The sequence below is a fragment of the Nostoc sp. DedQUE07 genome (assembly GCF_034530975.2).
Lineage (GTDB): Bacteria > Cyanobacteriota > Cyanobacteriia > Cyanobacteriales > Nostocaceae > Nostoc.
Genome location: NZ_JAVRCC020000046.1, coordinates 1 through 55,628 on the forward strand (window position 1 = coordinate 1; position 55,628 = coordinate 55,628).

Annotated in this window: 58 protein-coding genes, 1 tRNA gene and 2 pseudogenes; 26 read left to right on the forward strand and 35 right to left on the reverse strand. The window is 39.9% G+C overall.

Annotated features, from left to right (window positions below; genetic code table 11):
• The first annotated feature begins 733 nt into the window (after positions 1-733).
• The 6 genes and pseudogenes from rsmA to RMZ95_RS26030 all read left to right on the forward strand — a co-directional run bounded on the left by rsmA (position 734) and on the right by RMZ95_RS26030 (position 4,279).
• On the forward strand, positions 734-1,558 hold the full coding sequence (rsmA, locus tag RMZ95_RS26005) for a 16S rRNA (adenine(1518)-N(6)/adenine(1519)-N(6))-dimethyltransferase RsmA (RefSeq protein ID WP_322674530.1): 825 nt from the start codon (positions 734-736) through the stop codon (positions 1,556-1,558).
• Between the two features lie 67 nt (positions 1,559-1,625).
• Positions 1,626-2,579, forward strand: a complete 954-nt coding sequence (gene ispE, locus RMZ95_RS26010) for a 4-(cytidine 5'-diphospho)-2-C-methyl-D-erythritol kinase (protein WP_322674529.1) — start codon at positions 1,626-1,628, stop codon at positions 2,577-2,579.
• 163 nt (positions 2,580-2,742) lie between these two features.
• Positions 2,743-3,072 carry a DUF3082 domain-containing protein gene (locus RMZ95_RS26015; protein WP_322674528.1) on the forward strand — a complete coding sequence of 110 codons (330 nt, stop codon included), beginning with the start codon at positions 2,743-2,745 and terminating at the stop codon, positions 3,070-3,072.
• A 43-nt stretch (positions 3,073-3,115) separates the two neighbouring features.
• A pseudogene (locus RMZ95_RS26020) lies at positions 3,116-3,206 on the forward strand (indole-3-glycerol-phosphate synthase TrpC); the annotation flags it as partial.
• Between the two features lie 194 nt (positions 3,207-3,400).
• Positions 3,401-4,036, forward strand: coding sequence for a sporulation/spore germination protein (locus RMZ95_RS26025; protein WP_322674527.1), 636 nt, complete (start codon positions 3,401-3,403; stop codon positions 4,034-4,036).
• A 171-nt stretch (positions 4,037-4,207) separates the two neighbouring features.
• Positions 4,208-4,279 (forward strand) — tRNA-Gly (locus RMZ95_RS26030).
• A 182-nt stretch (positions 4,280-4,461) separates the two neighbouring features.
• Here RMZ95_RS26030 and RMZ95_RS26035 read toward each other — a convergent pair.
• The gene (locus tag RMZ95_RS26035; protein ID WP_322674515.1) at positions 4,462-6,219 is read right to left on the reverse strand and encodes a hypothetical protein; all 1,758 of its coding nucleotides are present in this window, start codon (positions 6,217-6,219) and stop codon (positions 4,462-4,464) included.
• Between the two features lie 53 nt (positions 6,220-6,272).
• On the opposite strand from RMZ95_RS26035, the gene RMZ95_RS26040 reads away from it, so the two are divergent.
• The 3 genes from RMZ95_RS26040 (at position 6,273) to RMZ95_RS26050 (ending at position 9,271) form a co-directional block, all read left to right on the forward strand.
• The gene (locus RMZ95_RS26040) at positions 6,273-6,425 is read left to right on the forward strand and encodes a hypothetical protein (protein ID WP_322674514.1); all 153 of its coding nucleotides are present in this window, start codon (positions 6,273-6,275) and stop codon (positions 6,423-6,425) included.
• 443 nt (positions 6,426-6,868) lie between these two features.
• Positions 6,869-8,092, forward strand: a complete 1,224-nt coding sequence (locus RMZ95_RS26045) for a succinate--CoA ligase subunit beta (RefSeq protein ID WP_322674513.1) — start codon at positions 6,869-6,871, stop codon at positions 8,090-8,092.
• 297 nt (positions 8,093-8,389) lie between these two features.
• Positions 8,390-9,271 (forward strand): CoA-binding protein, encoded by an 882-nt coding sequence (locus RMZ95_RS26050; RefSeq protein WP_322674512.1) that lies wholly within the window; start codon positions 8,390-8,392, stop codon positions 9,269-9,271.
• 330 nt (positions 9,272-9,601) lie between these two features.
• Here RMZ95_RS26050 and RMZ95_RS26055 read toward each other — a convergent pair whose 3' ends face one another.
• The 4 genes from RMZ95_RS26055 to cysK all read right to left on the reverse strand — a co-directional run bounded on the left by RMZ95_RS26055 (position 9,602) and on the right by cysK (position 13,884).
• Positions 9,602-10,690: a HAMP domain-containing sensor histidine kinase gene (locus RMZ95_RS26055; RefSeq protein ID WP_322683946.1), complete on the reverse strand. Its 1,089-nt coding sequence runs from the start codon at positions 10,688-10,690 to the stop codon at positions 9,602-9,604.
• 5 nt (positions 10,691-10,695) lie between these two features.
• On the reverse strand, positions 10,696-11,406 hold the full coding sequence (locus RMZ95_RS26060; protein WP_322683945.1) for a response regulator transcription factor: 711 nt from the start codon (positions 11,404-11,406) through the stop codon (positions 10,696-10,698).
• Positions 11,407-11,646: 240 nt separating this feature from the next.
• The gene (locus RMZ95_RS26065) at positions 11,647-12,342 is read right to left on the reverse strand and encodes an NYN domain-containing protein (RefSeq protein WP_322683944.1); all 696 of its coding nucleotides are present in this window, start codon (positions 12,340-12,342) and stop codon (positions 11,647-11,649) included.
• Positions 12,343-12,924: 582 nt separating this feature from the next.
• Positions 12,925-13,884, reverse strand: coding sequence for a cysteine synthase A (cysK, locus tag RMZ95_RS26070; RefSeq protein ID WP_322683943.1), 960 nt, complete (start codon positions 13,882-13,884; stop codon positions 12,925-12,927).
• A 1,017-nt stretch (positions 13,885-14,901) separates the two neighbouring features.
• Here cysK and RMZ95_RS26075 point away from each other — a divergent pair.
• From RMZ95_RS26075 to RMZ95_RS26105, 7 genes are all read left to right on the forward strand, one after another.
• Positions 14,902-15,324 (forward strand): hypothetical protein, encoded by a 423-nt coding sequence (locus RMZ95_RS26075; protein WP_322683942.1) that lies wholly within the window; start codon positions 14,902-14,904, stop codon positions 15,322-15,324.
• A 35-nt stretch (positions 15,325-15,359) separates the two neighbouring features.
• Positions 15,360-15,647: a hypothetical protein gene (locus tag RMZ95_RS26080; protein ID WP_322674506.1), complete on the forward strand. Its 288-nt coding sequence runs from the start codon at positions 15,360-15,362 to the stop codon at positions 15,645-15,647.
• Between the two features lie 2 nt (positions 15,648-15,649).
• Positions 15,650-15,961, forward strand: coding sequence for a hypothetical protein (locus RMZ95_RS26085; RefSeq protein ID WP_322674505.1), 312 nt, complete (start codon positions 15,650-15,652; stop codon positions 15,959-15,961).
• 320 nt (positions 15,962-16,281) lie between these two features.
• Entirely contained in the window at positions 16,282-16,644 is a 363-nt protein-coding gene (locus RMZ95_RS26090) for a hypothetical protein (RefSeq protein ID WP_069068421.1), read from the forward strand.
• Between the two features lie 148 nt (positions 16,645-16,792).
• Positions 16,793-17,800: an LLM class flavin-dependent oxidoreductase gene (locus RMZ95_RS26095; RefSeq protein ID WP_322683948.1), complete on the forward strand. Its 1,008-nt coding sequence runs from the start codon at positions 16,793-16,795 to the stop codon at positions 17,798-17,800.
• A complete protein-coding gene (locus RMZ95_RS26100) occupies positions 17,790-18,164 on the forward strand; it encodes a hypothetical protein (protein WP_322674504.1) in 375 nt (124 codons plus the stop codon). The genes RMZ95_RS26095 and RMZ95_RS26100 overlap by 11 nt, the downstream gene beginning before the upstream one ends.
• A 147-nt stretch (positions 18,165-18,311) precedes the next feature.
• Positions 18,312-19,778 (forward strand): Fic family protein, encoded by a 1,467-nt coding sequence (locus RMZ95_RS26105; RefSeq protein ID WP_322683941.1) that lies wholly within the window; start codon positions 18,312-18,314, stop codon positions 19,776-19,778.
• A 61-nt stretch (positions 19,779-19,839) separates the two neighbouring features.
• Here the strand turns inward: RMZ95_RS26105 and hypB are convergent, their stop codons facing one another.
• From hypB to RMZ95_RS26160, 11 genes are all read right to left on the reverse strand, one after another.
• Positions 19,840-20,670 carry a hydrogenase nickel incorporation protein HypB gene (hypB, locus tag RMZ95_RS26110; RefSeq protein ID WP_322683940.1) on the reverse strand — a complete coding sequence of 277 codons (831 nt, stop codon included), beginning with the start codon at positions 20,668-20,670 and terminating at the stop codon, positions 19,840-19,842.
• Entirely contained in the window at positions 20,661-21,002 is a 342-nt protein-coding gene (hypA, locus tag RMZ95_RS26115; RefSeq protein WP_322683939.1) for a hydrogenase maturation nickel metallochaperone HypA, read from the reverse strand. The genes hypB and hypA overlap by 10 nt, the downstream gene beginning before the upstream one ends.
• 19 nt (positions 21,003-21,021) lie before the next feature.
• Entirely contained in the window at positions 21,022-22,107 is a 1,086-nt protein-coding gene (gene hypE, locus RMZ95_RS26120) for a hydrogenase expression/formation protein HypE (protein WP_322683938.1), read from the reverse strand.
• A 59-nt stretch (positions 22,108-22,166) separates the two neighbouring features.
• Complete coding sequence (gene hypD, locus RMZ95_RS26125) at positions 22,167-23,345, reverse strand: hydrogenase formation protein HypD (RefSeq protein WP_322683937.1); 1,179 nt, start codon at positions 23,343-23,345, stop codon at positions 22,167-22,169.
• Positions 23,346-23,470: 125 nt separating this feature from the next.
• Positions 23,471-23,731, reverse strand: coding sequence for a HypC/HybG/HupF family hydrogenase formation chaperone (locus tag RMZ95_RS26130; protein ID WP_322674498.1), 261 nt, complete (start codon positions 23,729-23,731; stop codon positions 23,471-23,473).
• A gap of 82 nt (positions 23,732-23,813) precedes the next feature.
• Positions 23,814-26,159, reverse strand: coding sequence for a carbamoyltransferase HypF (gene hypF, locus RMZ95_RS26135; RefSeq protein ID WP_322683936.1), 2,346 nt, complete (start codon positions 26,157-26,159; stop codon positions 23,814-23,816).
• Complete coding sequence (locus RMZ95_RS26140) at positions 26,149-27,366, reverse strand: hypothetical protein (RefSeq protein WP_322683935.1); 1,218 nt, start codon at positions 27,364-27,366, stop codon at positions 26,149-26,151. Before RMZ95_RS26140 ends, hypF begins: the two co-directional genes overlap by 11 nt.
• A gap of 623 nt (positions 27,367-27,989) precedes the next feature.
• Positions 27,990-28,835, reverse strand: coding sequence for a NifU family protein (locus tag RMZ95_RS26145; RefSeq protein WP_322683934.1), 846 nt, complete (start codon positions 28,833-28,835; stop codon positions 27,990-27,992).
• Between the two features lie 56 nt (positions 28,836-28,891).
• On the reverse strand, positions 28,892-29,116 hold the full coding sequence (locus RMZ95_RS26150) for a hypothetical protein (protein WP_100900555.1): 225 nt from the start codon (positions 29,114-29,116) through the stop codon (positions 28,892-28,894).
• Between the two features lie 8 nt (positions 29,117-29,124).
• Positions 29,125-29,391 carry a hypothetical protein gene (locus RMZ95_RS26155; protein WP_322683933.1) on the reverse strand — a complete coding sequence of 89 codons (267 nt, stop codon included), beginning with the start codon at positions 29,389-29,391 and terminating at the stop codon, positions 29,125-29,127.
• 54 nt (positions 29,392-29,445) lie between these two features.
• Entirely contained in the window at positions 29,446-30,414 is a 969-nt protein-coding gene (locus RMZ95_RS26160; protein ID WP_322683947.1) for a hypothetical protein, read from the reverse strand.
• A 440-nt stretch (positions 30,415-30,854) separates the two neighbouring features.
• Between RMZ95_RS26160 and RMZ95_RS26165 the strand changes: the two genes are divergently transcribed.
• The 3 genes from RMZ95_RS26165 to RMZ95_RS26175 all read left to right on the forward strand — a co-directional run bounded on the left by RMZ95_RS26165 (position 30,855) and on the right by RMZ95_RS26175 (position 34,894).
• Positions 30,855-31,658: an Rpn family recombination-promoting nuclease/putative transposase gene (locus RMZ95_RS26165; protein ID WP_322683932.1), complete on the forward strand. Its 804-nt coding sequence runs from the start codon at positions 30,855-30,857 to the stop codon at positions 31,656-31,658.
• 443 nt (positions 31,659-32,101) lie between these two features.
• Complete coding sequence (locus tag RMZ95_RS26170) at positions 32,102-33,064, forward strand: hydrogenase small subunit (protein WP_322683931.1); 963 nt, start codon at positions 32,102-32,104, stop codon at positions 33,062-33,064.
• Positions 33,065-33,298: 234 nt separating this feature from the next.
• The gene (locus tag RMZ95_RS26175) at positions 33,299-34,894 is read left to right on the forward strand and encodes a nickel-dependent hydrogenase large subunit (protein ID WP_322683930.1); all 1,596 of its coding nucleotides are present in this window, start codon (positions 33,299-33,301) and stop codon (positions 34,892-34,894) included.
• 89 nt (positions 34,895-34,983) lie between these two features.
• Here the strand turns inward: RMZ95_RS26175 and RMZ95_RS26180 are convergent, their stop codons facing one another.
• Positions 34,984-35,634, reverse strand: a complete 651-nt coding sequence (locus RMZ95_RS26180) for an RNA ligase family protein (RefSeq protein WP_322683929.1) — start codon at positions 35,632-35,634, stop codon at positions 34,984-34,986.
• A gap of 242 nt (positions 35,635-35,876) precedes the next feature.
• Here RMZ95_RS26180 and RMZ95_RS26185 point away from each other — a divergent pair, with 242 nt between their 5' ends.
• Positions 35,877-36,299, forward strand: coding sequence for a hypothetical protein (locus tag RMZ95_RS26185; protein WP_322667916.1), 423 nt, complete (start codon positions 35,877-35,879; stop codon positions 36,297-36,299).
• 69 nt (positions 36,300-36,368) lie between these two features.
• Here RMZ95_RS26185 and RMZ95_RS26190 read toward each other — a convergent pair whose 3' ends face one another.
• Both RMZ95_RS26190 and RMZ95_RS26195 read right to left on the reverse strand, forming a co-directional pair.
• Positions 36,369-36,782: a type II toxin-antitoxin system VapC family toxin gene (locus tag RMZ95_RS26190; protein WP_322683928.1), complete on the reverse strand. Its 414-nt coding sequence runs from the start codon at positions 36,780-36,782 to the stop codon at positions 36,369-36,371.
• On the reverse strand, positions 36,779-37,054 hold the full coding sequence (locus RMZ95_RS26195) for a DUF2281 domain-containing protein (RefSeq protein ID WP_322683927.1): 276 nt from the start codon (positions 37,052-37,054) through the stop codon (positions 36,779-36,781). Before RMZ95_RS26195 ends, RMZ95_RS26190 begins: the two co-directional genes overlap by 4 nt.
• Positions 37,055-37,141: 87 nt before the next feature.
• Between RMZ95_RS26195 and RMZ95_RS26200 the strand changes: the two genes are divergently transcribed.
• On the forward strand, positions 37,142-37,612 hold the full coding sequence (locus RMZ95_RS26200) for a hydrogenase maturation protease (RefSeq protein ID WP_322683926.1): 471 nt from the start codon (positions 37,142-37,144) through the stop codon (positions 37,610-37,612).
• A gap of 26 nt (positions 37,613-37,638) precedes the next feature.
• Here the strand turns inward: RMZ95_RS26200 and RMZ95_RS26205 are convergent, their stop codons facing one another.
• The 5 genes from RMZ95_RS26205 to RMZ95_RS26225 all read right to left on the reverse strand — a co-directional run bounded on the left by RMZ95_RS26205 (position 37,639) and on the right by RMZ95_RS26225 (position 42,153).
• Positions 37,639-38,013 carry a hypothetical protein gene (locus tag RMZ95_RS26205; protein ID WP_322683925.1) on the reverse strand — a complete coding sequence of 125 codons (375 nt, stop codon included), beginning with the start codon at positions 38,011-38,013 and terminating at the stop codon, positions 37,639-37,641.
• A gap of 18 nt (positions 38,014-38,031) precedes the next feature.
• The gene (locus tag RMZ95_RS26210) at positions 38,032-39,318 is read right to left on the reverse strand and encodes a SagB/ThcOx family dehydrogenase (protein ID WP_322683924.1); all 1,287 of its coding nucleotides are present in this window, start codon (positions 39,316-39,318) and stop codon (positions 38,032-38,034) included.
• Complete coding sequence (locus tag RMZ95_RS26215; protein ID WP_322683923.1) at positions 39,281-39,769, reverse strand: ankyrin repeat domain-containing protein; 489 nt, start codon at positions 39,767-39,769, stop codon at positions 39,281-39,283. The genes RMZ95_RS26210 and RMZ95_RS26215 overlap by 38 nt, the downstream gene beginning before the upstream one ends.
• Before the next feature lie 327 nt (positions 39,770-40,096).
• A complete protein-coding gene (gene lysS, locus RMZ95_RS26220; protein WP_322683922.1) occupies positions 40,097-41,236 on the reverse strand; it encodes a homocitrate synthase in 1,140 nt (379 codons plus the stop codon).
• A gap of 35 nt (positions 41,237-41,271) precedes the next feature.
• Complete coding sequence (locus RMZ95_RS26225; protein ID WP_322683921.1) at positions 41,272-42,153, reverse strand: AAA family ATPase; 882 nt, start codon at positions 42,151-42,153, stop codon at positions 41,272-41,274.
• 315 nt (positions 42,154-42,468) lie between these two features.
• Here RMZ95_RS26225 and RMZ95_RS26230 point away from each other — a divergent pair, with 315 nt between their 5' ends.
• On the forward strand, positions 42,469-42,678 hold the full coding sequence (locus RMZ95_RS26230; RefSeq protein ID WP_322667910.1) for a molybdopterin-binding protein: 210 nt from the start codon (positions 42,469-42,471) through the stop codon (positions 42,676-42,678).
• A gap of 570 nt (positions 42,679-43,248) precedes the next feature.
• On the opposite strand, the gene RMZ95_RS26235 is transcribed toward RMZ95_RS26230, so the two are convergent.
• The 11 genes from RMZ95_RS26235 to nifK form a co-directional block, all read right to left on the reverse strand.
• Entirely contained in the window at positions 43,249-43,548 is a 300-nt protein-coding gene (locus RMZ95_RS26235) for a 2Fe-2S iron-sulfur cluster-binding protein (RefSeq protein ID WP_069069799.1), read from the reverse strand.
• A gap of 228 nt (positions 43,549-43,776) precedes the next feature.
• Positions 43,777-44,148, reverse strand: coding sequence for a HesB/IscA family protein (locus RMZ95_RS26240; RefSeq protein ID WP_229455309.1), 372 nt, complete (start codon positions 44,146-44,148; stop codon positions 43,777-43,779).
• Between the two features lie 148 nt (positions 44,149-44,296).
• Positions 44,297-45,094 (reverse strand): HesA/MoeB/ThiF family protein, encoded by a 798-nt coding sequence (locus RMZ95_RS26245; protein WP_322683920.1) that lies wholly within the window; start codon positions 45,092-45,094, stop codon positions 44,297-44,299.
• Positions 45,095-45,104: 10 nt separating this feature from the next.
• Positions 45,105-45,422, reverse strand: coding sequence for a nitrogenase-stabilizing/protective protein NifW (gene nifW / locus RMZ95_RS26250; protein WP_322674579.1), 318 nt, complete (start codon positions 45,420-45,422; stop codon positions 45,105-45,107).
• The gene (locus RMZ95_RS26255; RefSeq protein WP_100900533.1) at positions 45,419-45,619 is read right to left on the reverse strand and encodes a CCE_0567 family metalloprotein; all 201 of its coding nucleotides are present in this window, start codon (positions 45,617-45,619) and stop codon (positions 45,419-45,421) included. Before RMZ95_RS26255 ends, nifW begins: the two co-directional genes overlap by 4 nt.
• 98 nt (positions 45,620-45,717) lie before the next feature.
• Positions 45,718-46,194 (reverse strand): NifX-associated nitrogen fixation protein, encoded by a 477-nt coding sequence (locus RMZ95_RS26260; protein WP_322674578.1) that lies wholly within the window; start codon positions 46,192-46,194, stop codon positions 45,718-45,720.
• Positions 46,191-46,604 (reverse strand): nitrogen fixation protein NifX, encoded by a 414-nt coding sequence (gene nifX / locus RMZ95_RS26265; RefSeq protein WP_069069804.1) that lies wholly within the window; start codon positions 46,602-46,604, stop codon positions 46,191-46,193. Before nifX ends, RMZ95_RS26260 begins: the two co-directional genes overlap by 4 nt.
• A gap of 305 nt (positions 46,605-46,909) precedes the next feature.
• Positions 46,910-48,247 carry a nitrogenase iron-molybdenum cofactor biosynthesis protein NifN gene (gene nifN, locus RMZ95_RS26270; RefSeq protein ID WP_322683919.1) on the reverse strand — a complete coding sequence of 446 codons (1,338 nt, stop codon included), beginning with the start codon at positions 48,245-48,247 and terminating at the stop codon, positions 46,910-46,912.
• The gene (nifE, locus tag RMZ95_RS26275) at positions 48,248-49,627 is read right to left on the reverse strand and encodes a nitrogenase iron-molybdenum cofactor biosynthesis protein NifE (RefSeq protein ID WP_322683918.1); all 1,380 of its coding nucleotides are present in this window, start codon (positions 49,625-49,627) and stop codon (positions 48,248-48,250) included.
• Positions 49,628-49,759: 132 nt separating this feature from the next.
• Positions 49,760-50,107 carry a Mo-dependent nitrogenase C-terminal domain-containing protein gene (locus RMZ95_RS26280; protein WP_322683917.1) on the reverse strand — a complete coding sequence of 116 codons (348 nt, stop codon included), beginning with the start codon at positions 50,105-50,107 and terminating at the stop codon, positions 49,760-49,762.
• Positions 50,108-50,259: 152 nt separating this feature from the next.
• Positions 50,260-51,795, reverse strand: coding sequence for a nitrogenase molybdenum-iron protein subunit beta (nifK, locus tag RMZ95_RS26285; RefSeq protein WP_322674575.1), 1,536 nt, complete (start codon positions 51,793-51,795; stop codon positions 50,260-50,262).
• 691 nt (positions 51,796-52,486) lie between these two features.
• On the opposite strand from nifK, the pseudogene RMZ95_RS26290 reads away from it, so the two are divergent.
• The 4 genes and pseudogenes from RMZ95_RS26290 to RMZ95_RS26305 all read left to right on the forward strand — a co-directional run.
• Positions 52,487-53,809: pseudogene (locus RMZ95_RS26290) on the forward strand (site-specific integrase); the annotation flags it as partial.
• A 105-nt stretch (positions 53,810-53,914) separates the two neighbouring features.
• Entirely contained in the window at positions 53,915-54,190 is a 276-nt protein-coding gene (locus RMZ95_RS26295; RefSeq protein ID WP_322683916.1) for a DUF433 domain-containing protein, read from the forward strand.
• Between the two features lie 48 nt (positions 54,191-54,238).
• On the forward strand, positions 54,239-55,372 hold the full coding sequence (locus tag RMZ95_RS26300) for an ATP-binding protein (RefSeq protein WP_322683915.1): 1,134 nt from the start codon (positions 54,239-54,241) through the stop codon (positions 55,370-55,372).
• Positions 55,365-55,577 carry a hypothetical protein gene (locus RMZ95_RS26305; protein ID WP_322683914.1) on the forward strand — a complete coding sequence of 71 codons (213 nt, stop codon included), beginning with the start codon at positions 55,365-55,367 and terminating at the stop codon, positions 55,575-55,577. The genes RMZ95_RS26300 and RMZ95_RS26305 overlap by 8 nt, the downstream gene beginning before the upstream one ends.
• Positions 55,578-55,628: the final 51 nt, after the last annotated feature.

The following is a 55,628-nucleotide window of genomic DNA, read 5'->3' on the forward strand; positions in this document are numbered from 1 at the left end:
GTTAAGCATACCGCCAGCGTTCATCCTGAGCCAGGATCAAACTCTCCGTTTTGTTGTGTTTCGAGTTTGTGGCTCCGAAAAAAATATTTCCCGGAATCCTGTTATTAATTTTGACTATCCTTTTGGATTTACCAAAAGCAAAATCTTTTGACGAGGATTGGTTTTTTCTTAAGCTTTCAAAGTATTATGTTTTACAGGTTCAGCGGTGGTTTTGGCGTCTTTCGCCTTTCCACTTAACTAGAGTAACTAGTCATCCCCTAGTTTGTCAAGGGGTAAATTTATTTTTTTTTCTAAAATGGCAAATCGCTTGCCTGGACTCGCTTTCAGGTTAATAGGTTAAGCAACAGGAGGGAGGCGAGAACGAAGTGGCTAAACCTGAGTGTGTGAATAATGCACGTTGCTTGTCTCTAAATCTAAATGGGATCTGATGCAAATTAAGTAATTAATGATTATTCAAAAAGGCAGGAGGTAGTCTTGCTAGAGGTATGTATCTTGAATCCAAATGCTCGAATTAATTATATTAAGAGCATAGTTGTTGCGAAGGTTGCGGTTTAAGACTCCCATCCTACAGGTGACGCTTATATGGACATTTACGCGATCGCCATCACTACGATCGCAAAGCGTTTGGAGGAGAAGATAGGCGTTACAGTAAATCTAGCGCTGTATAGGGACTTCAAAATTTATAATGAATTTTTGATAAACAGCTAAAAATTAGACTAGGCAATAAATACAGATGATCCGACCGCGTAAGGTCTTTGCTCAACATTGGCTCAAAAGTGAAAAGGCGCTCGACGCAATTATTAAAGCAGCTGAGTGTACACAAAGCGATCGCGTCCTAGAAATTGGGCCTGGCACTGGCATTCTAACTCGTCAGTTATTGCCCTTAGTAGAATCTATGATTGCAGTTGAAATAGACCGCGATTTATGTCAACTGTTATCAAAGCAACTCGGTAAGACTAAAAATTTCCTATTGCTGCAAGGCGATTTTCTCACCCTAGATTTACCATCTAATCTACTAGCCTTTCCTAATTTCCAAAAGCCAAATAAGGTAGTAGCCAATATTCCTTACAACATTACAGGGCCAATTATTGAGAAACTACTGGGTACGATCGCTAACCCCAACCCCGAACCATTTGACTCAATAGTGTTACTGGTACAAAAAGAAGTCGCAGAAAGATTGTATGCTAAAGCAGGATCAAAAGCTTTTGGGGCGTTGAGTGTGCGGGTACAATATTTGGCTGAGTGTGAGTTGATCTGCACAGTCCCAGCCGCCGCATTTCATCCACCGCCAAAAGTCGATTCAGCAGTGGTGCGATTGCGTCCCCGAAAAATAGAAATACCAGCACTTAATCCCCGACAATTAGAGAATTTCTTAAAATTGGGGTTTGGTGCCAAGCGCAAAATGTTACGAAATAATTTGCAATCAGTTATAGAACGCGATCGCCTGAGCCACTTACTGGAACAATTAAAAATAAATCCCCAAGCTAGAGCCGAAGACCTCAGCGTTCAGCAATGGGTAATTTTAGCAAATGAACTGGGAGTAGAAAGTAGGGAGTAGGGAACAAGGCAGATTTTTCCCATTCCTCCTTCTTCATTCCCCATTCCCTATTCCCCACTTCTAGAAAATGCGTTCCTACAGCCTAATTGCCCCTGCTAAAATCAACTTGTATTTGGAAATCATTGGCGATCGCCCTGATGGTTATCATGAGTTAGCCATGATACTTCAAAGTATCGGACTTGCAGACAAAATTGATGTGCGTTCTCTCAGCACTGACAGCATTCGTGTTCACTGCAACCACCCACAAGTACCGACAGATAAAAGTAATCTGGCATACCGAGCAGCAGAATTAATGGTAAGGCAATTTCCCGAAGCCTTTGCTAAATATGGGGGTGTGGAGATTACCGTTAATAAGCAGATTCCTGTAGCTGCTGGGTTGGCTGGGGGTTCGACAAATGCAGCAGCTGTGTTGGTGGGGATAGATTTATTATGGAAGTTGGGGCTAACTCAGTCAGAATTAGAGGAGTTGGCAAGTACACTTGGTTCAGATGTACCTTTTTGTGTAGCGGGTGGAACTGCGATCGCAACAGGTAGGGGTGAGCAACTTTCTCCCCTGCCGAGTTTAGATAACATATATATAGTATTGGGGAAATACCGCAGTCTGGAAGTTTCCACACCTTGGGCATACAAAACCTATCGACAGCAGTTTGGTCATTCTTATATTAGAGATAGCAAAAATTTGGAAGCGCGTGCTAATGCAGTTCATTCAGGGGCTATAGTAAAAGCTATTCTGGATAGAGATGCCAGAAAAATTGCCCAAAAACTGCACAATGATTTAGAGCGTGTCGTATTGCCAGCCTATCCGCAAGTCTTGCAGTTGCGAGAAATGTTTGCAAATCAAGAAGGTGTTTTAGGAACAATGATGTCTGGTTCTGGGCCAACAGTTTTTACTCTTGTTGAGTCTCAGCAGCAGGCAGAACAAGTCAAACTGCAAGCTAGGGAAGCAATTCTTGATGAAGACTTAGAATTGTTTGTGACTCGGACAATTACACATGGTATTCAGGTGGCATCTTCAATTTAAATAAATCTTTATTGTTAATGAAGTATGGGCAATAAGCTGATGAATGAGCTTTTAAGTTGCATAGTTCAAATCATCAAAAAAACGCAAAGATGCAATTTAAATGACAAACAATAATTATTCCTAATGCTCCAATCCAAAATCTAACATCTAAAATCTAAATATTATGAATGACCAAAATCTAACGCCGCAAACAAATGCTAAAGAACAGGTGACAGCTAGTCCGTTACGCTGTTTTACTGGGGCGGCGATTTCTGGAGGGATGGCATTTGCAGCCTATTCGCTGATGATTGCGATCGCGACAAATTTTGCTAGTAAACCGATCCATTCAATCAATCCATTGGTGGTAAAGATTTCTTCTGCTGTTCGTACTCTGGTAGTTGGTGTAGTTGCTTTAGGTAGCGGGATTTTTGCTATAGTGGCAATTGGTTTGTTGGCTTTGGGAGTACAATTATTAGTGCAGCAATTGACGAAGCAAAAAAGTAGTGAAAACTAGTAATTTACTTTTAATCAGTAATCTAAAAGCACAAGTTTTTCTAATATTTTGCAAGGAGTTGATTTTACTCTTGCCAAATTTATTTAGCACAAGCAGCAGGTGCAGATGCAGTGCTACTGGTTCCAGTAATTCTCTAGTTTATTGTATCCCTAATGTTATCAGACATAGATCCTTGAATAGCAAATGTTGTAATTTTAGTGAATAGTATAAAATTTGACTTTAAAAGATTTTTGGTTGACACTTTATAGACTGGCTCAATATTCACGAATTTATGCGGAATTAATACCAACGACACTGAAATAAATAACATTATTTATAAGCAAAATTTATGAACACAATCAAGAGATATTTTTTACCCCCTATTTTTGTGACAATGGTTGTGAGCCTTGGTAGTTGTAGTTCTAACCCTACCGCAGGTAATATTGACAGCGCAACTTCATACCCTACTACAGTACCAGCACCGACGAATAGCCTACCTTCTCAGTCTCCCAGCCAAATTCCTAGCGTAGCTCAGTTGAGAGAAAAGTTTCCTAATCAAGAATCTTCTAAGGAAAATACGCCTTCTTCACCAAAGGAAAATACGCCTTCTTCACCAACTTCTAAGGTTGCCACTAGCAAAACTACTAACGTAACACTATACACAAGTGATACCCAATGTCAAAAGCTAATTCCAGAAAAGATTTCAGTACCAGCCGAGGAACCAGTGACAAATGTCGTAAGTAAAATCTTAGAAAAACGAGATACAAGCGACTTTAGCTTGTCTGGGTATCGTGTCAACATCAAAAATGGCATTGCTACAGTTGATTTACGAATATCTCCTGAGTCAAAGCGGCAAATAACTTCTCTTTCTAGTTGTGAACAGTTTGCTCTGTTTGGCAGTCTCCGCAAAACCTTAACGAGTAATACTCAATGGAATATAAAAGAAGTTCGCTTCACGGAGCGAGGCGAGGACATTGTTCTTTAGTTAAATATTGTAATAAGTGCCGTCATCAGCTAGCTAAAAAAATTTTCTAATCTGAACAGCTACAGGACTCATGCATCAGTAGTTGTCAAAATAGTGGATTTTCTAGCCAATTGAAAACAGCTGTAAATAGTGGTATGCTTAATTTTAAGCATAAGTTTATGTTAGCAATTTGCGGGTGTAATTCAGTGGTAGAATGTCATCTTCCCATGGTGAACGTCGTGGGTTCGAGTCCCATCGCCCGCTCTATAATCTGTAACTTTTAGCCAGTAGTGCGATCGCTATTTTCCTTAAATAAGAAAAACCCTGACATAATACTTACTATGTCAGGGTTTTAGGTATTTGAAATGCTGTGGCAGTATTTTGTTAAATTGACAAATAATTAGTTAATGTACAATTCATCCTTTATACTTCAATCGGTATTTTACTTACCCGCCTAAAGTCCGCGTATAAATTACCTGACCTTGGGAATCATAAAGAAAAAGGGATAGATTGGCATTTTCACCAATTACGGCTAGGGCTTCGCGTAAGATTTGCAAGTGATTGGTAACGTCAACAGCAGTATCCGAATTCTGAGAATAAGGATTAGCGAAGTTATTTTGCCTTATTTGGTCATACTCAGGGGTTAGTCGGACAATAATTTCTGCATTGTCTATGCTAAAGGTGCAAATCCGAATTCCATTAATACAAGTCTTATCTAAATCAGTGCGGGTTTGTTGCAAACTACTAACAACTTGTACTTTTTCTTGTGTTTGTTTGAGCGCAGACGAATAGGGTTCGAGGAGAGACTGAGCCTGAGTGTAGTACAAGCTATCTTGGGGAACTTTTTTAGCAGTTTGCAAAGCCTGCTCCCAATATATCGCCGCTGCTTGCCATTGTTTTTGTTGTTCATAAACTTTGGCTTGCTTGGCAGTGGTAAGGGCCTGTTGGTAAGTTTTAACACCTAATTGTTCTTTAGTAGCGCGATCGCGTACTAATACTAATTTAGGTTTATAATCTACCAACAGCTTTTGGGCTTCTTGGTATCCAACGCTATTTCGGGGAATCGTATTCAAGGCATTAATTACCACCAGCCAAGTAGATTGCGCCTTTTGCCAGTCATTCAAGGATTTAGCAGTAGCCTCCTGCTTCTCGGCTGCAACAGCTACACCTTTTGCCATTGTTAGTTTTTTCAGCCATTTTTCCTCAATAAATATCTGTTGATTTACAGCGTGCAAACGAACACGATAATTCAGTAATTTACCCTGCACCAGCCCATAGAGTTCACTACTAGAACTTATACTTTCTAGTGGCGCTATAGCCTGTCGCCATAAGTGTTGCCTAGTTTGTAATTCCTCTAAGCTAGATGCTGGAGTTTGAACTTTTTGTGTCGCCAAAGATGCCGTTTGCAAAGCTTTGACCACCCGATCGATTTTTTGCGATCGCCCAGATAAACTTGCTTTTAGTTCCTGTGACAGCTGGTAACGAGGCGACCAACTAGGAATTACATTCAGGTCTGTGCTGGCTGCTGCAAGTTGCTGTTGTACAGCAACTAATTCTTTTTCAGACTTGGCGCGGCGCATCAGTTGCGGAGATTTTATTTTTAATTGCTCGGCGTTTTGTATTTCCTTACACTCAGACATCACGCAAGGGCGAGTCAATAAGTAAGCACCACCGCCTAAAACTATAATTCCCACCAACGCTGCACCCAGGAGGATAGGTTTGACCTGGAATCCTGGCTTTGAAGCCGAGAAATTCGGCACATCTGCAAACGGGTCAAACAGTTCTTCTTCTTTTTCTTCTTCGCTCTCATTGATTAATGGAGAATATGTCAGAGATGATGAGGGGAATATTACTTCCTCATCTTTTTGTACTTCCTCATCTCCCTCTGCTACCCATCCCCCCGTCGGCTTCAACGCCAAGAAACATTTAGCATAAGGGAGTTGTTCGCCAAAAACTCTCAAAAAACATTGCACCCGTTGCTCTTTGTGGGGTGCTAGAGACTGAAGTACCTCCTCAATAACTGCAAAAATTAGTTGAGCGTCAACGATTACATCTGACGCGTGTTGCGTTAAAATCATTAGCTCGCCTTTATTGACGACGCATTTAACCTCGAAGACTTCAGCGGTTGAGACTTCTACAAGTAATTGTTCTTGCAAAGTTTTGGCTAAAAGCTGTAAATCTTCCTGCTGGACTGCTACTTTCATACAGCTTTCCCGCTGAACTTCTATATTGTTTTGATTATCTTTAAGGGGATGAAATGAACTTTTTAGGTTTGTTGAATGCAAATGCACAGTTTAACCAACCACAGCCTGAGAATCTGAACGACCAACTTTCTAACACAAATTCTGACTTTTCACCAAAAATTAAAAAAGTAATTATTGTTCGTACCGATACATTTTTACAGCGCTAGATACAAAATTAAATAATCTGTCTTCAGATATAAATTAAAAATAAAAAATGGGAATAATAGAAGATTTGGGTATTTTCACTGCATTACTTTGCGATAATTAAACTCACAAAAGCTACTGCTTTGCAAAATGCTAGTTGCAGAACAATTTTTACCAAATTATCTAAAGGTTAAGAAAACGATGCTATGTCAGAGGGTTTTGACAAAAAAGCTAGTTATCTTCTATGCTGGGAAACTTACTGAGGAGATTAATTATGTGTTGTGGCCCTGTCACAAACAAGTTGACTATCAAAATTAATATGCTGAATTTGCTGAATTCGATAAAATTGATCCGTGAAAAATAAGTTTTTATAGCTGCAAAAAGGTTAATTCTGCAATAAAGGTGCTGCAAAATATCAAGACAGGAATAACCAAAATCTTGGAAAGTGTCAATACAAGGTGTATCAATGGATTTATTAGAGTACCAAGTTAAAGAATGGTTTGCGAAGATAGGCATCCCGGTATTGCCTTCCCAACGAATTGACCATCCTACAGATTTGAAACGGTTAAAAATTCGCTATCCAATTGTACTGAAATCTCAAGTCCACGGAGCGGAACGGGCAAAAGCTGGTGGAGTCAGATTTGCCCAAACGACTATCGATGCGATCGCAGCTGCTCAAAATATCTTTAGTTTACCAATTTGGGGCGAATTGCCGGAAGTTGTACTGGCAGAATCTAGATACGACGCCAACCAAGAATTTTATTTAGCAGTAGTTTTAGATACTGCTGCCTGCCGACCGGTACTTTTAGGTTGCAAAGAAGCAGATATCGATTGGGAATCGGCTGGGGAAAGAATGCACTACGTTGTCGTGGAACAGGAATTCTCACCATTTTATGCCCGACGATTGGCTTTGAAAATGGGTTTGCAAGGAACGCTGATGCAGTCGGTAAGCAGCGTTGTGGAAAAGATGTACCACTTATTTGTCCAAAAAGACCTGGATTTAGTCGAAATTAATCCCTTAGCAGTCAGTACTACTAGTCAAGTTATGGCTCTTAATGGTAAAGTCAGGGTCAACGAACGGTCGATCAAGCGTCATCCCGATCTGGCCGAGATGGCAGCAAAAATTATCAGTCGTCATACCACTACTGAAATTAACGGTATTTTGGGCGACTGGGATGGTGTACAAATGCATGGAAAAATCGGTATTTTAGGTAACGGTACTGGTTCAGTAATGGCAACTTTAGATTTAGTTGCAAATGCTGGTGGCAATCCAGGTGTTTGTTTGAATCTACGTCATGCTTTTCTTACAGATACTACACCAACTACCTTCCGCGATCGCCTAGAAACAGGTTTGAAAATGCTGGAGGCTGATAAAAGCATTCAAGTAATACTAATTAACTTTCTGGGTAGCATTCCGCAAACCGAGGAAGTGGCTGAAGTTATAGCTAGAGTAGTGCAGCAAGACGACAGCGAACTTCAATCACAGGTTGTACGTTCTAATGGTAGTAAACGGCGACAGCTTAATTTTCCATCCTTAGTTGTCCGTCTTGCGGGTTCTGAATTTAACACTGCGAGAAAATATTTGACAACACTAAAAACCCACACCGATGCGCTTGTTGTGGTAGAAAATTTAGATGAGGCAGTGGCAGCAGCAGTTCTCCTTGCTAAACCAACGGCTAATAAAAGATAGTGAATGTCATTTTGTGACAATTCAAAAATCAAAAATTATTAGTTTTTACCGTCGGGTATAAATTGTTGAACTTGATGCTCAAATTAAATACAGCTTTGCTTTCTGGGACTAAATTATATAGTACATTCAAACTGAATATTCCTAGCTAGGGGCGCGTTTTCTCACTTTTGGAACACTTAGCTTCCAAACTCATTTTTGGAATTTCAGTAAAAATTGAATCAATACGACACTGTAAATGTGTTGTTTCTATGCCCAGTAGTTCAAAGCGCTGGGTTATCAAACTTACGGTAATTTTTTATGAACCTAACGCCAGAAAGTAAAGTTTTAATTCAAGGCTTTTGTGAATTTATATCAAGCACTCATGTCGATCAAATGAAAGCTTATGGCACGAATTTAGTAGCTGGTGTCAATCCTGGATGCGGCGGACAGGAATTGCATGGACTGCCAGTATTTGATTTAGTAGAGGAAGTAATAGAACAATTTGGGGCAATTGACACCACAATTATTTGTGTAGATCCTTATGATGTTTTAGATGCAGCATTAGAAGCGATCGCATCTAATATTCGCCAGATTATTATTATTACTGCTGGTGTGCCGCCTTTGGATATGGTGCAATTACTCCGCAAAGCCGAAGCTTGTGAAACTTTGGTAATCGGGCCAAATAGTCCGGGGATCATTGTACCGGGAAAAATTCTTTTAGGGACTCAACCCAGCGAATTTTATACTCCTGGAACAGTGGGGATCGTTAGTCGTAGCAGTACCCTCACCTATGAAATTGCCTACGAATTAACAAAAGCAGGTTTAGGGCAGTCAATTAGTGTCAGTATTGGTAGCGATGCGATCGTCGGTTCCTCATTTTTGCAATGGCTGCAAATTCTCGATGAGGATGAAACCACAGAAGCGATCGTTTTAGTCGGTCAACCTGGTGGTGGTAGTGAAGAAGCAGCAGCGCGGTATATTGCTGAAGCAATTGATAAACCAGTAATTGCCTACATTGCAGGAAGACTTGCACCACCAGGAAAAACTTGGCGTCAAACTGGGACTTTAGCAACAGTTATCGGACGCGATCCTGACTTTGGCACAGCCCAAAGTAAATTAGCTGCTTTAAAAGAAGCGGAAGTAACAGTAGCTGAACGTCCTTCTCAAATTCCAGAATTATTGAGAAAGGAGATTAACTAATTACTAATACTTCTCTACGAGAGGCTGCGCCAACGGCTACGCTCAGTACAAGTTCGTAATTCAATTTTTAACTACGAATTACGAATTACGAATTATTTTAATGAGCGATTTTGAGGAAACAGGTAGGCGATCGCAGCATAACCTGAAGCACTGAGTAAACTAACCAAAAAAGCAGCCAAAATAAAAGTAGACATAATGTTACACTCTATGCATTTCTAAAATCCTGGCATTCATCAACAAGCTAGAATTTTGGATACTTTCAAATTAGCAATTGGGTATGACACAGCCATGACTAGCTTGTGTCAATCCCTCGGAATTGAAGGTTTTGTCTCAAGCCAAAGGCAGAAAAAAGCGAAACGTACTCCCAACTCCCAATTCGCTTTCTACCTGAATTTGACCGCCTTGTAATTCAATCAAACGACGGGAAATAGTTAAACCAATACCAGTACCTCCCGAATGGCGATCGCGCGATTGATCGGCTCGCCAGAAGCGCTCAAACACATGAGGCAAATTTTCTGGAGCGATACCAATGCCTGTATCACTAACCGCAATCCAGAGTTGAGATGCGTCAATCCCAACAGTAATGGTAATTGAACCTTCGTTAGTGTAACGAACTGCATTACCTAGCAGATTAACTAGCACCTGTTCTGTACGGTCAACATCTGCCAATACAGGAGGTAGCACAGATGGACATTTCAAGAGCATAACTGGCCCATCTTCCAATAGTTGGTCGGAAAATTTCTCCACTAATGACTCTAACAACGGACGCAAATTTACCCGTTGGATATTAATTGGTAGATAACCAGCTTCTGCCTTAGATAGTTCTTGCAAATCGTTCACCAACCGCTCTAAGCGTCGAGTTTCTTTCGCTAAACGCCGATAGATTTCAGGAGATGCTTCAATTTCCCCATCAGCCAGTTCTTCCAAATAACCGCGCACCACAGTTAATGGTGTGCGTAATTCATGGGTCATATCTCCAATCACTTCTCGCCGCCGCGCTTCTACGCCTTCTAAACTGGCAGCCATTCGGTTGAAACTACTGCTCAATCCACTAAGTTCTGGAATGTCAGACACAGGTAATCGTGCATCCATTTGACCAGCAGCAAATTTTTGGGTGATTTGTTCCATCTCGGTCAATCGCTGCATAATTCGTCTGGACACCCAGTAACTCAATCCTCCGGCGGCGGTAGTACCGACTAAGACTGACCAAAGAGTGCTGCGCTGCCAAGCAAGTTCAAATCCTGTAACCAATTCAGCACGGACATCGATTAAGTCGAACCCCTGATTTTCTAATCCTTCCAAATGCAAGACAAACAAGCGAGGGGAAGAGATTTTGCTAATGCTCACCAGACTAGCTACCCCCACGATCATTACTACTAAGTGGGAGAAAAACAGGCGCCCTCTCAGCCCCATCTTCATAACATTTACGCTACCAAAGGATCTTCAAATTTATAGCCAACCCCAACAACAGTTTTAATAAAAGTCGGATTTGCCGGATCGGGTTCAATCTTTTTTCGCAACCGAGCTACATGAGTATCTACAACTCGTTCATCGCCAAAAAAATTATCTCCCCAAAGTTTATCAATTAGTTGGGTACGGTTCCAAACTCGACCAGGATTGCTGACAAAGGTGGTTAGCAAGTTAAATTCTAGGGTAGTTAAGTCCAAAATTTCAACTTCTTGAGAATTTATCTGGCGACTAGCAGTGCGCTGGTCTACATCAACAATAAAGTGTTGGGTACGATTGACTTGATGTTGTCCTCCTTGGCGGAGGCTACGCCGTAATAGTGCCCGCACCCTAGCTACTAACTCTCTGGGGCTAAAGGGTTTGACCATATAATCATCAGCACCAGTAGACAGACCAATGACGCGATCGATTTCTTCACCCTTAGCAGTAAGCATTAAAATGTAAGGATCTTTCGCACCTGGTTTCTGGCGAATTCGGGCACAAACTTCCAACCCATCCAAACCAGGAATCATTAAATCTAGAATGATTAAATCCGGTGGTTGCTCTTGAAACATCCGCAAAGCATTCATGCCATCGCGGCTAGTGCGACAAAAAAATCCTTCTTTTTCTAAAGAGAGTTCGATTAAACGAGCAATTTCTGGTTCATCTTCAACTATTAAAATATCCATCTGAAATATAAGATCGAGCAAAATGGGCACAGCAAAGACAATACAGTTCGGTTAACATATTTGTCTCTTGAATATCCAACCCCCGATAAATTGGGGGGCTTTTTCTCCTCTTTACCCCCTTTTTAAGGGGGTCGCCGCAGGCGGGGGGATCTTATCCGAACCGTATTGAGAGCAAAGACACAAAGACACAGAGATATCTTTTATGCGTCCCTGTGTCTCCCACTCTTTGCCTCTTTTTAATTAGAGGTTTGAATTTGACGCTGTGCGATAACTATAGCCAAGATTAGAATCTTTTTGAATGTGTGTTTTAATACTATCGAGGTCAATGAAGCAGTCAGCAACATCAATCAAACTTTCACTAGTGGTAGTTTGCAGACTGACTACTTCCACCCGAACCCCCATTCTGCTAACAGCGTTTACAGCATAAGCTAAATCTCCATCGCCACTGACTAAAACCGCTGTATCATAATAAGGAGCTAAAGTTATCATATCTACAGCAATTTCTACGTTCAGATTTGATTTTTTGAAATTCTCTGCTGGTACAACGAGTTCCTTTGCTACTACGCGATAGCCATTGCGACGCATCCACAAGAGAAAACCCTGTTGCTTTTCATTACTGATATCAACCCCAGTATAGAAAAAAGCACGCAACAGTCTGGAACCACTGGTTAAATGACAAAGCAATTTAACGTAGTCAATTTCTATGCCGAGTTGTAAGGCTGTATGGAACAGGCTTAAGCCATCAATAAAAATAGCAACTCGACCGCGATTTAAGTTATTCAAAATCGAACTATCAGGTGCAGGATCTCGCATCTTGGTATCTTTACCTTTGACAGCAGTATCGCTCAAATTTTGCCCTTGCCAATGTGGTTTCGCTTTGAGTACTTTAGATTCCTTAAATTCATTTCTTTGTTTGCTAAAATTAGTTATAATCATTGATACCTCTGATTTTAAAGCTGTAAAGAATTTTGACTAAATTTTCTATAGTATAGTCTGTGCCTGATTTATAACCTAGCAGGTAATGGTCTTAAGTCACTATATACAGACAAGTTTAACTGCTGCTAGACAAGATTCAAAATAGACAGCGCAAGGTTTTCACTATTGTTACGGTTGATTTAACGAGATATTGCTTCTGCCCACAGATATGTTAATCTTTACCCACCGAGACAGCAAGAGTTTCGAGAAAATAAATCTTGTTGTCAGGGTAAGGACTGTTTTTGTTAGGTCTGTATTGCACTCAACCTAAAAGCACTATATTTATAAATTTTGTAGGTAGGAACTATAAACCTGTAATGGAGGGCAAGCCAAGATAGGCAAGTTCCGCATAAGAATCCCACGGCTTTTAGGGAGAATGAGCGTAGCAATATTTACACAGCCGTGGGTGTGTCAAGGAGTTAGAAGCACTAATAACGTAATATGGGATGCGATCGCACCTCAAAAGGTAAGTTGCCTTAATTTTATGTAAGAGACAAATGAGAAGGACAGGGAGGTTGATTACTCTCTTGTCCCCCTGTCTTATTAACGCACCGCAGCAGTTTCTAAAGATAAATCTTGAAACATGGGTGTGCTGAGATAACGTTCGCCAAAGGAAGGCTGAATCATCACGATTAAACGTCCGGCATTTTCTGGACGTTTACCTACTTGAATTGCAGCGCACAAAGCTGCACCAGAGGATATCCCAGATAATAAGCCTTCTTCTTTTGCCAAACGTCGTCCATAGGCGATCGCTTGTTCATCGCTGACTCTAATTACTTCATCAACCAATTCTAAACGGAGGACATCTGGGATAAATCCAGCCCCAATACCTTGAATTTTGTGTGGCCCTGCTTCACCACCAGAGAGGACTGGGCTGTTGCTGGGTTCAACTGCGATCGCTTTAAAAGTCGGTTTGCGCTGTTTGAGTACTTCTGCAATCCCAGTAATCGTTCCACCAGTACCTACCCCAGCAATGACGATATCTACTTCCCCGTCTGTATCTGTCCAAATTTCTTCAGCGGTGGTTTCTTGGTGAACTTTGGGATTCGCAGGATTGCGGAACTGTTGCAGCATAAAAGCATTGGGAGTATTAGCCACAATTTCTTCGGCTTTGCGAATTGCTCCCCGCATACCCTCAGTTCCTGGTGTCAACTCCAAAGATGCACCATAAGCTCTAAGCATAGCGCGTCGTTCTTGGCTCATAGTCTCAGGCATGGTCAAAATCAAACGGTAGCCACGCGCTGCTGCTACCATTGCTAGAGCAATTCCTGTATTACCTGAAGTAGGCTCAACTAAAATGGTCTTTCCTGGGAAAATTGAGCCAGCAGCTTCCGCCGAGAGTACCATACTTAACCCAATGCGGTCTTTCACCGAAGCCGCTGGATTCATCCCTTCTAATTTAACAACTATCCTTGCTACTACTCCCTCAGCTTGAGGAATCTTGTTCAGTTGAACTAAAGGAGTTCGTCCAATCAGTTCTGTGATGTCTTGAGCAATCCGCATTCTTTAACCCCTAAAATCCTAAATCTTAGTACAGAGTATTTACTGATAACAATAAGCTTTGATGTATTTATTTTGCCGTTTAATGTCAATGAGTGCATATACTATGTATTCTAACTAAACCACAAAATATGAAAGTTTAGGAAGAACTTTTATTAGATATTCTCATTGATTCTTACTTCAGAAGAGGCTAGCTTACCATTCTTCTAGTTTAACATTTATAATTGCTGACTATTGTCTCTTGGATTGAGATTCAATTTTTATGATTCTGTATAGATGAATAATTTTTTCATTATTTTCTATTTATTCTGAAAATATAATTGAATTTTAAAATATTTAATTGCTTTTCCTAATTTATTAGTCTATCTTTATCAAGAGACATTGATATTTTATTTTGAGTGCAGATTTTGTCAATCCCAAATTGCATCTAAAACAGTCTTTAACCATTGCCTACATTGCTTTGAGATTGAGTGCAAAAACCCCAGAACCCCACCTCGAAAATACTAGAACCCCGTCCAAAAAACACTAGCACCCATACCCCAATGAATTTTTATAAGACCTATCATGTGTGGATTACAGGCTTTGAGTACTATTCTAATGAATTTAATAATCTTAACAGGGCTGGGGTAAACTGTTTGGTGGAGAGCGGCTGATATAAATCGTATAGGATTTACGCAGAGATTCCCCTCTACCCCCCAACATTCCTGAGCGAAAGCTTAGTGAACTAGGGGGGACTTCTTAATCTTCTTTTTGAGAAGAGGATGAAACCAGATTCCCGAATCAAGTGCGTTCTTTCTGACTGAATAATCCTATGTTTTGTGAAAAGGGTGGTAATTTTTTATTAGTCAGTAGTCAGTAGTGACGAGAAAAATAACTGGCAACTAATGATTGTACAAATTACCGATTACACATATTTTAATATCAAAACTGTTTGAGAGGTAGAAATATATAACTACTTTAGATAAACAGCAAAAGATATTTTCTTACTGGGTGCATACTACCTAGCAAGGGAGAGCCAAGATGAAAGCCAAACTATTTAATGTTCTTACAGTTTGCGTCGTTACCTTAGCAGTGCTTTCACCAGGACTAGTAGTATTTGGCATAATTTGGGAGCGACATCTGGAGTTAGTAAAATCTCAGAATTTAGCTTACGAAGTTAACAACACAACTACAGATGCTCCCGCCTTGGCTCCCCAGAAAGAGGGTACACATTCCCCTCAGACTAGCATTCAATCCTCCGATCGCAATGTGGTTCATCAAATGCTAACTGTTGCTGAACAATATAAATTTGCCACTATCCTGCAATGGTTCTTCTTGTTAACCCCGATTTGTGTTGGGTTAGGGATTCTCTTTTACGACAGATATCTGGTTCATCGTGCTGCTGTTTTAAAAGAACAAGTTGAAATGTTGGAAAGGCTGTGGCGCCAAAGTATCGAACAGTAACTTATTCACAATTTACTAAAATCAAGAAAATTACCATGACAGACCAAGAACAACGCCAAAGCTTGTATTTTAATCTGATTGATGAGTTACTTAAATGTCCTAATGGTCAAGAACCAGAAATTTTGGAATCTAAACCCGAATTGATTGATTCCGGTTTAGTAGAAACAATGTTACAAGTAGCTACTATGTTTGCCCATGAAGGCAATCAAGATGGTGCCCAATTTTTATTTTTTGTGGCACGAGAGCTAGCGAAAGAATTAGGTTTATACCCGGAAGTTCCCAGTACTGAAGTTGCAAATACTGAAGTTGCAAATAAGGAGTAAAAATGCTGTTGACTTCAACGGATGCGGGACAAATAGCTTTAGAACTGCTGATGGCAGATTGGAATATTTCAGAAGAGAACCGAGAGTGGTTTACAATTTTTAGCTCTCGTCTGATTGGCGAGAGTTGGTACACTGTGGAACTAGGTATAGAAGGATTTCCCGATCGGTGGTTTATTCAAGTATATGACACTGGAGCGTGCGATCCAAACTATACATTTATTTCACCAATCCGTAGTTCTGAAGGATTTACGGACTTTATAAATGTGCCGGAAATCATAGCAGAGGTCTTAGTTTGCGAACGCAATGCTCGCTAATAATTAAAATTCAAAACTTGGAATTCAACATCATAGTATTAGGGAGCATCTCACCTTTACAAATATACCTGGCGATTAGGAAAATCCAAGAAAAAAATTATCCAATATTGTGGGGTGGGCATCTTGTCCGCCATATAAACTGAGCGGGTTTTTCAGCCTACCCCACATGAGTTAATTGTATAAAAATGCTTTACGCAAATTTGAGGTGATGCCAAATGAGGCACACCTCTTTTTTTATGTCATATTTAAGCTTTTATTTAAGCTTAATCAGCTATTTTGTCATATTTAATTGATAAAATTATGTTATATTAAATAGCGTGATGGACGCTACAGAAATATCAGTTCCAATGATTGCTGAAGATATCTTAGCCAAAGAATTCACAAGAGTCGTCAACCATTACTACCCGCAAGTTGGAGAATTGCTGGATGGGTGTTATGTGAAAGTCATCACCTGTTTTTGGGGACGACCTGCTAGACGTTTGCAATATATAGGAATTTATTGCTCTGACGAAATGATTTCCTGTGTGCAAGCTCAAAAAGAAATACTCAGAGAAGTAGCAGACAACATGGGTTTAATCCAGGTTGTCTGTATGAATGCCAAGCGATTGTTGCGCGATCCGATGTCGAAGGTCAAAGAGAACAACCCACGTCTATGGTTGGAGTTGCAGTGGGTTGCAACTTAGTGACTCATCGCATTAATTGAGAGGGGTAAATTCTTTTGTAGAGAGGACTTTATTCCTCAAATATTTAAGCACTAAAGTGCTTACTACAAATCTATCGACCACTAGAATAACCAGCACCTACGGTGAATACAAAGTATCAACGCAAGTAATGAAAACTGGAATTTTCTGCAATTACGATAATTTTCACCAAGATGCTCGTCGTGCCATCTTTGAGCAAGTTGCACTGGTAAAACAGGCAGAAAGCTTAGGTTTTGAGGAAGCGTGGGTGAGTGAGCACCATTTTAGTGAATCTAATCTCAGCCCGTCCATGTTGGTGTTAATGGCACATTTGGCGGGATTGACTTCAACTATCCAATTAGGCACTGCGGCGGTGTTGCTGCCATTCCATAACCCGATTCGGGTAGCGGAAGATATTGCCACTTTGGATAATCTGTGTAATGGACGATTATTATTTGGAGTTGCCAAAGGCGGCCCCTTTCCTCAACAAAACAAGCATTTTGCGACACTCCCAAGTGAATCCCGTCCCAAGATGTTAGAGGCGATCGCATTGATTCACAAGCTGTTATATGAAACTGATGTATCATTTAATGGGCAATATTATCAATGCGATCGCTTAACGATTTACCCAAAACCATTGCAGAGTCAAATACCAGTGTATGTTGCCACTGGCGGCGATGATGGTATCGAGTTGGCTGCTAAACATTCCTTCAGTTTGATGGGTGGGCCGCCATTTTCCCTAGAGAGATTGAAGGATACTGTTACCAAATATCGAGCCTTAAATTCTAGTGGTGCGGAAAATTTAGTGCTGGCACGCTTCTTTTTTGTTGGCAAAACCTACGATGAGGCGGTGAGTGAAGCGTTACCTTTCGTTCGCAAATTTAGCCAGAAAATGAAAGCTAATTCGGCTGAAGTATTGCAGAATAGTGCGAATCCCAACCAAAAACCATTCGACCGCACAAATATTTGTTTCGATGAAGATTATTTGATTGAGAATTCAATTATCGGTGATGTGGAGACTTGTCGAGACAAAATCAAGAAATTTCAAGACGAATTAAATTTAGGTACGCTAGCACTCAAACCCTCGTCTGCGGATTTGCAAAAAAACCTAGAGAGTTTGACGCGCTACAACCAAGAGGTGCGAAATTATGTCTTCTAAACTATACCAGCTTCCTCCCGATGATTTACCTCCCGCTGAGGTAACGAAACAGGATGGAATGCTGCAAATGGAGTTAGAACAGTCTGCTGGCAGATGCTTTTATCTAGCTTGCGATCGCATTACGCGAGTACTGTTATCTAATTGTCAATGGTATCTCACAACAAATGCTAACATCCTCACATTAATTATTGACTGCCCTGACTTAGTATCTTACTGGCATATCGTCAGCAATATTCCCCAGTTGGGTAACAGGTTAGAGCGATTTGCTGCCAATGGCAAAATCCGCGTTTATCCGCCATTTGGCAAAGGAACGCCGTTTGAAATCAGCGTAAATGAAATATCTGCTTATCGAGATTGGCTGTGAGGTAAATAGGCACACACTAGGAATCCTACAAAATATAGCTGATTCATCCTTACTACACCCTGTACTTCTAAAGTGCAGGGTGTTGCAATTTTAGAAGAGTTACAATATTGTCTGTCTTTTCTTGTTATTTCAGATAACTCAGAGTGTATGCGCTGGCAACCTATAGATAATTTACCGCAAGATTGGCAAAATTTGGCTAGTTCAGAGCTACCACCATTAGTTACTGTCTGGAATGAACAAGCTGACCGTCTTCGTAACTCTGGTGCATTCAAAGTTTTTATGGAAAAGATGCGCCGGGAAATAGCAATTGAAACCGGAATTATAGAGCGACTTTACACAATTCCTCAAGGTATTACCCGATTACTTATTGAGCAGGGTATCAATGAGGCACTAATTCCACATGGAGTTACAGACCGACCTATTAAGCAAGTTATAGCCTTGATTCAGGATCAAGAAATGGCTATTGAGGGATTATTTGATTTTGTAGGTGGTCAACGTTCTCTTACGCCGTTTTATGTAAAGGAACTGCATCAGCTGCTTACCAGAAATCAGACTAATACAGAAGCTTTAGTTCCATCTACAGGACAAATTATTAGTGTTCCTCTAATCCGAGGTGATTGGAAGAAGCAGCCTAATAATCCATTGAGAGCAGATGGTTCCATTTATGAATACTGTCCACCGGAACAGGTAGCATCTGAAATGGATAATCTCATTCAATGGCATCATCAGCATCAAGAAAACCAAGTTGCACCAGAAGTAGAAGCTGCATGGCTGCACCATCGATTTACTCAAATTCATCCGTTTCAAGATGGAAATGGGCGAGTTGCTCGTTGTCTTGCTAGCCTGGTTTTTATTCAAGCTAGATGGTTCCCTCTTGTACTTACGCGTGATGATCGTTCAGCTTATATTACATCTTTAGAACAAGCGGATCAAGGTGAATTGTCTGGCTTGATTAATTTGTTTGCTAAAAGTCAGAAACAGTCATTTATTCGCAGTCTTGGTTTGTCAGAACAAATCCTGTCAGAGACAAGGCAGACTCGTACTATTCTCGCATCTGTTACTGATAAACTTAAACAGCGTCAGTTAGCATCAATTCAAGAACGATGTAAAGAAGCTGAGAGATTTGCCGAAAATTTATTTAATATAGCATCCAATCGTTTGCAAAATATTTCTGAAGAAATCAAGCTATCTGTACAAAATTTAGTACGAGATGCTCAAGTTTTTACAGTATCAGCTTCAGCAGGGGATGAGCGTTCATATTATCATCGCTATCAAATTGTGGAGACAGCAAAACAGCAAGGTTACTTTGCTAATCTCCGAAGCTATCACAGTTGGGTACAATTGATTATTAGAGTAGAGACACCTACAGTTATTTTGCTTTCATTTCATGTTCTGGGACACGAGTATTTAGGCTTACTTGTATGTTCTGTATGTGCTTATCACAGGGATGATACAGAAGAAGGCGATCGCAATATTAGTGATATTCAACCTTTAACAGAATCACCATTCCAATTTTCTTATGCAGATGAAGAAGATAACTTGGTGAAGCGCTTCAATGAGTGGCTAGAAGAAGCTATTATTACAGGACTAGAATACTGGAATAGAAGTCTCTAATATCTTCTACTCTTTGCTGTTCCTTAAAAAAAAAATTAGATATTCGTCAAGCGGGAAGAGATTAATGTTGACAAGTTTTTAACTTTTCAATTAGCCACACATACCAATTTTCTAACCCAGCACCAGTAGTTGCAGAAACCTGAAAAATCTGAATTTTGGGATTTACTTCTTTAGCATATTCTATGCACTTTTGAATATTAAATTGCAGGTAAGGTAGCAAATCAATTTTCGTGAGAATCATTACATCACTAGCACGGAATATATGCGGATATTTTATCGGCTTATCTTCTCCTTCTGTAACGGAGAGAATAACGACTTTTGCCTGTTCTCCCAAATCAAATAAGGCTGGACAAACCAAATTTCCGACATTTTCAATCATCACAACTGAGCTTAATGGCGGATTCAGTTGTTGTAAACCTCTTTCTATCATTGAGGCATCTAAATGACAGCCTGTTCCAGTGTTGATTTGGATGACTTTAGAACCTGTTTCTTTAATTTTTTTGGCATCGTTAGCAGTTTCTTGGTCGCCTTCAATGACACTAATAGATAATTGATGTTTTAAATCATTGATAGTTCGCGTTAAAAGAGTTGTTTTACCAGCACCGGGAGAACTCATTAAATTTAAAGCGAGAATATTACGACCTTTAAACCATCCCCGATTTTGGGCAGCTAGCAAGTTATTCTTCGCTAATATATCTTGTTCTAAAGATATTGTTGTGTTGTGTATTTTGGCATGAATTTGAGGTGCTTCTATATGAGTATCATGACTGTGGGAGTGAGTGATGACAGTACCATCTGGTAAAGTGTGAGTATGATTATGTTCCGCTTTATCTGTTTCTAAATTTGTAATTTTTATTTCGCCATCATCAGAACAACCACAAGTTACACACATAATTCCTCTATTTCTATTTCTTTAATTTTAAGTTCTTCGCCAGTAATTAAATTTAATTCCACGCTACCACAGTTACAGATTCCAAACGGTTTATCTAAATTAACTTCTGCACCGCATTGACGACATTTTGCTAAACCGGGAATTTCTAAAATTTCTAATGTCGCCCCTTCTAAAACTGTACCCTGAGTGCAAATATCAAAACAAAATCGGATTGCATCGGGCATGATGGCTGAAAGTTTGCCAATTTCTAATAAAACTCGCTGCACTTTTGCGCCTTTAGCATTTTCAGTCACAATTGCCACAATATTTTGGGTAATTCCAAATTCGTGCATATTATAAATCTATTAAAGATTAACAAATTCGTGGCAATTGGTCGCCTACTAACATATCAACAATCCTTTCAGCACCAAAAGCTGTTTTTAATAATACGATACCTGGAGGTGAAGTAATAACTTCGCCAATAATACAAGCATCTTTGCCTGCTGGGTGGGATTTCATAGCTGATAAAACATTTTCAGCATTCTTTTTTGGAACCACTACAACTAACTTACCTTCATTAGCTAAATACAATGGGTCTAAACCGAGAATTTCGCAAACTCCGTTAACTTCTTCACGCACTGGAATAGATTCTTCAAAGAGACGAATTCCCACATCGGAACTGAGGGCGAATTCATTTAGTACTGTCGCTAAACCTCCACGTGTGGCATCTCGCATAGCATGAACTTGTGGGCATACATGGAGAATAGTTTCTACTAAACTATGCAACGGCTGACAATCACTTTCAATATTAGTATCTAAGGCTAATTCCCCACGGGCAATTAAAATGGCTGTCCCATGATTGCCTATTTCACCATTAATTATTATTGCATCTCCAGGTTTAATACTATGAGCAGAAATGTTAACTATTCGCGGGATGATACCAATACCAGCAGTATTAATAAAGAGTTTATCGGCAGCACCACGATGTACAACTTTTGTGTCACCAGCGACAATTTGAATACTCGCTTTTTCTGCGGCTATTTTCATGCTGGCTGCAACACGCCGCAAGGTTTCTACGGGTAATCCTTCTTCTAAAATTACGCTACAAGTTAAATATAAAGGTTTAGCACCACTAACAGCTAAATCATTAACTGTACCGTTTATAGCTAATTCTCCTATATCGCTTCCGGGGAAAAATAACGGGTCTACAACATAAGAATCTGTTGTAAATGCGAGTCTATCTCCTTGTTGGAGAAGAGGGGTTAGGTTGAAGCTGGCTTGGTCTTCTAGTTGTGAGAGAATTGGGTTATCAAAATTGCTGATAAAGATATCGTCGATTAAATCACGCATGGCTTTACCACCACTGCCATGTGCGAGAGTTATATGAGTGTCTTGCACTTTATGGCGACGGCGGACTTGTTCTATTTTTTGGATTGGGTTTGTGGGGGAAATATTCATATTAAAATTTTTTTAAACGCAAAGGGACGCAAAGGGAAGCGCAGAGGTACGCGGAGTATTTAATCTGAGGAGAAGCCGCAGGCGGGGAGGGGTTCTTGAGTTATTTTTGGTTTTTGGGCGATTGTTTTTTTGGCAATTGTGGAGAGTCGCCCGTATTTGTAATAGGCTGCGCAAGCACCTTCGGAAGATACCATGCAAGTACCGATTGGCGTTTCTGGCGTGCAAGCTGTACCGAATACTTTACACTCCCAAGGTTTTAAGACTCCTTTGAGAATTTCTCCACATTTACAAGCTTTATGGTCGGCTACTTTCAGGTTAGGAATGGTAAATTTAAGTTCGGCATCAAATTGAGCATATTCAGGTTTGATTTGTAATCCTGAATAGGGAATGTCACCTAAGCCGCGCCAATCAAAACTATCTCGCACGGCGAAAACTTTGTTTATGACTTGTAGTGCTACTGTATTCCCAGTTTTTTCTACAATTCGGTTATATTGGTTTTCGATTTCACAACGATTTTCTACTAGCTGCTGCAATAGCATCCAAATTGATTGGAGAATATCTAAGGGTTCAAATCCTGAAACGACTATCGGCTTATTATATTGTTGGGAAATAAATTGATATGGGTCAGTGCCAATTATCATGCTGACATGGCCAGGCCCAACAAATCCATCTAGTTGTAAGTCGGGATTATCTAATAGTGCTTTGAGGGCGGGAATCACGAGGACGTGATTGCTAAACATACTAAAGTTATGAAGTTTTTCGGCTGCTGCTTGCAGAATGGTGAAGGCGGTACTGGGGGCTGTGGTTTCAAAGCCTAATGCAAAGAAGACTATTTCTTTGTCGGGATTATCTCTGGCAATTTGCAGGCTATCTAGGGGAGAGTACACCATACGGATGTCTGCACCTTGTGCCCTGGCTTGCAGTAAAGTGGTTTTGGAACCAGGAACTCGCATTGCGTCGCCAAAGGTGGCAAAAATGACGTTATGATTTTGAGAGATTGCGATCGCATCATCTAATCTCCCTTTTGGCATTACGCATACTGGACAACCAGGGCCATGAATTAGTTCAATGGCTTCGGGTAAAATTTCTTCGATACCATATTTAAAAATGGAATGGGTATGTCCGCCGCATACTTCCATAATTTTGATGGGTTTTTCTAGCTGATGGCTTAATTTGGCGATTTCGCGGCGTAAGGCTTCTGCTTTTTCCGGTTCGCGGAATTCGTCAACATATTTCATAAGGATTGGGGAATAGTAAGTTTTATGCCAATACGGTATTTCTTTCTTCTCTCTGTGCCGCGCCAGTTGCTTCAAAGTCGGGGAACCCGCCCAACGCACTGGCTTCTCTGCGCCTCTGCGGTTCGTTAAGTACTAATCCGTGCTTGTGCTGCTGCTAATTCTTGGAGGAGTTGTAATGTTTCTGCTGCTTCTTGTTCGTTAATTCGATTCATGGCAAAACCAACATGAACTAGTACCCAATCTCCAATACAAGCTTCGGGAGGATGTTGTTCATCTACGATACAAGCAATATTTACTTCGCGCTTTACACCACCAATGTTAACTAGGGCTAGTTTATGGTTAACGTTGGTAATTTCTATAATTTGTCCGGGGATTCCTAAGCACATTTTTTTATTTGTGAAGATAAACTAACCGCAGAGGCGCGGAGACCACAGAGAGAATTATTTGTGAGAAAAAGGTTGTAAAATATCAACTCTCATGTATTAATTGTGCGGCTGCAATCACTGCTTGTCCTAAAGATAAGCCGCCATCGTTAGTTGGAATTAAACTGTGAGTGAGTACTTTTATTCCCAATGTTTGTAATCGTTTGCTAACTTGCTCTAACAATATACAATTTTGAAATACTCCTCCGGTTAAAGCTACCTGATTAATCAGATTTTCTTGACTAAGATGCTGAACCATTTTCACAATGACGTTAGCTAAACCTTGGTGAAATTTGGCAGCTATAACTGTTTGTGGAATCTGCTGCTGTAAGTCATGGAGTAAGGCTTGCCACATTGGACGCGGGTCTATACAGTAAATACTATCTAAAAAGCCAAAACTAAAAGGGTAGATTAGCGTTTCTTTATCATTATTTAAGCTGCTAACATCTACTATAGCTTCAAGTGCGATCGCAGCTTGTCCTTCATAGCTACATTCATCTCTATAAATACCGATAGCTGCTGCCACTGCATCGAACAATCGCCCCACTGATGAAGCTGGAGGAGAGTTAATCTTCTTATCTATAAGTTGATTTAGTAGTTGGAGTGGCTTGCTTTTCAGAAATTTTACGATTTCTAAATCAGTATACTTTTGTTCGCAATCATTCCAAAGATTAGCAGCTACTAATTGGGCATAAGTATTACGCCAAGGCTGATAAATAGCTTGTTCGCCACCAATCATTGCTACTGGTTTAAATGTTGCAAGTCGTTTAAATTTACGGTAATCTGCTAAAAGAAATTCTCCACCCCAGAGTGTACTATCATCGCCGTAACCTAAACCATCTAAAGCAATGCCTAATATTGGAGGCGAATCTAAAGAAATCCTGTTTTCTGCCATACAAGCGGCAATATGAGCGTGATGATGTTGAATGGGATAAATTTTTATTTTATTTGTATCTGCAAGTTCTTTCCCAAGTTTGCTTGATAAATATTCAGGATGTTTATCAATGGCAATTACTTCTAGTTGATGCTCAAATAAATTTAAGTATAAATTTAAATTTTCTTGGTAAGCGTTAAAAGCCGCAGCATTTTCTAAATCTCCTAAATGTTGAGAGAGAATTGCTTTTCCTTCACGCAATAAGCAAAAAGTATTTTTTAACTCACTACCCATTGCTAAAATTTGCGGTACTTTGTGAAATCCCAGTGGTAAACTAATTGATGCTGGTGCATATCCTCTGGCACGGCGAATTGTTTGAACTTTATCACCAAGAACACGCACAACCGAATCATCTACCCGATTAATAATCTCTCGATTGTGCAAAAGAAAATAATCAGCGATTGTTCCTAATTTTTCTCTTGCTTCGTCATTATCAATACATTGTGGTTCATCTGCAAGATTACCACTTGTTAAAACAATTGGGCGATTCATCCGCCGTAAAATTAAATGATGTAAAGGTGTATAAGGTAGCATGAAACCAAGAGTATTTTGCCCCGATGCTATTGATAATGCTACTTTTTTACCTGTCGCTTGTAGTAAAACAATTGGTGCAGCAGAACTTGCTAATAATTCTTTTTCTTTAGCGTTGACAGTACAATATTGTTCAATTATCTCAATATCCCGCGCCATTAAAGCAAATGGTTTGTGATAGCGCTTTTTGCGCTGACGCAGTTTTTGTACAACGGTTTCCTGAGTTGCATCGCAAGCCAGATGAATACCACCTAAACCTTTAATTGCGACAATCTCACCTTTTTGCAACAAGGTACAAACGGCATCCACATCATCTAGCATAGAAAACATGGAAGCAGTAACTGATTTACCATCAGCGCGTTCTAACCAAGCTGAAGGGCCGCAAGCATGACAAGCTACAGGTTGGGCGTGAAAACGCCGATTTTCGACATCGTGGTATCCCTTTGCACATTCGGGACATATAGCAAACGCAGACATACTGGTATTGGTTCTGTCATAAGGAATCGCACGAATAATACTCAAGCGGGGGCCGCAATGAGTGCAGTTAGTAAAGGGATAGCGATAAAAGCGGCTGAAAGGGTCGAATATTTCTTTTTGACACTGGGGACAAGTGGCTGCATCAGGAGTAATTTCTGTTTTAATGGCATTACTGACACTAGTAGAAATCACAAAATTATCAAATTTAAGTTCATCTTCATAAGGAGTTCTAGTTAGTTTGTTAATTTTTGCTAGTGGCGGACATTCTGTTTGCAATCTGGCAACAAATTCTGTTAATGCTTCCTCACTACCAGATACCCGAATTAATACACCTTCACCATCATTACAAACATCTCCACGCAAACCGCAAGCTTTAGCCAGACGATATACGGTAGGACGAAAGCCTACTCCCTGAACAGTACCGCGAACTCTAATTTCTTCAGTCGGCATAGTTAAACTGCCACAACAAAATTCGGTTATTTCCAGAATCAGCTATTACCGCCGTACTACCACAAATTTTTATCCCGTAACACCAATTTAAACTATCTCGTTTCGGTAGTCCGAAATTACGATTTTCACCTTTACTTTGAAAATTTATTTGTCCTGCCAACCCATCTGCCATTACACCTTGCAGTGATAAAATTGATTCTGGCTTTCTCCATCCTAATAAACGAGAATTAGCAGTATCTGCAACTACTAACCAATCTCCAGCCACCGCCACACCATAAGGCATACTTAAACTACTAGCGCTAGGATAATAAACTCCTTGATTCATTTCCACAAAATCAAAGCTTTTTTGTCCTAAAACCACTGCACAAGGAGTATTATTTTCTGTAGGTATTCCTTGCCAAATCATTATTCGGTGATTACCTGCATCGCTGACAACCAAATTCTCTCCCAAAAAGGCGATGTCGTGACACCAACGCATACTCGCTGCGGTTGGAGAATCACCGCCGTTTTCATTGCGAGATATCATATCTGGTTGTCCCAAAACTAAATCAGCAGGTTGACCATTTTCTGTTGGTAATTGATGCCAAATTAATAGCCTTCGATTACCAGTGTCAGCAATAAATAACTGTCCTTGATGATAGTAAACACCATAAGGCCAGTGCATTGTACTAGCAGATGCTTGCTGATTTCCTCGATTTGGTTCATTATCAGTAAAATTAACTTGTCCTAATACCAAATCTGCTGGAACATTATTATCTTTTGGTAAGCTTTTCCAAATCAAAACTCGATGATTCCAAGCATCTGCTACAGCTAACCCTCCACCGCAAGCACAAATGCCTGTTGGTACGCTTAAAGTAGCCCTTCCGGGTGTATTTTTAGCATTTTGTCCTTCATGATAAAAATCAGGTTGTCCAATTACCCAATCAGCAGGTTGACTATCTCTGGTGGGTAAATTATGCCATCCTAATAATCGATGATGTCCTGTATCTGATACCCATAAAGGGCCACTTTCTGATAACAAACAAGCACCACGAGGCCCAAACATATTTGTAGCATTGGGCGCTACTGGTATGACTAATTGTTCTGGTTCTATAATGTTACCTAAAATTACCTCTGCACCTTGAGGTGATAGAGGCAATTTTTGAGAAATTTCTGTTGCTTCTAGCGGTAATTGTGATATGGGATTACTTATGATTGGGATATCCATGAAGCGCAGATAGACGCTAATAATTATTTAAAAACATTAATCTTGATTAGCGTGTAACAACAGTAACGATTTTGCATTATGCTTTTTTCAAATTAAGTTAAAACCTTTAATCGACTTCTGTATTAATCAATTTTAAAAAATCTAACCAAATATAGTAACTTTTGCTACATAGCGAATCTTTTGCATGAGTGCGCGATGTACTGAAATGAGAAAGCAAACTGGGGTTTGAGAAAGTAAAAGCTGCTTTTGCTTGCGGAAAACACCAAAATGAGTAAGTAAAAGCTCATTTTGCTTGCGGAAAACACCAAAATGAATAAGTAAAAGCTCATTTTGAGTAAGTAAAAGCTTATTTTGCTTGCGGAAAACACCAAAATGAGTAAGCAAACTGGAGTTTGAATAAGTAAAAGCTGCTTTTGAGTAAGTAATATGCCTTTTTACTTTCTCAAAACACTAAAATCAATACCTGAATTACACAAATGAGAATTAATTTAAAGATATTGAGAAAGCATTCAGGCATTTTGCTTGCACAAAAGACTAAAATCAATGCGCGAACTACTGAAATGAAAAAGCAAAGTAGCTGTGATTGACTAATCGCCAAGTATATTTGCTGTGTTACCTTTGCATCATTTTTGCAGTTTCACAAAAACCTTATCGCCTTTAATCTTGACTGGATATGACTGAAGCGAAATATCAGGCGCAGTTAAGCATTCACCTGTCTCTAATTTGTACTGGAATCCGTGGGAAGGACAGGTAATAATACTATTTTCAACTTTACCCTTTTCTAAGGGAGATCCAAGATGAGCGCAACTATTACGGTAGCATTTTACTGTAGCACCTTGACGATGTAAAATAAGTGAAGTACCAGCAAGTTGTACTGCCACTACACTAAATTCAGGAACTTCATCAAGGGTCGCTACTTTCATCCAAGTACAAGTTATTTTTGCAGAGAATGGACTGATTAAACTAGAATTAGCGTTGTTAATAGTAGAACTGCTATCAACTGCCACTACTTTAGTAATTTCGGGGCAATGGTTTTTGATTGCTTGTTCTACTCCCTGAGATAAAGTTAAAGTAGAAGTCGGACAACTGCTGCAAGTTCCAATTAATCTGACTTCTACTGTATCTGGTGGTTTAATTGCCACTAATTCTACATCACCGTTATGGCTTTTTAAACCTGGGCGAACTTCTTCAAGGGCTGTCTGAATGCGTTGTGAAAGCGGAGGTTTTGGTGGTTTGACTAGTTCGTGATACAGTAGCACTGCATAGACTAATTCATCTGCAACCGCATGACGCAAAGCTGGCATTGATTCTTCTTTCAGGCTTTTAATCAAGCTAGTCAATGCAGCTTTATGCAAAGCTTCAATTGCCCTTTTTAAACCCACCGCTACACACCGTTGGCTTTCATCCCACTCGGATATAATTGCCTCAAAACGATTAATTTCCTGAACTAATTCTTCAAGATTTGTCATTTGTCATTTGTCATTGGTCATTTGTCATTGGGCATTGGTTATTTATCAATGACAATTCACTTCATTTTGAAGTCTTTGAGAAGAAATGGCATAATCATGCCCGTTACTAAGCTAGATAATATTATTGGTAGGTAGAAGGGAATCGGGGCTTGTGCGAGTAATACTAGCAGTAAGAAACCTACAGCAATACCAATAGTAGTTTGCTTGACAAAATACACAGGGTCGCGTAGTAGCTTTCCTTTAAAAAATAACTTGGCTGAAAACCAACCTATCTCTAACATTTTTTCTCCTAATAATTTGTCAATAAATTTAAGGTAGCAAGCCCTAATAAGATGGCGGGAATTACACCCGCAGGGGCAAATAATGCACCAAGCATCGCTGAAAACTGATAGCCTATATCTTTACCAGCTAAAAGCATTCCACCAATTGCACCGCCAACCATAGACAAGGCTGCTGCTATGATTAACCACACGACTTCTGTTGCTATGTTCAAATCGCCATCTGCTAAACTTGTGAGAAAATTTATCAGATTTTGCGTTGTTAAAATATCTCTCATGCTGTTTTTTTACTCGTTGTTAAAGTGATAAGAGTTAAATCAGATTCATAACTCCTAATCCTTCATTTCTCTTTCTAGGTCTTGTAGTGCTTGAACTACAACTTCTGCTTGTGCAATTTGTTGGTGTTCCGTAAATATTTCTAAAGCAGCTTGATAGTAAGTACGCGCTTGCAAAAGATTTTGAGGATTACCAGCTTCTGGTTTTTCTGGGTCGTCTGGTAAGTTGAATAGGGTGTTGGCTTTGTTTGAAATTGTGTTAGCGTACTCTAAAGGTGTATCTTTGGGATTACGCACTTTTAACGCTTCATCATAAGCTGCGATCGCTCTTAAATTATTCTCCACAGGATGGGAACTCACTAGATATTGCAAAGCGTTACCTAAATTGTTCTGCAACATCGCATATTCTCTAGGATGGTCAATCAAATTAATGTGCTTTAGCGCCACCTCAAATGATTGCACAGCTAACCCTTGACGCAAGTATTCTCGTTCCGATGCTAGGGGCATAGAAAGGTATGCGATCGCAATATTGTTATACAAAATCGCGTATTCTTGAGGATAATCTTCCCAAGTAAACACCCGCAAAGCCTCATGATAAGCTTGGATGCTGTCAGTTATCCGCGCTAAATTGAATGGCACTAGCGACTGCAACACCAGCCCAAAATTCATCTGCGTCTCTGCCACTTCCTCTGGCGTTGCTAATTGCTGTAAAATTGGCAGTGCTTCTTCATAACCGACTTTCGCTTGCATCAACAGTTGGTAATCAGCATCCGGTATTGCCTGTAATGTCCCTGCCATCCCTACTTGCGCCCTGGCTTTTAATAAGGGATACTCCTCACCACACATTTCATAGGCCCGGTAATATAACCCAACTGCATTTCGCAAGTCTTGGGCAGCTTTGGGCTTTTTTTGAAAACCCTGTGCTATCTCAATCAGCATCTGAATTTTTTCTTCTGCTGAGGCTGACTCTGAAGCAACAGCTGCTACCGCAGCCTTCACTGCTGAATCTGTAATGCTGGGGGTCATAACTCTGCCGTACTCTAGCCAATTGGGAATTGAATCTGTCAACGCCCACGAATGATTGAGATACGTAAAAGCATCTAATCACGGGCCATACTGATTTACGCAGGCTTCGAGTCCTTTAGGCGGAATTCCCCTTTTTATTTGAGCTAGGATTAAAGACTAGAAACTAGGGAAAAAACTTAATTCCCTATAGCCAATGTCTTATGCCATGCTCAATACAATACTATAAAACACCCTATTTCTAAAATTCTAGGGGGAAATTGCTAATATTAATGTCAGCTTTAAACACCTAATATTTTTTAAATACTTTTTGTATCATCGTCTTATACAATTTCAATATTTTTATTGAATTGTTGACATACATAATATTTATTGTAATCAAAATAGTCACCACGCAATCGTCGAAGTGTAAAATATATTCATCAACTGTAAAACAAGCTCCTTTGAAAACAGACAGTATCTTTTATCGGATCTTTCAGAGTATCCCCAGTACTTTCTTTGAACTGATTAACCAACCACCCCAACTAGCTAGTGCTTACCAATTTTCTTCAGTAGAAGTTAAACAACTGGCGTTTAGAATCGATGGTGTCTTTCTTCCAAATACGCCAGACTTACCGATTTATTTTGCCGAAGTGCAATTTCAACCAGACAAAAAATTATACTCGCGTTTATTTACTGAAATCTTTAACTATCTCGATAAAACCGAATTAACTAACAATTGGCGTGGTGTTGTCATCTTCCCCAACCGCAGCGTTGATACTGGAGATACCGAAAGATATACAGAATTACTCAACTCCCAACGAGTAACTCGCGTCTATCTCGACGAATTAAGCTCCATTGAGGCATCATCAATTGGTATAGAGACAGTTAAACTCATTATCGAACCCGAATCAACTGCGACAATAAAAGCAGTAGAGATAGTCAACAGTGCCCGACAGCAAATTCCAGATGTCACTACTATTAGGGAAATTATACAATTAATAGAGACGATATTAATCTACAAGTTACCGCGATTGAGCCAGGAGGAGATAGGAAAAATGTTTGGATCAAATGAATTAAGGCAAACTAGATTTTACCAAGATGTTTTTGCAGAAGGTGAGCAAAAGGGTAAACAAGAAGGTAGACAAGAAGGTAAGTTAGAAACGATACCCCAGTTATTAAGCTTTGGTTTAAGTATTGAGCAAATAGCTCAAGCGTTAGGTTTGGACGAACAAGTTGTTAGGCAAGCTGCACAACCAAAATCCTAAAACAACTGATATATAGTTGACGGGGCGCAAAGTTTAGTGCCCCTATTTTTTGCTCATTTATTACATAAAAATCTGATGACTTAAAATACTCATCATCTAATGCAGATTAACAGTTGACAGATATTATTAATAATTACAGAGTTGTAACTGCGATAAATTAAACAGATTGAGTTGGTTCAACATCAAGACTTAAAAATAAGATGCAGTGTTTATTTGTAGTATTTTGCATTTATAAAAAATGTGTTACATATATAACAGACATAGCTATTAAAAATAATCTTGAGAGTATTTAATATATTGTTAATGATTAATTCTTTTTTAATGAAAGTAAATTAGATAAAAAATATCTTACTATTAAAAAATAAATATTGATAAACAGGTGAAACTTTGCAAGCAATATCACCTACATCATGCATGGGAAACAATACAAAAATACCTAGCCGATGACTAACGTACTATGGCTACAAGGTGGTGCTTGTTCAGGCAACACCATGTCATTTCTCAACGCTGAAGAACCGACAGTCTGCGATTTAATTGCCGACTTTGGTATCAATATACTTTGGCATCCTTCCTTGGGGCTGGAACTAGGCAATGATTTGCAAACACTACTACGAAATTGTATTTCTGGCAAAATTCCTTTAGATATCTTGGTATTTGAAGGCAGTGTTGTTAACGCCCCTAACGGTACTGGCGAATGGAATCGGTTTGCCGATCGCGCCATGAAAGATTGGTTATTAGACCTCGCCAAAGTTGCTCAATTTATCGTCGCTGTGGGAGACTGTGCAACCTGGGGAGGAATTCCTGCTATGTCACCCAACCCCAGCGAATCGGAAGGTTTGCAATTTCTCAAACGTCAAGAAGGTGGCTTTTTAGGGAAAGATTTCATATCACAAGCAGGATTACCTGTAATTAATATACCTGGATGTCCCGCCCATCCCGACTGGATTACGCAGATATTAGTTGCGATCGCTACTGGACGCATAGCAGACATTGCTTTCGACGAACTAAATCGTCCCCAAACCTTCTTCAACACCTATACCCAAACAGGTTGTACCCGCAACGTCCACTTTGCCTACAAAGCATCAACCGCCGAATTTGGTCAACGTAAAGGATGCCTATTTTATGACTTGGGTTGTCGCGGCCCCATGACTCATTCTTCCTGTAACCGCATCCTATGGAACCGCGTTTCATCTAAAACCCGCGCTGGAATGCCTTGTTTAGGTTGCACCGAACCAGAATTTCCCTTCTTTGACCTCAAACCAGGAACCGTATTTAAAACCCAAACAGTAATGGGAGTTCCCAAAGAATTACCGCCAGGGGTGAACAAAAAAGAATACGCCTTACTGACAATGGTCGCCAAAGATGCAGCACCACCTTGGGCAGAAGAAGACTTTTTTACAGTTTAGTCATTAGTCATTTGTCATTAGTCCTTTGTCATTAGTCATTAGTCATTAGTCCTTTGTGATTTGACTAATGGCTATAACCTTTCACACTTCTCTATACCTCTCAACGAGAAATCAAGGGTTTCGACTATTTTGCAGTGAGGCGAGTGAATAATTACCAATCACAAATAACAAAGGACAAAGGGCAAATGACAAATGACAAATGACAAATAACAAATGACAAAGGACAAATGACAAATGACAATTCAATCATTAGACATTTCGCCCGTCGGTAGAGTTGAAGGCGATTTAGATGTCCGAGTTGATATTGAACATGGACGGGTAGTCAACGCCTGGACACACGCCGAACTTTTCCGAGGATTTGAAGTTATCCTTCGCGGTAAAGATCCCCAAGCCGGATTAATTGTTACACCTCGCATTTGCGGAATTTGCGGCGGTTCTCACCTGACTAGTGCATCTTGGGCATTAGATACAGCTTGGGAAACAGAAGTTCCCCGCAATGCAATTTTGGCGAGAAATCTCGGTCAAATTGTCGAGACTATTCAAAGCATTCCCCGCTATTTTTATGGTTTGTTTGCTATTGATTTAACCAATAAAAAATACCGCCATAGTCGCTTTTATGAGGAAGCTGTTAAACGTTTTGCCGCTTTCACAGGCAAATCTTACGAACTAGGTATAACAATTTCCGCTAAACCCGTAGAAATTTATGCACTGTTGGGCGGACAATGGCCCCATTCCAGCTACATGGTTCCCGGTGGCGTGATGTGCGCCCCCACTTTAACAGATATTACCCGCGCTTGGGCGCTTCTCGAATATTTCCGCACCAATTGGTTAGAACCAGTTTGGTTGGGTTGTTCTTTAGAACGCTACGAACAAATCCAAAGCTATGATGATTTTAGAGATTGGTTAGATGAAAACCGCAATCATCGAGATTCCGACTTAGGTTTTTATTGGCGCATGGGTTTAGACATTGGTTTAGATAGATATGGCGCTGGTGTTGGTAAATATGTCACTTGGGGATATTTAGCCCATGAAGATAAATACCAAAAGCCGACTATCGAGGGACGAAACGCGGCAACGATCATGAAAAGTGGAGTGTACGACAGCTTCACACACACTCACACCTTAATGGATCAGTCATTCACCCGCGAGAATACAACTCACTCTTGGTACGATGAAGGGACAGAGGATATTCACCCTAGCGATCGCAACACTAAACCCACTGCAATCAATACAAAAGACTTCGATAACGCCTACTCTTGGTCGAGTGCAGTTCTTCACAAAGACTTCGGACGTTTAGAAACTGGCCCCTTAGCGCGTCAATTAGTAGCTGGTGGTAAACATGGCGAATCTTGGCAACACTACGACCCTTTCATCCTTGATGTCTTCAAACGGATGGGTGGTGCTAGTATTCATGTGCGTCAGCTAGCACGACTTCACGAAATTGTCAAGTTATATCGTCAAGCTGAACATTGTTTGCGCGAATTCAAATTAAACGACCCCTGGTATATCAAACCCACAGAAAAAGATGGACGCGGTTGGGGTGCAACGGAAGCAGCACGCGGTTCTTTGTCTCACTGGGTAGAAATAGAAGGCGGTAAAATTAAGAATTACCAAGTGATTGCCCCAGGTACTTGGAATATCGGCCCTCGTGATGGTGAAGGTATTCGCGGCCCCATTGAAGAAGCGTTAATTGGCACACCCATTTACGATTCTAGCGATCCGGTGGAAGTTGGTCATGTGGCGCGATCGTTTGATTCATGTTTGGTGTGTACAGTCCACGCCCATGATGCTAAGACTGGTGAAGAGTTGGCGCGTTTTCGGACTGCTTAATTTAGTTGTCAGGTGCGTTAGTCGTAGGCTAACGCACCAAAATTTCTGTAGTTAGCCTGGTTTAGAAAGTTCAGACTCATACTGTTCTATCACTCCCAATAGTTTTCCCAGTCATCTTGGAAGGCTTGCTGTAGCTTTTTCATATAGGCGTTAGTTTTGATTTTTACCATCCACAAATCAGCAGGATTGCTACCACCTTTGCAGACTACACCCTCGGCTAGGCCATACTTCCCAGCGCGGACATCTTCTACAAATTGTCCGGTGAGTTTGCCACGATAGACAACGCGGGCGATCGCTAAATTACTAAAATCTTGTACAAACTGTTCGGGGGGAATCATCCCGCGATTAGTTTCTACATCAAAGAGAATCAGTTGTTTCGATTCTTCGGGTTTGTGCATCCCCGCGAAGGAATTCGCCCCGAAAAATTCAGTGAAGACGGTGATTTCTGGGCTATTGTAAGCGGGGTTTTCTCGAAACAGTTTGTCTAGGGGGGTGGCGAAAAGCTTTTGAAACAGGTTAGAAGCCTCTTCTAGCCCTGGATGGGCGGCGTTGAACTCAGCAATACCCCTCTCATCCAAATCAAAGCGATCGCGCCGAGTCCCAAACCCATACCACCCTAGTTCGACTTCCCAAACCCAATGCAGATTCGTACCGTCGTATTTATCAAAAGCAATACAGCGACTGGAGGGGTAGTTTTTGCTACCGAGAATTTTAGGATATGCTAGCTGAATGCGAGGCATGATGTTAAGAATAAAAAACTATTTTCCCAGCCTAGCTTGGGCTAAACGCTAACTGTCTCTTCCCGTTGCGTAATTATAGGCAATGGCTGATAAACGCGCAAACATGGCTCAGATTCAGGATTAATCATTTACACAATCAGCTGATTCAACAGTCGTAGCGTAACATACTAAAACTTCCATAAACAGTGAGTTAGGCTTGCATTAATGCATTTGCATAAAACAGCAATTTACACGGTAAGCTTGTGTCTGATTTAGCGCTACATAATTATCTTCCTCGCGTTCCCGATGCAGCATTGCAAGAATACATAGAATGGTGTGTTTTAGAGCAAGCTCAAGCCGCAGAATGTAACTTTACTCCTGATAGAAGTAAGTTAGATAATTTGCCACCAGAAGACTACGTTCCTAAACTTGTCGAGCAGTTCATGAAAGTTAAACCAGACCCAATTAAAGCTGGTTTGGTAGCAGCGATCGCTGGTAAGGAAGCTGACAAACACGCTTTATCTGGTTTAGCGATCGCTGCTGATTTTGTATCTCTTTATGTCAAGTATTTAATTCCTAAAGAGGGAAGTACTAAAGAACAGGCTGAAGAGATATTAACTCAAGCATCACAACATCAGTATGAGAAACTGACTGAAGTTGCGAAGAAACATGGTGTAGAGTTATAGTTGACTGCTGATAAATTCTTTTTCAGAGGCTTTGTCTGTCCCATCAGTCAAAGCCTCATATTTTGCAGATTATGGCAACAACTCGAAGTAATCACAGTGTCTCGGACGGACAAAACCAAAGTCACGCCGATCAAGTGTCAAGATCCGAGTGATGTTGTCTCTCTCTGCAAGTGCAATAATCGTTGCATCTGTAAAATCAAGCTGACTATCAGCATACTCTTCGAGAATTTCATTAACTCGCTCTAAATCTTCAAAGTGAATTGATTCTAGCCGAATATCGCTAGCAGCAAGTTCAATCAAAAAATGACGCATTACTTGATGTCCCAGTCTAGACGAAATTAGGTAACAAACTTCAGGAAGGACAGAAGTTGGCAAAATTAATTGTTCACTTAAAGTCTTTGCGACATTAAAAACACGAGAGTGATTACAATCGCTCTTGTCAGTAAGCGCAAATAAGAAACTTGTATCCAGGATTGCTGTCATGTACGCTCATCTGCTTTAAGACTCCAACCACGTACAGAATCAATCTCATTTTTTAATATATCTTCATCTTGTTCTGAGACATCAGTTTCCCCAGAAGCTCCTAATCCTGCAATAGACATTAGAAAAGAAGACCCATGATTGTTTACTTCTTTTTGCCTTGTCGATTTATATTGAAGATATTCAACAAAGCTTGCTAGCTCAATTAATTTTTCATCTGGGAGAGCATTAATTGCCTCAATTAATGTCTGTCTATTTGTAGTCAAAGTATCCATACGCTTGACAAAAGGAAAGAATTGCTTTGACTTATTGTACTTTATGCGATCGCTCTGGTAGCAGTTCAAGACATTGGCGTACAAAAAATGCTAACTATCATCGGTTGCGGCAATCTAAATCGCAGTGATGACGCAGTAGGCGTAATCATTGCCCAACGCTTACAAAAATATCTAGCTGAAAACCCTCATCCTCATGTGCGAGTTTATGACTGTGGCACCGCAGGGATGGAAGTAATGTTTCAAGCTAGAGGTAGTAAAGAATTAATAATTATTGATGCAAGTTCAACTGGTTCTGAACCTGGTGCTGTGTTTAAAGTTCCAGGAAAAGAACTGGAAGCAATGCCCGAACCTAGTTATAACTTGCATGATTTTCGTTGGGATAATGCTTTAGCCGCCGGACGGAAAATCTTTCAAAATGACTTTCCTGATGAGGTGACAATTTATTTAATTGAGGCGGCAAATCTTGGTTTGGGACTAGAGTTAAGTCCTGTTGTCAAACATTCTGCTGATTTAGTTTTTGAAGAGGTAGTTGCACTTATAAAGCAGAATATTAATTAATCCAAAATCCAAAATCTAAAATATAATCACGCCCAATCGCGATAAACAGAAAGTTCATCTACCCTCATTTCAAAAGGTACGCCTTGACTCTCTGGCGGACAAACACGGATTTTAGCACTGCTAACAATTCCATGTAGCAATGTCCCCATTGGTACGATTTTTTGCAAAATACGCCAATTAGTAACTTGATCGGGACATTCAATAACCAATGTTAGAGCATTGGCATGAGTTGTGACATACCACCGACAAGTAGATAGAAGATTTTGAATTGTGCGATCGCAAGCGTCATAAAAGTATCTGCTAATAGAATACTCTAGTTGTTGCCGCAGTATAATATCCGCAGATGTCGGTTGCATAGGATGCGAGTCATCACTATTAAAGTAATACATCTTTCTAGCCATATCTTTTTAGCTTCCTGCTTATATTCCAATCACCATTCCATAAAGTACATCTTCATTTGTTTCTAATAATTCTTGGGTTTCGTCATCATAATAAGCACCAATCCCACTACATTGAATACCCAAATAATTACTAGTTAAATAAAGTCTCTGTCCCAGAAAACCAGCTATTTGCATAGCAGTTTGATAATTTAAATAATCTGACACAAAAAATAAAGTTACAGCGCCATCTCTAGCAATAGCTTGATTAATACATAAGTAACCTGTCTTTTCACTAAAGTTACCCGCTTTAATCAAATACGTACCTTTATATAACCCAGGTGTCATTCTCTCTACTCGATGCACCACTGAGTAAATTTCTATCTCCTCATAGTTTTCTGTCGGTATTGACTGCTGAAGTTGTTGCACTACATATAAATAATCTTCTTGAGAAATAGCCTCTTTCCGGAAACGTCTAATAGAACGTCTATTCCAAACAGTTTGAGAAAATTTATCCTTATCAAAGTTAAATTGAGGATACTCTAATTTCTGCTGGCGACTCTTTTGTAGAGTAGTTGCTTGATAGGCATCTTCAATAAATTGATTAGGTTCAAAATAATCAGTACCAGAGACAAAAGGAACTTTCAGCCTTAAGCTTCTGATTTTATTGTCTTGTACTTCTCCTGACACCGCACAAGCAGTGATAAACTCTTTATTCTCAAATCCTAAATCTGAATTGAGGGCAAGTTTATCAAAGTCAAAAACTAGTTGTATATCTCGGTTGTGGAGAAAAGCTGAAGCAGCAACTGCACCTAAATGGTGTCCGCTATCTAAGAAGCAATATCTTATGCTCCTGTTTTGATATTTCCAGCTAGACCTATAATAAACACAACTAATTAAAAAGATGAATCCGTTGATACATTTACCCGGTATAATATAATTTTCTAACCCATCATCAATTAATTCATAGATGAGAGTTAGACAATTATTCTCAACTTCTAGATGGTATATACCATTTACTATTCCCTCAATGCCGCGAACCTGTACGTAAACTTCCGTAGGATACAGAGCGCCTGCTGATGGATTCACTCGCAGTTTTAATGGGCCATCTTTATATACTTTTTCTAGTGTTATTGCACTGGTTAGCGAGATAAAAGAGTGAACAGGATTATTGAGATTTAATTTCACTCTCCGATAAAACTTGGGATAAACTTTAAATGAAGATGGCTGTGTTGAAGCATCTACATAATTTGGATCGAGTTGTACCGATAAGTAAGAATGCTTGGTAGCGTCATGATAAGCTTTGCCCAATATCTGACTTGATGGCATTTTTAATTATCCTTAAGACTTCTACGTTGCTAGCAAAATCTATTGCTTTATAATCGTCTAAACTTTTTAAATATAAATTAGGATCGTGTTGTAAAAGTAAATTTAAAACTTCTGTTTTTCCGGCTAATGCTGCGTACATTAAAACAGTTGCACCGTTATCATTTTGGTTGTTAATGTCAATGTTATGAGCCAACAGTAAATTAATTAAATCGTAGTAATTACCAAAACAAGCAAACCACAAAGCATTGTTGCGATCGCTATTTCGAGCATTGATATCTGCACCAGCATCAATTAGTTCTTTGACGACTGTATAAACTCCTTCTCTTGTCGCTTTCATCAAAGCTGTATCGCCATTTTCAACCGGCTGATTTAAATCATTAAGATTGTAGCCTTTTGCTATTAACCATTGAGTTGTTACTTCACTCAAATTTTGACTATTGGTTCGATTCATAACTACTCCTAATTTAACTTTTTTACTAATATAAATTTGCTTCACAAATAGAATGGTGAGCATTGCTCACCATTTTTGCCAACATGCTATTTAAATCCTTTTAACTTACATATATGCTATCAATTTTATAAGTTTAAATTATGAATCATTTCTAAAGAACAGCGAACATTCTTCTTAAAAAAGCTGGAAAAATAATAGAAAAGCAGTAATTTTTACTGTTTTTTTTTATAAAATAGATTAATAGCAGATATAAGTGGATTTAGATCCCCGACTTCTTCAATAAGTCGAGGATCTGCACTTGAATAGTAAGTGCGTATATTTTTATATTTACTGGCAATGATAAGAATATAAAATGTTGTCTACATCTTCGATAGTAAGATTTTGTTTGTCAGCTAAAGTTTTTAGCATATTGGTAATATCTTTAAGCTGGGATAAATTAAAAGAAAGTCCTAATTCATTAGCTCGGTGATTAACCGCCTGTTTTCCAGCCAATTTATGATTGATTAAAATTGAGCGCGTTACACCAAAACTTCGGGGGTTAATAGCTTCATAAGTCTCAGAGTTATTAAGCATAGCCTTGGTATGAATGCCAGCTTTATGACTAAAAGCACTCTCACCAAAAACACAGTGGTTAAAAGGAATAGAAATTCCAACTTTTCTCGCAACTAATTCATGCAAGTAACCAAGTCGATCTAAGCGATATTTCGACTTAATCTGTTCTGGATTTGTGGCGTATAACCTAGCGATGAATCCAGCTAGCGAGGTAATACCATTACGCTCACCAATTCCCAGAACACAAGTGTCAATATGAGTTGCTCCCGCTTCCAGTGCTGTATAACTGTTAGCATTTGCACATTCTGTATCATTATGACCGTGAAACTCAATATCTAAATTGGTGAACTGGCGCAAAGTCTTCACTAATTCAAATACTTGCATTGGCGTAATAATTCCTACTGTATCGGCAATTCCTATACGTTTGACAATTCCTAATTTTTCAATCTCAGAATAAATTGTGATTAAATCTTTTATAGAAGTACGTGACGAATCTTCAGCCGAAAACCGTAACTCAATATCAGGTGCTTGCTGATGAATAAAAGTTAAAACTTCAGATGCTAAATCAATAATTTGATTAATATTTTTACCATGACTGAACTGACGCATCAAAGAAGAACTACCAATAGTTAAATTAATCCCGGCTACGCCTGTTGCTAAAGCAACTTTAGCATCTTCTAAGTGACAGCGAATGTGAGTTAATATTTTGGATGGCAAGCCTAACTGAGCCAATCGTTCACAGTCTCGTCTAGACTGAGGTGAAGCAATTGGTGACGTTAACTCTATATATTCCACTCCAAATTCAGCAAGGGCTTCAGCAATTTCGACTTTATCATCTGAAGAAAAATTGGCTTTGACAAATTGTTCGCCTTCACGGAGAGTACTTTCTACAATTGCAAATTCAGATAGCGACATTGAGCAATCCCTATACTAATTCTGACTAAGGATATTCACTTATTAGTTTTTATATTAGCAGATTTGTATAATTGAGAAATAATTGCTTTGGCTGATTCTTGAGGACTGACTATAGTATCAATTATAAGAGAGCGATCGCTCGTATCCATCGCCTCTAAAATCTGTTTCGTCAAAACCGAATCATAGTTCTGACTTTCTTCGATAAATATTTTTAGTTTTTCCCGCAATTCTAGACTTGTGACAACTTGTTTACTGACAAGTTCTAAGATTTGTTGTTCTTCTTTAGGAGTAAAATAAGCAGAAGCCTCTGGTACGCCCAAACTAGCAAAATTGCTCAGTACTTCTGGAATAATTTGCATACAATCGTCTAACTCTTGATTAGCAATTCGATCGAAAGAATCATGACGTTTTATAAGCCTTTCTAAACGTACAGTATTTGGTGCAGTCAACATTACAAATTTAGCATTTTTTAAAGCTTTAGCTGCATAGCGAATCTCATTTTCACCACGTAAACTATCGAAAACTAACATAGAGTTGACTTGTTGTGGATTAATATGTAGCGAAGCTAAGATGTGACCCATTCCACCAGGAAAGTATTCTCTATAAAGACGAGTATAAGTTAGGCGTTTAATCCGGCAATGGGGTTGTATGAGTTTCTCTTGCATTTTTAACATTGGCGCAATTATTACGCGTTCGGTTAAAACACGACGATTAGGTAAAAGTGTAAAATCCAAGCCTTCTTTAGCCAAAGCTTTTGCAATCGTGCTTTTTCCTACACCAGTCATACCTACTATGATTAGTAAAGGAAAACTCGTTATTGGCAACCAGTCTTTAGGAACAGGAAATCCTACACCTACACCTAGACTTAAGTGTTCAAAAAATAGATTTTGCCTTGTTGTATTAACTCGATCCTGCACAATATGAACCTCTTTTTAGCTTAGTTATTATAAAGATACAGTTATCATATAACCTCAGTACTTATACATAAAATTAGCTGTTTTAAATTTGATGTATATTATCATCAATAATTACTTTTTTTAAATTTTTTATCTTACTTTTTGGAGTAAATGACCGCCCCACCTATTCGTGTAATGCTCGTCAAGCAGAGATACTACCGTTAAGTAAATGAGGTGATTTCAAAATTATTAAGATATTTTAAAAAAAGCTATTTTTAAAATAAAAACTTGCTAACTTACTAAAGTATAAATAGTCAAAATTAGTGAATTAAAAACATGGAAATTAGCGCTCGTAATTCTCTGAAGGGTACTGTCAAAAAAGTTGTACATGGTTCAGTTAATACTGAGATAACTTTAGAACTAGCGCCAGGAGTAGAGCTAGTATCAATCATCACAAAATCATCAGCGGAAAAGCTATCACTTGCAGAAGGTAAGCAAGCCTATGCTGTGATTAAATCATCAGATGTGATCGTTGCTGTTGATTAAAAAATAGAGTTGGCTTCCTTTGTGAGCCACTCTATATTTTCATATAAAATTGCATTTATTTATACAATTAGAGTGCAATAACGTATTCAAGCGTAATTGCAGCAATCATATTAGATTTTTCAAATTGAAAATCACAGATACTCAACTTATTTAAAAAGCCAGGTGTTTGATATTTCAGAAATGATTAAATAAGACTATACATAAAGGTTAATTAATGGAATTATCAATAATGCGAACATAAATCGCTCGGACACTTTCTAAATTTAGGACAAAATCTATGTTATAAATATTGAGGATAAAAGAAAAAAGTTTTGTCAAAACCTGATATGAGTTCCTATTAATATTCCCATTAATACAAGTTTTTTCAAGATTATTCCATTTTGATTTTTATAAAAAGTTACGATTTCTAGCTCTTGCATTATAAATAATTCTAATAAATAGCCAATAACACTAAAGCGGGTAGATATTTAATTATAAATTAGGAATTTTGAAAGGAGGAAGGAAGTATATTTTCATCCTTCATCCTTCATTTGTTATTTGGTTGCAAAAGGCAGCAACCAAAGTAATAATTTAGACCAGATATGCTTCTTGATGTGTTTTAATTGTGCAATTAGAACGAGGATAAGTTACACAAAGTAGAGCGTATCCTTTAGAAACCTGATCGTCATCTAAAAAGTTTTGATCGTCTTGATTAACTTCACCTTCGACAACTTTACCAACACAGCTAGAGCAAGAGCCTGCATGACATGAAAAGGGCAACTCAATACCATTTTCTTCTGCTGCTTCTAAGATGGTGGTTTCTTCGTCAACTTCAATTGTGGTGTCGATGTCTTCTTTTTTGTTGATTAATCTAACTTGGTAGGAAGCCATTTTCAGATTCTCCTCAAACGTTATACAGTTGGTCTAATTTCCGAATTTTTTGAGCAACCTATCCTACTTTTTGCTTCCCTTCTTCTGACAGAGATGCTAAGTTTAGTTAGCTTTTTTATAGAGATAAGGGATGCAATGCGAACTAGAAGCTATCTCAAGGGCATTGAAACTCTGCGGAGTGCGTTTATGGGAAATCTCTACAATTGACTTAGCACTAACGAAATGATGTTAGCTGCAAGGTACACCAGTAGGCGTACAGTCGCCTGTTTTAAAAGACTTTCCACAACCGCAGGTATCAGTTGCATTAGGGTTGATGAATTTAAAACCGCTTTCCATCACTCCCTCAACAAAGTCAACGATAACTCCGTCTAATAAGGGCGCACTTTTGGCATCAACGTAAACCAGTACTTTGCCTTGCTGACTTACTAAATCATCTGGTTGAGGCTTGCTGGTGATATCGATCGCATATTCATAGCCACTGCAACCACCATCTTTTACCGAGATGCGGACACCTTTAGTTGCGCCATCGGCGTCGGGTGCGGAACCTTTAAGGAATGCCCGCAGATGAAATTCTGCTTTTTCTGATAAAATAACGGCCATCAGTTCTCCTGATTTGTAGCGATTAGTTGTTCTGATTTCAGGTGGGGTTGTCATTTGTCAGTTGTCCTTTGTCATTTGTCCTTTGTCCTTTGTCATTTGTCAGTTGTCCTTTGTTATTCACCAATGACTAATGACCAATGACTAATGACTAATGACTATTGACTGTGGGTTCCATCGAATTGGATTGCGCGTGTCTCCAAGGCGCACTATTGCCGCATACTGGACAAGAGCGATCGCGGTGAGAACGGCGTTTAGCAAATTCCATCCGATTTAAGTCGATTGTCAGCAATTGCGACAATAGAGGCTGACTAAACCCGGTGATCAGCTTGATAGCTTCCAACGCCGTTAAACAAGCTAGGGTTCCAGAAACAGCACCTAGAACTGAAAAGCCACGCTGATCCCAATCAGGCTTTTCTGGAAACAGACAAGATAAACAAGGAGTCACACCAGGAATAATCGTCGTCAGGTAAGCCTCCATCCCATTCATTGCGGCTTCCACCATTGGTTTACGCGATCGCACGCAGGCTTCATTTAACAAATTGCGCTCTGTAAAGTTGTGGGCGCAATCAAGAGCCATATCAGCAGATTGCACTAACGAATCTACATTTTCCGGGGTGATGTAATCATGAACAGCTTCCACTTGGACATCAGGATTAATTGCATCCAGAGTTTCTTTAGCTTTGAATACCCTTGGCTTACCTACCCAATCATCAGTCATAAGAACCTGACGATTCATATCATCTTGCCGCAAGTCACCACCCCGGACTAGGATTAGCCGCCCAACGCCCGCTACTGCTAAGTAAAGCGCCGCCGTACCGCCTAATCCCCCCACACCTGTAACCAAAACTGTCGCTGACTTCAGGCGCTTCTGTGCTGTTTCGCCAAAATTCGGAAGCATCATTTGGCGACGATAGCGTTCTAATTCGGTAGGCGTTAGGTTAACCAATTTATACCTCCTAATCAGAAGTGATTTCTGTCAGTGTGACTACATTTTTCGGCTTGTCGTTAAACACTTTGAACAGCTTTTGTTCGTGAGGTGTTGATTCGACAAATACCTGATAAGCCTTTTGCAAAGCCAAAGAATATTGATTTAGTCTCTCTTCTTGATTCAAGTCGGGAGAATTATCATCAATTTCCTGGATGTATTGAGAAAACTTTTTCAGAATATGTAGACGATTTACATTCACAACTTCTAAGTCGTAGGACATATTAAAGAATTGAAAAAATTCTTCTGCATCTACGAGTTTCTTGAATTCATCAATAGTTCCAGTCATTTCGCATTCTCCAATTGTTTCAGATGTTGCTTAAGTTCATCTAACTGACGATAGATTTCATAAGTTGCGGCGGCAACATCCATAAGTTGGTTGTAATCTGTTGGCAGACCTTCAGCTAAATCATGCAGATCCATTTTCATTTGACCTGCTTTACTGTTGAGCCGTCTGATTTGTCCTTGTAGTTCCTCAATTGTCATTTGTCCTTCGTCCTTTGTCCTTTGTCATTAGTCAGTTGTCCTTTGTAGTTTGTCAGTAGTTATTTACCAATGACTAATGACTAATGACCAATGACTAATTAAATTTTGCCAACTTCAGGAAAACGTTTCGCCAAATCAAGACCTTTTTTGACGTAGTTTTCTCCCTCTTCTGCTAATTTCTCTACTGAGTCAAAGCCAAAGCGATGAGCATCTCGCAAGGTTTTCACAGCTAACAAGAGACGACCAGAAAAAACTAGCGCCCAGCCAAATCCTTCATGGCTCAAATCAACTACAACCTGAGATATCAAACCTGTTTCTTGTTCAATTCCAGCCGCTACAGCCCGAAAAAATGCCATAATTCGTGCTTGCGTGATCGGATCGACTTCGCCCTCAACGGAGATTTCCCGTTTCTTTTGTTTGGTAACAATAAAGGGTTTGAGAATCAACTCATCCGACCAAGTACGATAAACTCCATAACTGTCTTGACCACGGATTTGTTTAATTAATACCTTCAGGAAAGGTGAGTTCAAGACTTCTGTTGTAGCAGTTCCGTTAACACTATTATTTGTGGTCATACTGTTGCTTCGTCTTCAATTTCATCAGCAAAGTTTGTGGTTTTTGGCTGTAAAGCTTTACGCAACCAAGGTGGAGGATTACCTTTGAGGGTTTTCACTAGCTTATTTAGCACTTCGCTAATTTCTTCTTCTTCCGATCGCGCCTTCACTGGGGTGACACCTTTCTTGATTAACCGAGCGGCGGCGCTACCACCAATTGCTGTTACGTAAATAATCGTACAGTCGCCTATTGACTCAAGTTTTGGGGTGATTTTGTCTTCGTTCCCATCTTCTTTGAGTTCGCCTTCAAAGGTAAGGGTTTCTACGAAGTGATATCCCTCATCGGTAATTTCGTAAACATCAATCATTTTTGCCCATCCGAAGTGGGCATTAATATGAACTCGGTCACTCGTCGTGAAGGCTATTTTCATTGTAATTCTCCTCAGTTTTGAATTTTGAAGCAATACGGTTCAGTTAGTGATATTTAGCTTTGGAAGATCCCCCTTAAAAAGCTATGGTGTATACACAAGTCTGAAATAGCTGATTAGTGATTAACCAAGGTTTTATCCCACCCTAACCCTCCCCTTATAAAGGGGAGGGAACTAGATTTAATTTATTGTTTCCCCCCTTTATAAGGGGGGATTAAGGGGGGTAATTCGACTTGTGTATACACGCCTTAACGAGGGTTAGGGAGGATCAACTCTTAACTGAACTGTTTTGAATTTCAAGTGTGAATTCAAAACTCTGCGCTCACAGTTCCGAACTCTTGGAACTGTTTAACTCTCGCTTCTTCTGCCTCTAAAAACAGGTTGCCGATGCCAAATAAAAGCTCCATCGTGCCTCGATAGCCAACTTTGGTAAATTGACCATTACCTAAGCGGTCATAAATGGGCAATCCTAAACGATAAAGAGGGATTGAGAGCCGTTTTGCGATCGCACCCACATTCGAGTTACCAATCAGCAAATCAGAACCGCCTGCTAAACTCTCGAAGTCTTCTAAGTCGCCGATGGTGATACTTTTAACCGGGAGTTTTTCTAAGAGGTGCGATCGCGTGGTTGTCACCACTGCATGAATTTGCGCTCCCATCGATTGCAGGAAATGCACTGTTGACCACAACAAATCTGGTTCCAGTGCTAAGGAAACTCGTTTTGCACCGAAGTAAAAATGAGTGTCCAGCATCGCATCTTGCAACTGACGACGTTGGCGGCGGTATTTTTCGGGTACGCTGTTACCGCTCAGAATCGCCAATGCTTGGATAAATTCATCTACTGGTTCTAATCCTGTTAGTTCGCCAAACACCTCATAAGGTGTGCCAAAGCGTTCTTCGAGAATCTTGGCAGCCCCCCGCATACTTTCACCCAATGCCAGGGTAAAAGCAGAACTACCTACTTCTCGTAGCTGTTTTAAGGTAGTGCCACTGACTGTAACCGCACTATAAGCATCCTCTAAATGTCCATCTAGAGAAGCGCCAAGGTCAGGTACAAAAATCGGCACTAGTCCAAAGGATGTAACTATCTCTTTGATTTCTTGTACATCCCCAGGTGTGAAAGCAGAACCCGCCAAAACCGTGACTTGTTCAGTTCTGAGTCCACCCGCGCGAGGAATTTCCTTAACTATGCTTTCCACAGCGACAGCAAAACCATCTTGCAACGCACCTTTAAAATCTGGGGTAGGTGCAAAAACGATCGCTAAATCATTCAATTCGGGATGGCGATCGCGGATTTCTTTAAGAAATCCTTCAATGTCATCGCCTCTAGTTTCCGTTAACCCAGTACTACATAAACCAATAATTTCTGGGTTAGCTTTTTCTACCAGAGTGAGAATTGCTTGCTCCACATTCTCTTCACCACCCAAAATAGTAGTGACTTCCGTCATCGCCGTGGTAGCTAAAGGAATCGCTTCCCGGAAATGCCGCACTAAGACAACTTTGGCGAAAGCAGTACAACCTTGGGAACCGTGGAATAAGGGCATTGTTCCTTTCAATCCCAAAAAGGCTAAGGTTGCACCCAAAGCTTGACTTTGCTTGAGGGGATTAACTGTCAGTGCTTTGTTAGAAGCGGTAACGATCGCCATTTAAACTTCCTCCTCGTCCCAAGGAGCGGGTTTGCGTATTTGTTCCCAAATCGGGCTATACAAAGCTTCGTACAGTTCCCGCGCCATCTCAATCATTCCCACATAACCTGCATAAGGATGGTGGCGTTCTTGGTTGATATCAAGGAAAGGAATTCGAGCTTTCAAAGCTGTATATTGGTTACGTCCACCTGCAATCAGCATATCTGCTTTGGTGTTTTTAACCAGTTGTAGCAATTCTTGAGCGTTGCCTTTCTCCAGCATAATGCCATCGTTGCCAATCAACTTCTTGATTTTGGCTTTATCTTCTTCAGTACTTTTCCGAGTACTGGTAGCAACAACTTCAATCCCTAAGTCTCTAGCAGCCGAAATAATCGACCAACTCTTGACACCACCTGTATACAACACAACCCGCTTACCTTTGAGTCGAGCGCGATAAGGAGCCAGTGCCAAATCTAAAGCAGCCGTTTCATCTGCAATTAGCTTTTCTGTCCGCTCTTGTAAATCAGCATCGCCTAATTTAGCGGCAATGTTTCGCAGACAGCGATTCATATCATCGATGCCGTAGAAAGACTCTTCAATGTAGGGGATGTTGTAACGCTCCTCCATCTTTCTCGCCATATTGAGCAGCGCTCGCGAGCAGATCATGACGTTGAGCTTGGCGCGGTGGGCGTAGCGAATTTCATTGTAGCGAGCATCGCCCGTAATTTTAGACAGAATACGAATGCCTAATTTTTCTAACAGTGGTGTTACTCCCCACATTTCCCCGGCGATGTTGTATTCACCGATTAAGTTAATATCATAGGGCGTTGTATGTTCCGGTTCTGCTGTTCCGACAACATATTCTAATAAAGATTCACCACCAAAACGGTTGCCGAGATTTTTACTGCCAATAAATCCTGGTGCAATGACTGGAACAACAGGAATACCAATTTTCTCAGCCGCCGCTTTGCAGACAGCATCCATGTCATCGCCAATTAAGGCTGTAACGCAAGTGGCATAGACAAATACTGCTGCTGGTTGGTAGCGCTCGTGAAGTTCCAGAATCGCTTTGTAGAGCTTCTTTTCGCCACCGAAGATGACATCATTTTCACCCAAGTCAGTGGTAAAGCCCATTTTGTAGAGTTGCGGGCCAGACGACAGACTACCACGACTGCCCCAGGAATTACCAGCACAGGCGATCGGCCCGTGGACTAAATGAGCAGCATCTGCGATCGGCACTAGAGCAATCATTGCACCATCAAAGGCACAGCCCCCTTGAGCCGCGCCAGGTTGTGCCTGTTGAGCGCATGACTTGTTTTTCTTTTCTGCTTGTTTGTGCTGATTATGCTCGCATCCTGTCTCAGTCAGCAGCTCGTTGATTTTGCCTTGGGTGCTTTTCATCTCTCTTCTCTTAATTGTTAATTGTCCTTTGTCATTTGTCATTTGAATTGACTATTGTACAGACGCGATTAATCGCGTCTCTAGCAATGACTAATGACCAATGACTAATGACTAATGATCAATGACCAATGACTAACAAATGTATCTTGTGACATCCTCTCCACATACATCGGTCAGGTAAGATAGAGCGCGGAAACGCAATCCTACAAATTCGTCATATAAAGGATTGAGTTTACATAGTGGTGGGATATCAATACACTTCCCAAATAATTTAATTTGTCGCTCAAAGGGACAACAACAAGGAATTGTTTGGCAAATTAGATGAGCGATGCGATTATTTTTAACCTGAATTCCATCCACTACACCACGCAACGGATTAAGAAGATTGTTGAACCATCCTGGTTTTTTCTGGTTAGGTGGATGGTAATTAGGATGAGGATGAGTGTGAGTATGTTCGTGAGTGTGATTGATGGTTTCCATCTATAGATACCTTGGGTAAATGCTAGCAAGAAAAGGGGGGAATAATTCATAATTACGAATTACGAATTACGAATTACGAATTACGAATTACGAATTACGAATTACGAATTATTCCCCGCCCTTAATTAACACGTTGTGTTTCTACGCAATTTCTAACGAATCAAGTCGTAGGAAATATCTGTCTTAGAAGGAATGTTGGTGTTGCGATCGATTTCTTCAAACAGAGTGTTTACAGTCCAGTTGAGGAGGTTGATTATACCTTGATAACCAATGGTGGCGTAGCGGTGTAAGTGGTGGCGATCCATGATGGGGTAGCCGATTCTCACGAGGGGAATCTTGGTGTCGCGCCACAGGTACTTACCGTAGGTGTTACCAACCAGGAAGTCTACTGGTTCGGTGAACAACAATGAACGCATGTGCCACAAGTCCTTACCAGGCCAGAGGGTTGCATTCTTACCGAAGGGGCTAGAAGCAAGCAGTTCTCTCATTTCTGCTTCAAATATTTCGTTGCTGTTGTGAACCAAGATATGCACAGGTTCAGCACCCATTTCTAGCATAAAGCCAACTACGCTGTATACTAAATCTGGTTCGCCGTAGATAGCGAAGCGCTTGCCGTGAATCCATGAGTGGGAGTCAGTCATGGCATCAACTGCACGACCGCGTTCGATTTCCAATTCTTGAGGAATTGGGATACCACTCAATTCGCTGAGTTTCATCAAGAACTCATCAGTACCCTTAATGCCCCAAGGACGGGAAACTGAGGTTGGTTGCTTCCACTCTTTTTCGATGTACTCGCGGGTTTTGAGAGTAGAGTGTGATTGCAGAGCAATTGTAGCTTTCGCATTGATTGAATCTTCTGCATCTTCTAGCTTTGTACCACCTGGGTACATATCGAATTCACCTGTGTTGGGTGAATCCAAGTAGTCGCTGTTGTCGGCTAGAATTGTGTAGTCAAAGCCGAACAGCGAAGCAATCCGCTTGATTTCGCGGTTGTTGCCTACGTAGGTGTCAAAACCTGGGATGAAGTTGATTTTACCATTGCTGGTTTCTTTCTTATGACCTGCGGTCAAGTTAGAAAGAATTCCCTTCATCATGTTGTCGTAACCAGTGATGTGGGAACCGACAAAGCTAGGAGTGTGAGCGTAAGGTACTGGGAAATCTTGAGGAACTGAACCAGCTTCCTTAGCGTTGTTGATGAAAGACTGCAAGTCATCACCAATTACTTCTGCCATACAGGTGGTGCAGACAGCGATCATCTTAGGCTTGTACAGTTGGTAAGAGTTCGCCAAGCCGTCAATCATGTTTTGCAGACCACCAAACACGGCTGCATCTTCAGTCATTGAAGAAGATACACCAGAGAATGGCTCTTTGTAGTGACGGGTTAAGTGGGTGCGGAAGTAAGCAACGCAACCTTGAGAACCTTGAACGAAAGGTAGAGTACCTTCAAAACCAACAGCAGCAAAAATTGCTCCTAGTGGTTGGCAACCTTTAGCAGGGTTAACGGTTAAAGCTTCACGAGCGAAGTTCTTTTCACGATAATCCCAACCTTTTGTCCACTCTGCAACCCGTGTTACTTCTTCGGCTTCGTGACCGTTTTCAAACTGCTTTTTGTTTTCAAATAGCTGTTGATACTCAGGTTGGTGGAATAACTCGACGTGATCTTGAATTTTTTCTGGATTCTGAGGCATTTCTGGATCTCCAAGGTTACTGAATTCTTTACTGATTGAGGAATGAAGATTTAAGGCGGGAGTGGGAATATGATTCAAAATTCAAAATGCAAAAATCAAAACGAATTTTTAATCTTTCAATTTTGAATTTTGTATTCCCAACTCCCCCCTGGGGCTAAAACCCCAGGTTATCCTTACTTATCTCACTCTCCCATTTCCCTAAACGGCAGCCTTAGCCTTAGCTTCAGCCTTCTTAGCCTGAGCTTTTTCATTCCAAGGAGCGCCAATTAATGACCAGGTTGGGCTGTTGAGTGCCAAGTCCATATCACGAGCGAAGATGGCAAAGCCGTCATAACCGTGATAAGGGCCGGAGTAATCCTTTTTTTGGTTTAATTTTTTTCAACTGTCTAATGTTTGCAATAAACAGTGTCTGTTCTAAACATTGTTCGTTGATAACACATTTATTTTTAGGCTAAATATAGGCTAAAAAGACAGCATAATTATTAGGTTCAGAACTTATATCATGTCCGCTTGCTTATTAAACCCGAAGAACCCCACCCCGCCAAAGCTGTGCTTTGTCTCCCCTCCCCGCAGGCGGGGAGGGGTTGGGGGTGGGGTGCAATGACTGCGGGAATAGTAACTAATTATGCAGACATGATATCACGCATCATTTAAATGTTGTCCTGAACCAAGGTGATTAAAAAATCGCCCGTTTTTTTGCTCATCTCTGCAAGCACAGCAGCAAAAAGAACACATGAGAACGAAAGTACTATTGGAATTAGAGAAAGTTAATCTGCGTTTGAAGTCTGCAAAGGCAAAGGTGACAATTAGAGAATCGAATGGAAGTCTGCAATTACGGGCGACGTTACCAATTAAGCCGGGAGACAAAGATAGCAACGGTACTGGGAGAAAGCAATATAATCTCAGCTTGAATATTCCCTCTAACTTGGATGGACTCAAGACGGCTGAGGAAGAAGCTTATGAATTAGGGAAGTTAATCGCTCGTAAAACTTTTGAGTGGAATGATAAATACTTAGGTAATGAGGCAATTAAAAAAGAATTTAAAACTATAGGCGAATTACTCGAACAATTTGAAGAAGAGTATTTTAAAACTCACAAACGTACAACTAAAAGTGAACATACTTTTTTTTATTACTTTTCTCGTACCAAGAGATTTACCAATCCTCAAGATTTGGCAACTGCGGAAAATCTGATCAGTTCAATTGAACAAATCGATAAAGAATGGGCTAAGTATAATGCAGCTAGAGCTATATCGGCATTTTGTGTGACATTCAATATCGAAATTGATTTATCTAAATATTCCAAAATGCCTGAGAATAATTCCCGAAATATACCTACAGATGCGGAAATATCTGAGGGAATTATCAAGTTTGAAGCTTATCAAAATAACAGAGGTAATCAAGTTAATCAAAACGTTCAAAATAGTTGGCAACTTTGGCGCTGGGCGTATGGAATGTTAGCAGTTTTTGGTTTACGTCCACGGGAACTTTTTATTAACCCTGATATTGATTGGTGGTTGAGTCAGGAAAATACAGATTTGACATGGAAAGTTGATAAAGATTGTAAGACTGGTGAGAGAGAAGCATTACCACTATATAGACAATGGATTAAGGATTTTGATTTGAGAAATCCGAGGTATTTGGAGATGTTAAAGGGTGCGATCGCAAAAAAAGATAACACTAATCATGCTGAGATAACGGCATTAACACAGCGAGTTAGTTGGTGGTTCCGCAAAATAGGATTAGATTTTAAACCTTATGATTTACGTCACGCTTGGGCAATCCGGGCGCATATTTTGGGAATCCCAATTAAAGCGGCGGCGGATAATTTGGGGCATAGTGTGCAAGTTCACACGCAAACTTATCAACGTTGGTTTTCGCTAGATATGAGGAAGTTGGCGATTAATCAGGCGTTGAGTAAGAGGAATGAAGTTGAGTTGATTAGGGAGGAGAATGCAAAGTTGAAGATGGAGAATGATAAGTTGAGATTGGAGGTTGAAAAGTTGAAAATGTAAATGGTTTATAAACAAAGTTAAATTTACTGATAAATCATACCAAATTTAGAGAATTTGCTATGATTTATAGGTGAAAATCATCCAAATAAACCCATTAAGATATTTATGTCGGCTACTGACATTGGAACACTGATTGTTAGGTCACCCGAAACTCTAGGGGGTCGCCCTCGCATTGCTGATACTAGAGTTTCTGTTCAACGCATCACAGCTTGGTACAAACTTGGGCTGAATGCAGAAGAAATTGCTGAACGCATGGGAAATGTAAATCTTGTCCAAGTTTATGCGGCTTTAACTTATTATCACGTTAATCGAGAGGAAATTGAGGCGTACATCTCTGCTGAAAAAGCAGACTACAAGCGGTTAGCTACAGAAATGGGCTAAGTAATATGAGATCAATTCAATTATTTGTGTAAGGATGTTAGCAATAAAATGCTAGAAAAAGTAATACTTCATAATTTTAAAAGTCATAAATATACAGAACTTAGTTTTGATAGTTCTAGATTACATGCACTCGTGGGAAAAAACAGCGCTGGTAAAACAACCGTACTACAAGCGTTACATAATCTCAGTAGGCTTGCTGCTTCACCATTTAAAAGTATTTTTCAGTATGAAAGATCACCTGAATTCATTACAACAATTGGAAAAAAAGATATTTCTGTTACTGCAAGTGGTTTTTGGAGATTTACCACTCGGCAGAATTGGGAAGCTTCCTATAGTTGGAAGCAGCAAAATAATGATTATTGGCATCCCATAGCATCATGGAACATAAATGGAAATCCAGGAGAATTAGAAGGATGGTCAAGTTCTTTAAGTGAATCTCCATCTCCAATTTCTCAATCTCTGAAATATGCTGTTTACCTGAAACTAGTTGCAAGTAATCTTGCTAAAGCAGCTTACAGTGAAGAGATTAGGCCGAGAGTTGAGTTTGACGGTTCTGGATTAGCACCCACTTTAGATTTTTTGCGTAATGAGGCTCCAGACAAATTTGAATTAATAGAGGGAATGTTGAGTCGGATTGTACCAAATGTTCGCAAAATTGGTATAAAGCGAGCAAAGGTTCCAGTTATTCGCAAACGTTTAATCGAAGTTGATGGTAAGTCTATTTCCTATGAAGAAAGTCAGGAAATGACAGGGCAAGAAGTGATATTAGATATGAATACTGGTAATCGGATTCCAGCCCATGCAATTAGCGAAGGGACAATGCTAACATTAGGTTTGCTAACTGTGTTGATGAACCCTACTCAACCTAATTTAGTTTTTTTAGATGATGTGGAACAGGGACTTCATCCAAAGGCACAACGTGAGTTAATGACTGTTTTTAAGGAAATCATTCAATACAATACAAATTTGCAAATTATTTTTTCTACTCACTCTCCTTATATTATTGATGAGCTTGTTCCTTCTCAAGTACATATATTAAATAACAGTAATTCTGGATTCACAATCTCCAAACGTTTGGATGAACATCCTGATGTGGAATGGGCAAAACAAACTTTGACAACTGGTGAGTTTTGGGATGCTGAGGGTGAAGAGTGGGTTGTTGCAGGAGAAGTCAGTGATTGAGTTCATTGTAATAGTAGAAAGTGGTGCAGATGCAAGAACAGCTACTAAATTAGCCGAGCGCATTTTGATGGAGCAAATCGATTGGTTAGAACCTGAACTAATAAAAGATATATTTAACTGGAGTGGCTTACAGGTAGGAACAGAACATTCCTGCTGGAGCGACGTTACAAAAATCATTGATGATGCAAAAGACCAACTAAGATGAACCTATCCCACTAATACCAAAATGTGATAATCTACTTTCTGAATAAGAGGG

Coding starts and splice junctions, on each gene's coding strand:
- rsmA (WP_322674530.1), top strand. CDS start 734: ATGATCCGACCGCGTAAGGTCTTTGCTCAACATTGGCTCAAAAGTGAA.
- ispE (WP_322674529.1), top strand. CDS start 1,626: ATGCGTTCCTACAGCCTAATTGCCCCTGCTAAAATCAACTTGTATTTG.
- RMZ95_RS26015 (WP_322674528.1), top strand. CDS start 2,743: ATGAATGACCAAAATCTAACGCCGCAAACAAATGCTAAAGAACAGGTG.
- RMZ95_RS26025 (WP_322674527.1), top strand. CDS start 3,401: ATGAACACAATCAAGAGATATTTTTTACCCCCTATTTTTGTGACAATG.
- RMZ95_RS26035 (WP_322674515.1), bottom strand. CDS start 6,219: ATGAAAGTAGCAGTCCAGCAGGAAGATTTACAGCTTTTAGCCAAAACT.
- RMZ95_RS26040 (WP_322674514.1), top strand. CDS start 6,273: ATGAACTTTTTAGGTTTGTTGAATGCAAATGCACAGTTTAACCAACCA.
- RMZ95_RS26045 (WP_322674513.1), top strand. CDS start 6,869: ATGGATTTATTAGAGTACCAAGTTAAAGAATGGTTTGCGAAGATAGGC.
- RMZ95_RS26050 (WP_322674512.1), top strand. CDS start 8,390: ATGAACCTAACGCCAGAAAGTAAAGTTTTAATTCAAGGCTTTTGTGAA.
- RMZ95_RS26055 (WP_322683946.1), bottom strand. CDS start 10,690: ATGAAGATGGGGCTGAGAGGGCGCCTGTTTTTCTCCCACTTAGTAGTA.
- RMZ95_RS26060 (WP_322683945.1), bottom strand. CDS start 11,406: ATGGATATTTTAATAGTTGAAGATGAACCAGAAATTGCTCGTTTAATC.
- RMZ95_RS26065 (WP_322683944.1), bottom strand. CDS start 12,342: ATGATTATAACTAATTTTAGCAAACAAAGAAATGAATTTAAGGAATCT.
- cysK (WP_322683943.1), bottom strand. CDS start 13,884: ATGCGGATTGCTCAAGACATCACAGAACTGATTGGACGAACTCCTTTA.
- RMZ95_RS26075 (WP_322683942.1), top strand. CDS start 14,902: ATGAAAGCCAAACTATTTAATGTTCTTACAGTTTGCGTCGTTACCTTA.
- RMZ95_RS26080 (WP_322674506.1), top strand. CDS start 15,360: ATGACAGACCAAGAACAACGCCAAAGCTTGTATTTTAATCTGATTGAT.
- RMZ95_RS26085 (WP_322674505.1), top strand. CDS start 15,650: ATGCTGTTGACTTCAACGGATGCGGGACAAATAGCTTTAGAACTGCTG.
- RMZ95_RS26090 (WP_069068421.1), top strand. CDS start 16,282: ATGGACGCTACAGAAATATCAGTTCCAATGATTGCTGAAGATATCTTA.
- RMZ95_RS26095 (WP_322683948.1), top strand. CDS start 16,793: ATGAAAACTGGAATTTTCTGCAATTACGATAATTTTCACCAAGATGCT.
- RMZ95_RS26100 (WP_322674504.1), top strand. CDS start 17,790: ATGTCTTCTAAACTATACCAGCTTCCTCCCGATGATTTACCTCCCGCT.
- RMZ95_RS26105 (WP_322683941.1), top strand. CDS start 18,312: ATGCGCTGGCAACCTATAGATAATTTACCGCAAGATTGGCAAAATTTG.
- hypB (WP_322683940.1), bottom strand. CDS start 20,670: ATGTGTGTAACTTGTGGTTGTTCTGATGATGGCGAAATAAAAATTACA.
- hypA (WP_322683939.1), bottom strand. CDS start 21,002: ATGCACGAATTTGGAATTACCCAAAATATTGTGGCAATTGTGACTGAA.
- hypE (WP_322683938.1), bottom strand. CDS start 22,107: ATGAATATTTCCCCCACAAACCCAATCCAAAAAATAGAACAAGTCCGC.
- hypD (WP_322683937.1), bottom strand. CDS start 23,345: ATGAAATATGTTGACGAATTCCGCGAACCGGAAAAAGCAGAAGCCTTA.
- RMZ95_RS26130 (WP_322674498.1), bottom strand. CDS start 23,731: ATGTGCTTAGGAATCCCCGGACAAATTATAGAAATTACCAACGTTAAC.
- hypF (WP_322683936.1), bottom strand. CDS start 26,159: ATGCCGACTGAAGAAATTAGAGTTCGCGGTACTGTTCAGGGAGTAGGC.
- RMZ95_RS26140 (WP_322683935.1), bottom strand. CDS start 27,366: ATGGATATCCCAATCATAAGTAATCCCATATCACAATTACCGCTAGAA.
- RMZ95_RS26145 (WP_322683934.1), bottom strand. CDS start 28,835: ATGACAAATCTTGAAGAATTAGTTCAGGAAATTAATCGTTTTGAGGCA.
- RMZ95_RS26150 (WP_100900555.1), bottom strand. CDS start 29,116: ATGTTAGAGATAGGTTGGTTTTCAGCCAAGTTATTTTTTAAAGGAAAG.
- RMZ95_RS26155 (WP_322683933.1), bottom strand. CDS start 29,391: ATGAGAGATATTTTAACAACGCAAAATCTGATAAATTTTCTCACAAGT.
- RMZ95_RS26160 (WP_322683947.1), bottom strand. CDS start 30,414: ATGACCCCCAGCATTACAGATTCAGCAGTGAAGGCTGCGGTAGCAGCT.
- RMZ95_RS26170 (WP_322683931.1), top strand. CDS start 32,102: ATGACTAACGTACTATGGCTACAAGGTGGTGCTTGTTCAGGCAACACC.
- RMZ95_RS26175 (WP_322683930.1), top strand. CDS start 33,299: ATGACAATTCAATCATTAGACATTTCGCCCGTCGGTAGAGTTGAAGGC.
- RMZ95_RS26180 (WP_322683929.1), bottom strand. CDS start 35,634: ATGCCTCGCATTCAGCTAGCATATCCTAAAATTCTCGGTAGCAAAAAC.
- RMZ95_RS26190 (WP_322683928.1), bottom strand. CDS start 36,782: ATGACAGCAATCCTGGATACAAGTTTCTTATTTGCGCTTACTGACAAG.
- RMZ95_RS26195 (WP_322683927.1), bottom strand. CDS start 37,054: ATGGATACTTTGACTACAAATAGACAGACATTAATTGAGGCAATTAAT.
- RMZ95_RS26200 (WP_322683926.1), top strand. CDS start 37,142: ATGCTAACTATCATCGGTTGCGGCAATCTAAATCGCAGTGATGACGCA.
- RMZ95_RS26205 (WP_322683925.1), bottom strand. CDS start 38,013: ATGGCTAGAAAGATGTATTACTTTAATAGTGATGACTCGCATCCTATG.
- RMZ95_RS26210 (WP_322683924.1), bottom strand. CDS start 39,318: ATGCCATCAAGTCAGATATTGGGCAAAGCTTATCATGACGCTACCAAG.
- RMZ95_RS26215 (WP_322683923.1), bottom strand. CDS start 39,769: ATGAATCGAACCAATAGTCAAAATTTGAGTGAAGTAACAACTCAATGG.
- lysS (WP_322683922.1), bottom strand. CDS start 41,236: ATGTCGCTATCTGAATTTGCAATTGTAGAAAGTACTCTCCGTGAAGGC.
- RMZ95_RS26230 (WP_322667910.1), top strand. CDS start 42,469: ATGGAAATTAGCGCTCGTAATTCTCTGAAGGGTACTGTCAAAAAAGTT.
- RMZ95_RS26235 (WP_069069799.1), bottom strand. CDS start 43,548: ATGGCTTCCTACCAAGTTAGATTAATCAACAAAAAAGAAGACATCGAC.
- RMZ95_RS26240 (WP_229455309.1), bottom strand. CDS start 44,148: ATGGCCGTTATTTTATCAGAAAAAGCAGAATTTCATCTGCGGGCATTC.
- nifW (WP_322674579.1), bottom strand. CDS start 45,422: ATGACTGGAACTATTGATGAATTCAAGAAACTCGTAGATGCAGAAGAA.
- RMZ95_RS26255 (WP_100900533.1), bottom strand. CDS start 45,619: ATGACAATTGAGGAACTACAAGGACAAATCAGACGGCTCAACAGTAAA.
- RMZ95_RS26260 (WP_322674578.1), bottom strand. CDS start 46,194: ATGACCACAAATAATAGTGTTAACGGAACTGCTACAACAGAAGTCTTG.
- nifX (WP_069069804.1), bottom strand. CDS start 46,604: ATGAAAATAGCCTTCACGACGAGTGACCGAGTTCATATTAATGCCCAC.
- nifN (WP_322683919.1), bottom strand. CDS start 48,247: ATGGCGATCGTTACCGCTTCTAACAAAGCACTGACAGTTAATCCCCTC.
- nifE (WP_322683918.1), bottom strand. CDS start 49,627: ATGAAAAGCACCCAAGGCAAAATCAACGAGCTGCTGACTGAGACAGGA.
- RMZ95_RS26280 (WP_322683917.1), bottom strand. CDS start 50,107: ATGGAAACCATCAATCACACTCACGAACATACTCACACTCATCCTCAT.
- nifK (WP_322674575.1), bottom strand. CDS start 51,795: ATGCCTCAGAATCCAGAAAAAATTCAAGATCACGTCGAGTTATTCCAC.
- RMZ95_RS26295 (WP_322683916.1), top strand. CDS start 53,915: ATGTCGGCTACTGACATTGGAACACTGATTGTTAGGTCACCCGAAACT.
- RMZ95_RS26300 (WP_322683915.1), top strand. CDS start 54,239: ATGCTAGAAAAAGTAATACTTCATAATTTTAAAAGTCATAAATATACA.